Source organism: Algoriphagus sp. TR-M9 (assembly GCF_027594545.1).
GTDB lineage: Bacteria > Bacteroidota > Bacteroidia > Cytophagales > Cyclobacteriaceae > Algoriphagus > Algoriphagus halophytocola.
This window is the reverse complement of sequence record NZ_CP115160.1, coordinates 2,718,160-2,775,830: the sequence shown is the minus strand read 5'-3', so window position 1 is coordinate 2,775,830 and position 57,671 is coordinate 2,718,160. Positions and strand designations below refer to the sequence as shown.

The window sequence follows — 57,671 nt, the reverse complement described above, 5'->3', positions numbered from 1 at the left end:
GATAGATGGAAATCATAGGCTTCCTTCTGGGATTTGGGGAGAGTTTAAATCCAGACTTGAAGCTCATTATGGAGGGGCCGAAAAATTAGCTACTGGATGGGTGAGCAATACACTTTTTGAACCGAAGGTGGGCAGTCAAATCCTACTGGAGATGGCTAATGCCGTTAATCCATTGACGATCTCTCTGAGCAGCACCTGGGTAACAGCAGATTATTCGAATGGGCTTTGGAAGGTTTCTTACAGCAAGAATGGAAAATTAACCGAAGTTTTTTCTTCCATGTTGATTGATGCCACAGAATTGGGAGACGTAGCTGCTGCCCAAGGATTACCCTACCGTATTGGGATGGATGCAAGAGATGAGATCGGTGAAAGCTTTGCGCCAGCAGAAAGTAATGATATCATTCAGGACCTGACTTATGTGGTGACGCTGGAGGATTATGGAAAGGGTGCAGATAAGACCATTGCTAGACCAGAGAATTATGATCCTACAGAATTTGATTGTGCATGTGCTCATTCTGACCCGATTACAGATCAGGAGGCGGTTTCTGATTGCCAGAAAATGATCAATTATGGAAAACTTCCCAATGGTAAATACATGATCAATTGGCCGAATTGTGGGAATGATTACTATTTGAACATTATAGAAAAAAGTCCAGAGGAGCGAGAAACAGCCCTAGAAGATGCCAAGCAGGCGAGTCTCCGATTTGTCTATTATATCCAGCATGAGTTGGGTTTTAAGCATTTGGGCATCGCTGAGGAGGAATATCCTACAGCAGATGATTTGCCGATGATTCCGTATCACAGGGAATCAAGACGTTTTGAGGGCTTAGTGGATTTTACTTTGCCTTTTGTGAAGAGCCCTTATAATGCGCCCTCGCCACTTTACCGTACCGGTGTGGCAGTAGGAGATTATACCATAGACCATCACCATAAAAAAAACCGTGAAGCCCCTGCAATCGACTTCATCAAAATCAGAGTTCCCTCTTACAATCTGCCACTGGGTTCACTAGTTCCAAAAGGGCATCCGGCTTTGATTTTGGCGGAAAAAAGTATTTCAGTATCCAATATTGTCAATGGCGCTACCCGTCTTCAGCCGGTAGTCCTGGGAATTGGGCAAGCCGCAGGTGTTTTGGCAGCAGTTGCTTTAAAAGAAGGGAAAAGTCTGGATGCGGTTTCCATTCGGGATGTTCAATCCTTGCTTTTATCCCAAGGAGCCTTCATCATGCCGTTCATTGACACCAAACCCGATGAGGATCATTTTGTAGCTATGCAAAAAATCGGAGCAACAGGGATTTTAAAAGGGGAAGGCGTTCCTTACTTGTGGGCCAATCAAACTTGGTTCTATCCGGATAGGTTGGTTACAGAATTTGAATTAGTTGAAGGGTTAAGACCATTTTACCCTGTGTTGAAAGACTATTGGGGAGCTTCTGGGGACTATTTGACAGGGCAAAGTTTTCGGGTCTTAATGGATGTAGTTAAGCCTGGAACTTCCTTATCAGAAATTACCCAGGCCTGGAACAGAAGAGAACTTGAAGGATTTTTTAGCGCAGATTTACACCTCAATAGAGCACAGGTTTCAGTTCTTATTGATGAAATGTTGGATCCATTTTCCAAAAAGGTGAATTGGGATGGTGAAATAGAACACAATTAAACGGAATGATACCTGTCCAATAATTCTTAACTCACCCGGTCAGCAGACCAAAAACCTCCCGATAATGCAGGACCCCGCCTTTAGGTTAGTGATCGCAAATGCTATTAGGCTTTAATCATTACTGGCAAATAACCCTATAATCATACCCTAGGATTTAGCAATTAGGCTTACTCTATCCTCCCATGTTTTCTTAGGCCAGTTCCTTCAGATTCGGTCAAAGCATCTCCTAAATCTGCTCTTGCCTCTTCGGCAAACTGGTTCATTTTTGCAAGAATTTCAGCGTTGTCCGCTCCTACATCGGTAGTTTCATTTGGGTCAAGCGATAAATCGAATAATTCAGCTTTATCTAGAGTCAGCATATGATATTTCACGGGGATTCCATCATTTCGCATCTCAGTTCCTTCTGGAATACTTCTATAGGTATGAGGTAAAACCAATTTCCATTTGCCGTAAATCACTGCTTGAAGCTCGTTTTTGTTGTAATAAGCAAAGTAAGGCTTGGGTTCCATTTCTTTTCCTTCCAAAATCGGCAAAATACTTCTTCCATCAATAGGTAGATCAGGGAGCTTCGATCTCGTAATCTCTGCCAGCGTAGGCAGAATATCAATCGTCATGGCTGCTTGTGTTTCCACTTTTCCGGCAGGAAAATGACCTGGCCAGACAAAAATCCCCGGCTCGCGAATACCTCCGTCCCATGAGGTTCCTTTTCCTTCCTTCAACCCGGCAGTCAAGCCTGCGTGACCTCCGTAGGAAAGCCAAGGGCCATTATCTGAAGTGAATATCACAATGGTGTTTTCTGCTAAACCCAACTCTTCTAATTTTTGCCTAACCTGCCCCACCGACCAATCGACTTCCATCATGACATCGCCATAAAGACCTTGCTCAGACTTCCCTTTGAATTTATCAGAAACAAAGAGGGGGACATGAGTCATGCTATGTGCCAAGTACAAGAAGAACGGCTCATCCTTATTTTGTTCTATAAATTTGATGGCCTCTTCGGTGTAATTAGTCGTCAGCATGCTCTGATCATCCAGGGTGTCTATGACGGAAGTATCTCTATAAAGAGGCAATGGAGGATAATAACCTTTAACCTCTGGATGATGAGGCCACATATCATTGGAGTAGGGAAGTCCGTAATAGGAATCAAAGCCTTGTTCCGTAGGTAGAAAAGGCGCCAAATGTCCCAAATGCCATTTTCCTACCATTCCAGTAGCATAGCCGTTTTGCTTGAGCATTTCTGCAATGGTAGTTTCCTCAGGGTTTAACCCATGTTTCGCAGAGTGATCTAGGGCACCAAAAATTTCCAGTCTATTTGCATAGGCTCCAGTGAGCAATGCAGCTCTTGATGCGGAGCAAACCGCATGAGGAACATAGAACTGGGTAAAGCGAACCCCATCGGCTGCCAATTGATCTAAGTTGGGAGTTTTCCATTGAGTGGCCCCATATACCCCTAGGTCACCATAGCCCATATCATCCGCGAATATCAATACGATGTTTGGTTTTGTTTCAAGCGGATTTTCTGCTTTTTGCTCCACTTTTGATGTACAGGAACTAAGATTCAATAAACCTGCGAATGAGGTGATAAGGGAAAAGAAATAAGTAAGTTTCATTGTATAATGTGGTTTCTAAGATCAATTATTGGCTTGAGCGACTTGTGTCCAAATCATATCACCGATTTTTTCGCCTTGCTTTACGCCTTCTTCTATAGCGTCTCGAAAGTGGATTCCCCCATAAAGGCGAGAAATAGCAGCTTCTTCAGAAGCATAAAGAAAAGATGGGAATGGTCTTTCCGGTAGGCCAAAGTAGGTTTCTGAGCTATCAACGAATTCAAAATCATCTCCAAAATACCCCGTCAAAATCACCGCCGAAGCCCGGCTAATGACCGAGTGACCAGAGGTGTATTCGGGGAAAGGTGGCGTCTGCAGTAGTGGTCTCCAGCGTTGATCTATTTTTTGGTTAATGACCGTTTCGGGCCGGATTCTGTCTGTATCATATTTTACCTTCCAGCAGGAAATAAAAGCATCGTGCAATGTCATGCCCACCAACGCATGAATGTAGGCAGTTTCCGCAAAGGAAAGCTTTGCTTTTTGCGCAGCAATGCCAGTGATTCCTATCCAATGGCCTCCTGGCGAAATCTTTTTGACGCCAATAGCCATGTGGCCTGAAAATTCAACTTTGAATGGATTGCAGTCCCAAAAATTGGCTATCAGCTTTCTTTCATCGCTTAATTCGTTTGTGGTTTGGTAGACCTCTATCAATTGGGTATGAAATGAACTTCCTTCGCTCATATCAAATGGAGCCATAGGAGCGGGGTCATATTCCTTCAGGTCTTTTATAAAAAATGGCTTGATCGTTTTCCACTCAGGCTCCACCGCCGAAATATAGGCTGGGGGAGTTGGATACCAGAAGCCTTCACCTTTTTGTGGGGTATACCGGGTCAAAGTTGACAGCTGTAGATACCCATCTTTTTTGGCTATTTCCATAACTTTTTCAGCTACCTGACTAGCTAGCTCTACATGCTCAGTTAGATTTTTCTTCCTGACCAATTTGTCTTTCAATGCTTGATCAATCCATTCTTTTTGCGTCGCTTCCAGTAGGTAGCCCGATGGCATTATTGCCTGACCTACTTTGAGCATAGCTAAAATGGCGCTGAATTCAGGAGATGAGAGTGGGCTATGCGTTATGCTCCAGTCGTAATTCTGAAGGTAGGTTTCAGTGAGGATTTCCTTATTTGAAAAATCACCTGTACACTCTTTGGTAATGATGTAGGAGGCCAGTGTAGTGTATGCGTATATTCTTGCTGCTACTGGTGGGCTGGCCACATCAGTCACCATGACTTCCGTAATGTGAAAAAGCTGCTCTGCATAAAGTTTTGGCCAATCTACTTTCTCTTCTACAGCAATTGCCCGCTGGGTTAAGAGAAATATAGTAAAGAAGCCAAATAGGTGTTTTTTCATCGTATTTTGTAGCTTTCTAAAGGTTTTAGATTGACTCCAAAAAGGATCTGAGTTCCTTCATCTGTTTCTATAGGAAGGATGGATTTGATGTCTCCTTTGACGGATAAGCCAGACTCTGTGGCATTCAATGGTCTAAAGTTCCCTTTGCCATCCCCCAGTAATACAAGACCTAGTCCCGCGTCCATTTTCCCGATTCTGATTCGGGTATGGGATTGATTTCCACCCACTATTAAATCTGTCTTGCCATCCCGATTTAAATCATAAGGTAAAACGCTGTATATGGGGAAGGATTGGGCGATTCTAGGTAGGTTTTGTATGGTGAAGTTGCCGCGATTGTTTATTAATGTAATTGATTCTAAGGTGTTTACTTCCAGTTTTTCGGCTTCTTCTAAAGCTTGATCAGAAAATAAATCACTCATGGTAGCTTTGGAGTAGGATGCATAATCTGTGAATTTGCTTCGCATACTAGCCATCTGGTCGAGCAGTTCATCACGACTGGGGTAAGGGTACATATTATCTGCTACGAAGCATTCCAGAATCGGATCTATGGAACCATTATTATCAAAATCTGCCGAATAAAGGCGAAGGATTTTTTCTCCATCCACTTCAAACTGCGAATTAAGCCCAAAGTTCCCCGCAATCAGGTCAAGGTCTCCGTCACCGTCCAGATCAGCTTTTGCAAGGGTGTTCCACCAGCCAGAGATTGGCGAGTCAAAATACATGGAAGTTTGGTCGACAAACGTGTTTCCAGAATTTATCAAGAAAGTGATTGGCATGTATTCGCCTGCGAGTACTAAGTCCTGTCTGCCATCCTCATTTAGATCAATTTTTTCCACAGCTGTAATCATCCCAAGTTTGCCGCCATTAGGCAAGTAGCTGTTTGTCTGATCTGTGAAATTGCCCTCCCCATCATTGATTAAAAGCTTACTCTCAGGAATAATGGGGTAACGTCCAGGAATTAATTTACCACCTACGAAAAGGTCCATCTTTCCATCAGCATTCGCATCTATGGCAACGGCAGATCCCGTACTGAATTTATAATCAGGAAATGAAAGAATTCTTGACAGTTTGCCGGAGCCGTCGTTGATATACAGGCGGTCAACCAATGCCTCGTCTGAGCCTATGTAATCGTGATAGCCACCACTGCCCACAAAAAGATCTTGATAACCGTCTCCGTTAAAGTCCTCAAAAATCACAGCTGCATCTGTAAATTCACTAGCGGACTTGAAGCCTGTATACACTTCCCATTTTCCATGGATATAAGACATTATTTTTCCAGCATTGCCCTTTGATCCACCGATAAAGATTTCTGGGTTGCCATCAGCATTCAGATCGCCTGTAGCCATGACAGGACTGATATAGCTAGGCATAGTAAGCATCAGAGGCTGTCGCTTGAAGTCATTAAAAGAGGCTTCGCCAAAGGAGTATTCCGGGGCAAAATCACTTGGGTCCAGAAGAGGTGAGGGTTTTTCTTGTGGGGAGGAAGAAGGGCTGCTTGCTCGCCTAACAGTTAAATGCTGATTGGCGGGAATGTCAGTCAGGACTTGTTCAGCGCCGTCCGGCCAAATGATTTGAATCGAAGGAACTGTTTTGACTTCTCCTAATCCAAAATGTAGTCTTGGACTTACTGAGGATTGAAATCCTCGTACGGTTTGAAGCTCTAGGGATTGGTTTTCCTCTCCTGTGAAAACTTCTACTTTTGCTCCTATAGCAAAGGAATTGTTTGAATGATCCACCAGAGAGAGTTGGAGCCAATTTCCTGTGGAACTTTTGTTTTCATAGATAGAAGCAGCCTCATTGATATTATTCACTACTAGGTCTAGGTCACCGTCATTGTCCAGGTCGGCGTATGCAGCTCCGCTGGAAAAACCTTTTTCTTCAAAACCCCAAGAAATAGATTGATCCATAAAGTTTAGTTCTCCTGTATTTTCGAAAAAATAGTTGTGAATAGGAGTAGAGGTCATCGAGGTCACCAGATGTAAGGTGTCAGCTTTTTCATTCGCAATAGCTTGCTTGAAGTAATAGTCTCCTTTGTACTTCAAAAAATCTCTATTAGTGTAATCCCGAAAATATCCATTGGTAATAAAAAGGTCTTTTTGCCCATTATTCGTAGCATCAAAAAAAAGTGCTGACCAGCTCCAATCGCTATTTGATATTTTAGAAAGCTGCCCCACCTCTGAGAAAAGTCCATTTCCCTGATTCAGTTGTAGCATGTTACGCATATTCTGATGATAAAACCCTTCTTTGATCATTAATGCGTAGTGCTCATAGTTTTCAGGGCCATAGAGCAGTTTTTGACGCTCATTATCCTCCGGAAGCATATCTAGCGTATAGATGTCTGGTTTTCCATCATTATTTACATCTGAAATGTCAGCTCCCATGGAGAAATGCGAGATATGACTGAAATATTCTTTTAGCTGATCTGTGAATGTTCCATCACCATTGTTGATATAGAGGTAATCGGGCTCTATGTAATCATTGGTCACCAGGATATCCGGCCATCCATCTTGATTGATATCGGAGGAGATTACTCCAAGTCCAAATCCTAGTGCTGATCCTTTGATCCCAGCTTTTTCACTGATATCGGTGAATTTTCCTCCGTCATTTCTATAGAGTTTATCTCCGGCATAGGGGTGTCTTTCGTTTTTTACATCGCTAAATTCCAGTTCATTTATGACTTCGATATTATGATTGAGCAGGTACATGTCCAGATCTCCATCCCTGTCAAAATCAAAAAATAATGCCTGCGTTGAGTTGGATTTATCATCTAATCCATAGCTCTGCGCCAGTTCAGTAAATGTAAAGTCTCCATTATTGACCCAAAGCTCATTGGCACGATCAGACGGGGCTCCCTTACCGGAATAACAAACATATATGTCCAAAAGACCATCTCCATTCACATCCGCCATACTCACTCCGGTAGTCCAGGTGTCCTTACCCGCTAGCCCGGCTTCCTTGGTTTTATCTTCAAACTTCCAGTTACCTAGGTTTTTGTAAACTTTGTTTGAAGCCATGTTCCCTGTGAAAAAGACATCCTCTAACCCGTCATTATCCAGGTCTCCTACTGCTACACCACCGCCATTGTAAAAATACTCATAGCGGAGAATGTTATTTTCCTCATCTTCTTTTAGTTGGTTTTTGAAGTTGATTTTGGATTTACGGCTAGAGATTTTTTCAAAATTTCCTTTATACTGCTGAGCAATTAAGCCTGTTCCAAAAGGTGAAATGGCTAATGTGAGCATTAGCAGTACTAGTCGGTAGACAGGATAATTACGCATAAGGTATTTGTACTTTGGGATAATTTAACTGACCGGGTTGATCAGTTCTTCAAATAGCTTCTCATTGACTACAGCTACTCCCCCTAGAAGTCCTACATCCTCACCTAGTTGGTAAAGGGCGAGTTTGGAGTTCTCGCGGGACTTAGCCATACTATAAATATTTAATGCTTGCTGTATAGGGGTGATCAAGTATTGATTTGCTTCTGCCACTGATCCCCCAATGATGATTAATTCCGGATTCAGTATTTGAATTAAAATAGAAATTCCCCGCCCTAGATCCAAACCTGCCTCAGACAGTATAGTGATGGCTCTTTGATCTCCCGAAAGGGCCGCTTCCACCACGAGATCGGGCATGATGCTTCCTTCTTTATTTCGTGCCAATCGTGCTAAAATGCTGTCTTTGTCCAGCTTGATCGCCTCCTCGGCCATTTTCACGATGGCTGTACCAGAAGCTACAGCTTCCAGGCAACCTTTTTTGCCGCAGATACAGGAAACATCTCTAGACTCAAAAATCGGCGAGTGACTGAACTCTCCGGCAAATCCTGAGGCTCCTTGGTAAATTTTACCATCTATGATTATACCCAGACCAATGCCCCAGCCTATAAATAAGCCTAATACATTTTTATGATGATGGTCGGTAGCAAACTTAAATTCTGCCAAAGTCATGGCTCTTGCATCATTCTCCAGAAATACTTTTTTCTGAAATCTTTCTTCCAGAGTCTCCAGCAGGGTTTTATTGCCAACTTTGAAATAGGTGTAGTTAACTCCACCAACAGAATCTACCAAGCCGGGCATGGAAAAGCCAATCGCGATGATTTTGTCTGCAGGTTTGCCGCAATTTTGTAAAAATGTATCGATGTGTGCACAGACTTGGTCAAAGGTTTCCTGTTCGTTATCAAGAGTGACCTGATGGCTCTCTTTTTCAGAAACCAATTCGTGCGTGCAGGAATAGAGCGCGAGGTTCATTTTAAACTTGGAGAGATCTACCGAAAGTACATAAAATGCGTCTTCGGCGAGACGATAAAGGTCTGGCTTTCTGCCACCTTGGGATTCTGCTCTTCCATGTTTGATTACTTCGCCACTGGACATCAAGTCTCCAAGCAAAGAATTGACTGTAGGAAGGGATATTCCTACTTCAGCACAGATTTCGCTGGCTGTATTTGCACCTTTTAGGTAGAGGTTCTTGATGATTTTTATTTTATTGAGGTAGCTTTTGATTTCTACTACCCCTTCCATTTTGTCGATTACAGCTTGAGGATTGATTAGGTGCATAGGTTGGGTTGAGCTTGAATGTTTATTGTTGTTCTGTTTTTTTTAGCTTACTTATTTAAAAAAATAAGCTAACATTTTACGGTTAGCCAAAATAGCAAGAAATTTTTACTATTGGCAGTATGATTTCGAGAAAAGATTGAAAATGTGAATAGATTTTTAATAATTTATTTTTCTGTCTATTTCTGTATTTTTGGGGAATATAAAAAAGCATAATTTATGACTGTGATTGATATCAATGCTGGCCTAAGTAAGGACGAGGTATTTTTGAAGGTGGAGGAGTATCTGAAAGACAAGGGCTTTAGAATCTCCCAGGTAGATAAAACTAGGCCTTGGGGTGGTTTTTTTGTTTTGGATGAAAGCCAGATCAGATCTTTTCGGGAAAGTTTTTTTGATGAAGTGTCTCTGTCTGAACAGCAATTGCAACAGAAGCTTAGTCCTAAGTTTCTGATAGTAGCACCATCAGCTAGGCTTTCATGGCAATACCATTTCAGGAGAGCTGAGCTTTGGAAGCTTATAGAAGGTGAGGCGGGGCTAGTGAGAAGTGAAACTGATGAGGAGCAAGAACAAGTTTCCATGATGAAAGGGCAGACGATTTCCCTCAAGCAAGGCGAGCGACATCGCCTCGTAGGTCGTGAAAACTGGGGAATAGTAGCTGAGATCTGGATGCATGTAGATCCTGAAAACCCATCTAATGAGGAGGATATTGTGAGAGTTTCAGATGATTACTCCAGAAAGTAAGAAACATTGAAGCACTGAAATTGATCCAGCGCTGAAAGTAGAAGCAACTCCCGGCATGTAACTTACGGGGGACTTGCCTGAAGCAGGTCAAGCCTGTAACATTTTCTGCAAGTACGAGAGAGAAAACAGTGGTCGTTTCAAAAAAAAGCCTGGGAATAATCCCAGGCTCTAAAAATAGTAGTCATTTCCGTAGCTCAATCACCCTTAAATAAACGTTTAGTCAAAAAAGTCCTACGGTTATATCAAATAGTCATTGAATGTAAGTATATTTTACTGAAAATCAAATAAATGTATTCGAAATGCATTTAATTGGATTTTTGTGAATTCTGGAGTATAGCGATTTTTTGAGCTATTGCATCTGCTTCCGCCGCTGCTACATCAGATTTTCTGCGGTCTATGGTGGAAAGTTTGTGCACTTCCGACATTTTCTCTGCGTAAACTTTCTGTAGTCTTTCTAACTCTGATTTCTTTTTAAATAAGCCAAACATGTTCTTTAAGGTTTTGATGTTGTGTGGCTAACTAATTGAAGTCAGTAAATGTTTGTGGGTAATCTTCTACGATTTCATCCGCTTTATAGTTAATCAGGTCTTCAAGTCTCCCCGCAGGATTATAATATCTCCAAGGGCCTTCTTTTTTACCTTCCTTCATTTGTCCTTCAGAAGCCTTTCTGCCATTTTCATGGTAGAAAATCCAGGTTCCTTCAGCCCGGCCGGATTTATAACTGCCTTCCGATTCTTTTTTGCCTGTCACGTAATAGGTGATCCTAGATCCATTTCCATCTTTCAAGGTGCCCTTGTCCAGGGTGTCTTTGCCGTTGTAGGTATTGAATTCAGAGATGTTCATCAATCGGCCATTGTCCCAGGTTTCTTCTTGGGTGAGTTGTTTGTTGTCATAGAAAAGCCCCCAGAGACCATCTTCCATTCCTAGCTTGTAACTGCCTACTGACTTGAGCTGCCCACCATCATAATAATATACCCACTGACCTTTTTCTAAACCCAGGGAGTATTCACCTTCGGCGATGAGAATCCCGATTTTATTGAAATACTTCCAAAGACCGGTTTTCATGTCATTTCTATACTCTCCTACGGAATACAGCTCGCCATCTGGAAGGTAACTTTTCCATACGCCTGTCTTCATTCCATTTTGATATTGGCCTTTTACCGAAACCTGGCCTGTATCATGGTACTCCACATAGTCACCCACAGGGACGCCTAGTTCGTAGATTTTACGCTTTGCCAGGCTTTTATTTGGAAAGAACTCCTGCCAGGTTCCTACAGCAATTCCGTTCTCATATTTCTCAATTCTGGCGGTTCGTTTATTCTCATAATAATATTTCCATGTGCCTATGCGCTTGCCATCTTCATCGTAGCTCTCCTCAGCAGCTACAGTTCGGGTACCTGGGAAATACCGCTTCCATTCACCTATTTTTTCTCCATTTTTATAATTCCCTTCTTCTACCACAGCATTGGAATAGGCATATCGCTTAAATGCCCCTTCCAGTTTCCCGTCCTTATAGACGGCTTCAGTGATCAAATCTCCTTCAGGACTGTATTCTAAGTAAGGGCCGTTTCTCAGCCCTTTTTCATAGTATTCCCGTACCGCCAACTCCCCAAACTCATGGTATTCTACCCATTGTCCGGTTTTCATATTATTCTCGTATTGCCCTTCACGATAAACCTGCTTAGGGTCCACATAGTCCGGAACTCCAGTGCTCCCATAGTATTCAGTGTATTTGCCTACTATTACTGAGTCTTGAAATACAATCTGCCTTTTCAGCGCTCCATCCGCATCGTACACTTGTGAGGGACCAAAAAGCTTACCGTCTCGGTAGTCTGCAACCACATTTCGCTTTCCATCTGGGTAAAAACTGGTCCACGTGCCATCCCTAACCCCATCTTTGAAGGTTCCTTCGGTGAGTAAGGTATTGGTTTTGGCGTTGTAATACTTCCAAAGTCCTTGTCGCTTATACTGGGTAAGCACACCGGTGGCCATTAGGGTGGAGTCACTGTTGTACTGCCTTACTATAGCGTTGTCCTGGGCGATCAGGGTGTTGCAGTAAAGCAAAAAAGCTAGAAGAATATATTTCATAAGATTGTTTTTTCTCGTTTTGGTCATATGGAATCTCGCATTTGCTCTAAAAATATTTATGGGTGTTACCTGCATTATGCTCGATTTCATACATGGATTTTTCTTTTCGATTTCCGCTCGGTTGGGTAGTTTGGGGCAAAACTTTAAAACGGCGGATTTCCTGACTAGTGTACGGAAACTTAAGTTTCCTGTTTAAAAATAACTTAATTCCTGCTTTATCCCATTTTTTGTAACATTAGGTCAATTAAATTATTCACTTCAGTTTCGATTTGAAGGCGGACTGCTTCACGGCTTCCTGCCAATGGTAAAGGTTTAACCCATTGAATATAAGTAAGTTCTTTAAGCTGTAGGTCATTTGGTGCTTTAAGCTGACCTGAAGGATCTACTATGGCAGCATACTTCCACCGATCCGGGACTGTGCTTATGGCCCATCCGTGCTTTTGCAAAATCTCCCCAGGTGCCTTTGGATGATTTTTTCCTATCAGAACAAAAAGGAAAAAGCCATTCCCAAACCAGTTGAGTAATCGGATGTTCAGACCACTTTGCTCATCAAAGTCTCTGACCAGGTCCAGGACCTGATAAGGAAATCCATTCAGCTCATTGCCTCTGGTCAGTTTGATGCCTTGGGAGTTGGGGTGAATGGTTAAAAGTTTGGTTGGAGCTATGGCATTTCCTACTTCACCGAGAATTTCCCAGAATTCCTGACGGAGTCGATTTTGTCTTTCTAGTAGTTCCCTGTCTAGCCAAAGGTCTAAATCCATGGATAAGGGTACGATTACCAGCGAAGTAAGGCAGATGCCCAAGTAAACCCTGAACCGAAGGCAGCTAGGCAGATCAGGTCCCCTTCTTTGATTTTGCCCTGCTCCCAAGCTTCACTCAGAGCGATAGGGATGGTGGCTGCTGTGGTGTTGCCTTTGCTCATGATATTATTAAAGACTTTTTCCGATGGCAAACCCAGCTGCTTCTGTATGTACTGGCTAATCCTAAGATTTGCCTGATGGGGCACCAATAAATCTATAGCCGATTGATCAAGTTTGTTGGCTTCCAAGGCCTCTTTTATTACCTCCATAAATCTGACTACCGCATGCTTAAACACAGCGTTTCCATTCATTTTCAGGAAAAAGCTTCCCGAGTCTATCAATTCTGGTGAGATTCTGACTTCACGGCTACTTCCCGGGTCTTTGCAGTAAAGTTCCTCCGCGTATTCCCCCTCAGAATGCAGGTGAGTGGAAAGAATTCCTGGCTGGTCAGTCTCCACTGCACCAAGTATCGCCGTGCCGGCTCCATCTGCAAAAATCACTGAACTTGAACGACCTTCGTCACTTTTGTCCAAAGCTGAAGATTGGATTTCTGCACCTACCACTAGAATTTTTTTATACATGCCAGTTTTGATAAACTGATCTGCAATAGATAGTGCGTAGATGAATCCAGAACAAGCGTTTCTGATATCCAGGGCTCCTATGGTTCCAAAGCCGAGTTCCCGCTGCAACAGCACGCCGTTTCCGGGAATAAAATAATCAGGGGTAATAGTGGCGAAAATAATGAAGTCTATTTCTTTGGGCGTCACTCCTGCACGATCCATTGCCATTTCAGTAGCATTCTTCGCCATGCTGGTAACTGTATCTACTCCAGGCGTAAACCAGTGTCTGGTTTCTATTCCGGTTCTTTCGACGATCCAATCATTGTTGGTGTTCATCATTTCTGAAAGCTCAAAATTGCTGACACTTCGCTCGGGTACGTAATGCCCAACTCCTAGAATCCGGGACTTTTTCATGACACAGTGGTTTATTGTAAAAGGGACAGCAATATCGCTAGATCAATTCACTCAACCAAAAAGAGGAGTTGGGGTAGTCAGGGAAATCCCTTTTATCAATCCAAAGTGGATTAACCCTACGAGGGTTAATCTTTTTCTACAGGCAAAGGTGTCTTTTGACTAAATGACCTCCACCCTATCTTAAACCCTCGAAGGGTTTTACCTAATTGTGATTTCCATGAGTGGAGCGAGCTTCTTATCCAAAAAGCGTGTAATTCCCATGCTGATCCATGGGAGAGGTTTTTCGCATGACCGCCGGACTGTCATTTTGGACAGAATTTACCAAGGGAGACACTGTAAAGTTCAGCATGGAATCGGCAGGATATGGCTTCAAAATACCTAATAACTCCTCTTCTTCTTGGTACGGATCCAGCCACAGTTTTTCAGCTTTCCGGTCAAAGATTACAGGCATTCTGTCATGAACTCCGGAAACGGTCTCGTTTGGTGTAGTGGTTAAGATCAAAAAAGTATGTTGTGTTTCTCCATTTACAGATTCATACTCATCCCAGATTCCTGCGAAGGAAAAAAGCTCGTCATCCCTATGCGTAAACCTGTATGGAACGGAAGTTTTCTTGCCCAGTCTTTTCCATTCATAAAAGCCATCGGCAGGGATGATGCACCTTCTCTGTCTAAATGCAGTCTTGAAGGAAATTTTTTGATTAATGGTTTCTGCCTTGGCGTTGATTAGTTTTTGGGAGACAGGCCTGTTTTTTCCAAAATCTGGAGTGATTCCCCAGTAGAAATTGGAAAAGCCTTTGGGACTTTGGGAGGTGATCACGGGCACCAGTTGTGTGGGAGCTATATTGTACCTTGGATTGAAATCGGCCAGCATTTCGGCTTGAAACCGCTCTTCCAGTTCTTCTTTACTTTTGCTAAGGGAGTATCGTCCGCACATATATTTATTGTTGTAAGGGGCAGGAAGTTAGAAATCCTGACTTATAAATTCAACTGCCCGCTGCTCAGAATAATACAATTTTTGTGGATTTGCAGGGGAAAACCCCACATGCCCTCCATGCTTAGGGTATTCAAAATACACCTGATTTAGGGATTTGGGGAGGTCTTGGGGAAAACACCTCTTGCTCAAAAAAGGATCGTTTTGTGCATTTAGAACCAATGTGGGGACTTTTATTTGATCCAGGAAATACAGCGAAGAGTTCACTTCATAATATTCTTCTGCGTCTGAAAAGCCATGGAGCGGGCCGGTGAAATAATCATCAAACTCAGCTAAAGTTTTGATGTTTTTCAGCATTTCTACCGGGATTTGCCCGGGATGGGCATGGGATTTTTCTAAAACTTTCTTTTTGAGGGTTCTTAGAAAGCGTTTGGAATAGAGGGTGTTTTCCAGTTCAGAGATTTTTTGGGAGGAGCTGCTCAGGTGTAAGGGAACTGAAATTGCCACCCCTTTCCGGATTTTGGGGATTTTGGCTCCTTTTTCTCCCAGGTACTTCAAGGTGAGGTTTCCTCCGAGGCTGAATCCTACCAGATTGATTTCTTCATATTGCTCCAGCACTTGGCTTACGATTATATCCAAATCATAAGTCGCACCGGAATGGTAGAAAATGACCTGCTTGTTCATTTCCCCGCTACAGCTTCTAAAGTTCCAGGTCAGTACATCATACCCATGTTTAAGAAATGTATTTACCATCCCAAGCATATAAGACCGTGTGCTGTTCCCTTCCAATCCGTGACTGATGATGACTAATTTGCCGGCTTTTTGTCGGTACCAATCTATATCTAAGAAATCTCCATCTAGCGTTGAGATTCTTTGCTTTTGAGGTACAGGGGCCGATACTTTGCGGAAAAGCGATGGGTAAATAGTTTCTAAGTGTCCGTTAAACAGCCACTTGGGTCTGGTGTAGTTACAGTTTTCGATTAAAGGCATGCCAAAGAATAAAGGGTGAATGGCTGAAATGCTTGGGGAAATTACTAGTTTTAAATTTGAATAAAGTCATTATAAAAACTATTTTTGGACACTTTAAAAACGAATTAGCGCGCAATAACTCATGGCCGAAATAATAAGAATGCCTAAAATGAGCGACACCATGGAAGAAGGTGTGATCGCTGCATGGTTGAAAAAAGTTGGAGATGCTGTAAAGCCAGGTGATATCCTGGCCGAAGTGGAAACCGACAAAGCAACAATGGAGCTTGAATCCTACGACGAGGGTGTGCTTTTATACATTGGAGTTCAAGAAAAAGATGCAGTACCCGTAAACGGCGTCATAGCTGTGATCGGTGAAAAAGGAGAGGATTACCAGCACCTGCTTGATGGTGCAGATGCTCCTGCGTCCGATCAAAAAGAAGAAGCTCCCAAAGCTGAAGAAAAAAAGGAGGAGCCTGCAAAAGACAAAGCTCCTGCTGAAAAAATAGACACTTCCAGTATCAACGCTACGGTGATCACTATGCCTAAAATGTCTGATACTATGCAGGAAGGAACTATTGCTTCCTGGCTGAAAAAAGAAGGGGATGAAGTAAAGTCCGGTGAAATCATCGCTGAGGTAGAAACGGACAAAGCTACCATGGAACTGGAGTCTTACGAAGATGGTACTTTGCTTTACATAGGAGTGAAATCTGGAGACAGTGTACCGGTAGATGGTGTCATAGCCGTGATCGGAGAAAAAGGTGCTGACTTTGAAACTTTGCTGAAAGCTCAAAAAGCAGAATCTGCTGCTGGTGCGGAGGAATCCAAGCCAGAGCCGGCTTCAGAACCTAAGAAAGAGGAAGCACCCAAAGCTTCTTCTGCTCCTGCAGCTAAAAGCACTTCATCCTCCACCGCTGACGGTGATAGATTAAAAGCATCTCCTTTGGCTAAGAAAATGGCTGAAGATAAGGGAATCAATATCGCTCAGGTGAATGGTACTGGAGAAGGCGGAAGAGTGATTAAGAGAGATGTGGAGAACTTTGTACCGGCAGCTGCACCACAAGCCGCAGCAGGCACTGCGGCTCCAGCGGTAGGAGTGGAGAGTTTCCGTGAGGAGAATGTTTCTCAAATGAGAAAGGTGATTGCCAAGAGACTTGCCGAGAGCAAATTTGGGGCACCACACTTCTACCTTACGATGGAAATCAACATGGACAAAGCGATAGAAGCGCGTAAATCCATGAATGAAATAGCTCCTGTAAAAATATCCTTTAACGATTTTGTGATCAAGGCAGCGGCAGCGGCTTTGCGCCAGCATCCAAAAGTAAATTCCAGCTGGCTAGGAGATAAAATCAGATACAACGACCATATCCATATCGGTATGGCAGTAGCTGTAGAAGAAGGACTTTTGGTTCCAGTGATCCGATTTGCTGACAACCTTTCTTTGGCACAGATCTCTAACCAAGCGAAGACTCTGGGTGGAAAAGCCAAAAACAAGGAACTTCAGCCTAAGGATTGGGAGGGAAATACCTTCACAATTTCTAACCTTGGGATGTTTGGTATAGATGAGTTTACGGCGATTATCAATCCGCCTGATGCCTGTATCCTTGCGGTAGGCGGCATTAAAGAAACCGTCATCGTGAAAGATGGAGAAATGAAGGTAGGGAACATCATGAAAGTCACCCTTTCCTGTGACCACAGAGTAGTAGATGGGGCTGTAGGTTCGGCATTCCTACTTACTTTGAAATCCATGCTTGAAGATCCGGTCAGACTTCTAGTCTGAGCCGAAGTAAAATAACTGCCAAAAAGTCCTGAATTCAGGACTTTTTGCTTTTTGTACGTTTATTGGTAAATGGGAGTGTAATTAAGTGAATCGCATTTTCGTTTTTTCACGGACTACTAAATCCTAATAAAATAATTACTCATGACTAAAATAAGATCAACCACCGTCGTAGCGATCCGTCACAATGGCCAAGTCGTAATCGGGGCAGATGGACAGGCGACGCTGGGGAATACAGTAGCTAAAAGTAGTGTTAAGAAATTAAGAGTTTTGCAGGGTGGGAAAATTGTAACTGGTTTTGCAGGATCTACTGCAGATGCTTTTACCCTGCTAGAAAAATTTGAAGAAAAGCTCGGTGCTTTTGGCAACAATATGAAGCGGGCTGCGGTGGAATTGGCTAAGGAATGGAGGACAGACCGCATGCTTTCAAAGCTTGAGGCAATGATGATCGTCGCAGATAAGGATGATATTTTGATCATATCCGGCACGGGTGATGTCATAGAGCCAGATATGGAAATAGCCACCATTGGTTCTGGAAGTATGTATGCCCAGTCAGCTGCCAGAGCAATGAAGCAGTTTGCACCACAAATGAGTGCTGAAGAAATGGTGAGAGAAAGCCTGAATATCGCAGCTGATATTTGCATCTATACCAATCACAACTTGGTGATCGAAAAAGTAGCGGATTAACTTAGCTGCGAGCAAATGAACAGAAACCGGTGAAATTCATCGGTTTTTTTTTGTTTTTCTAAACCTGATGCGCTAATCGCTTGTTACCTAGTTAAATTAAAGCATAAACTATGGAAGCTACAGCAGCAAAAAAGACTATAAAGAAAGATTATAGAAAGATAATTCTAGAAGGCTTTAAAAATCATGTGCTAGAACACGGCACCATGCCTACATCCATTTTTAAATTTGCCAAAGAACTCAAGATGAAAGAGGGTGATTTTTATGTCTACTTCACGTCCTTTGAAGCCATCAAGTCTACGATATTGGTAGATATTTTTGAAGAAACCTTACGCCAGATCCAGACTCAGGGAGTTTTTGAGGAATACACTGCCAGAGAAAAATTCCTGAGTTTTCTCTTTACGTGGATTGAAGTTTTGAAAATGAACAGGTCCTACTTGTTGAGCTTATACGGAAATAAAGCCAAAGCTTTGGTGAGCCTTCCACGGGAGTCAGCTGAATTTAAGGAGAAGTTTAAAGAGTTTGTCAATGAGATCATTTTGCAGGGCAAAGAAACTGAAGAGATTGCGAGTAGGCCTGTGATTTCAGATCGTTATGACGAGGCTCTGTGGCTGCAAGTCGGCTTTGTATTCAGATTCTGGCTGGAAGATCGCTCTGCGGGCTTTGAGAAGACAGACGCTGCTATCGAAAAATCAGTCAATCTAGGCTTTGATCTGATGGGTAAAAGTGCTTTGGATTCATTTCTTGATTTTGCAAAATTCCTTTACCAGTCCAAATAGACCATGTCAGATCTTATGAATGAGCAGCAGCAAATCCCTGTTTCGAAAGTACAGCGAGCTGCCAAATTTATCTCCACTGGAGCAAAGGTGGGAGGGAATTACGTGAAGCATTATGCCAAAAAAATGGTCAATCCTTCACTGGACCGGGAAGAACTTCATCAGAGCAATGCCACTGATATTTATAGCTCCTTGAGCCAGCTGAAGGGCTCTGCCCTAAAAGTAGCGCAGATGATGTCCATGGACAAAAATCTACTGCCCAGAGCCTATCAGGACAAGTTTACCTTGGCGCAATACTCTGCTCCGCCCTTGTCTTACCCACTAGTGGTCAAAACCTTTCAAAAATATTTTGGGAAATCGCCTGAGCAGCTTTACGATAGCTTTACCAAATCGGCCGTAAATGCTGCATCTATAGGGCAGGTGCATCAGGCCACTTTGGATGGTAAAACCCTGGCAGTCAAAATCCAGTACCCAGGAATTGCTAATTCGGTGAGTTCTGATTTGAAACTTGTAAGGCCATTCGCCTTGCGATTACTGAATATGAATGAGCGTGAACTGGATCATTATATGGAGGAAGTGGAAAGCAAGCTTTTGGAAGAAACCGACTACGTGCTGGAAGTGCAGCGTTCTAGGGAGATCTCCGGAGAGTGCAGTCACATTGCAAATTTAAACTTCCCTACTTATTACGATGAGCTCAGTGCAGAACGAATCATTACCATGGACTGGCTGGAAGGCAAGCACATCAAAGAATGGCTAGTGACTAATCCTGATCAACTAGCTAGAAATCAAATTGGCCAGGCACTTTGGGATTTTTATCATCATCAAGTTCATAATCTAAAACAAGTTCATGCGGATCCACATCCAGGGAATTTTATTATCCAGGAAAATAATCAGCTTGGAATTATAGATTTCGGATGTGTGAAGGTGATTCCTGAGGATTTCTATGCAGGTTATTTTGCCTTAATCAAGAAGGATTTGCTGGTCAGGGGGAGTGAGCTAGATCAGGTGTTTTTCGATCTTGAATTCATTTCAGAAAAGGATTCTCCAGAGGAGCAGGAGTATTTTAAGTCTGTTTTCAAGGAAATGATCTCCTTGTTAGGTAAGCCATTTCATGTTGAAAAATTTGATTTCTCAGACGATGGTTTCTTTGAACAGATTTTTAAACTCGGAGATCGGGTTTCCAATGACAAGTTGTTCAAAAAATCCAATCAGGCCCGGGGATCCAGGCATGGCTTGTATGTGAATAGAACCTATTTTGGCTTGTATAATTTACTCAATCAGCTTCAAGCAGAGGTGGTGACCACAAAGCCTGAATGGCTGGAGTAAGAAAAGGGGCTGTCCCAAAAGTTTTCTTGGTGTCTTTCTGAGCGGAGTCGAAGGCTATTTCCTGTAATTTAGGGTACTTTTTGACTTTGCTCTAGGTGCCAAACTATTCTTTTGAGACAGCCTGTTTTGAGATTAATTAGATGCAGCGTAAGATACTCTGTAAATCACGCCTGCCATATCATCGGATATCAGCATACTGCCATCCTTCATTAGTTCAAAATCCACAGGTCTTCCCCAGGCTTCCTGGGAAGCTTCGTCAAGCCATCCGCTTATAAAATCTTTTTCATTTGAGGCATTGCCTCCGTTTATTTCTATGGAAGTGACCACATATCCAGATTTTTTGGATCTGTTCCAAGAGCCATGTTTTGCAATGAAAGCACGATTTTGATAATCAGCCGGAAACATTTCTCCCTCGTAGAAATTAATTCCTAGAGGTGCCACATGCGGGCCCATTTTTGCCGCAGGCGCGATATAGTCACTCGCGGGACCTCCTTGGTCACCAAATTCAGGGTCTTTTACTGTCCCTTCGTGCCAGTAAGGGTAGCCAAAATGCTGGCCGGCTTCACTGACATGGTTCAGTTCACAGTTGGGAATATCGTCACCCATCATATCTCTGCCATTATCAGTAAACCACAAATCTCCGGAATTCGGATCCCAGTCAAATCCCACACTATTTCGGACTCCATGAGCCACTATTTCAGGGCTAGCATTGGGATCTGTAACATCTAAGCGTGTGATGGAAGCGAATATTTCATCTTCAGATTTACAGATATTACAAGGTGCTCCCACAGGAATGTAAAGCAAGTCATCGGGGCCAAAAGCGATGAATTTCCAGCCATGATGCGATTCTGTAGGGTAATCATCATAAACTACCTCATATTTGGGATTGCCTAGATTGTTTAAAATATCATTGAACCGAAGGATTCGGCTTACTTCGGCCACATATAAGTCTCCGTCTTTAAAAGCTACTCCGTTTGGCATGCGTAGCCCCTCGGCCAATACAAACTTGGTATCGGCTTTTCCATCCCCATCTTCATCAATGACAGCATAAACATTGCCTTCCTGCCTGCTCCCTACAAAGAGCACTCCCTCTTCGGTCAGTGCCATCTCACGGGCATTGGGAATATCTGCCGCCCAAACTTCAATATTGAAATTTTCAGGGAGTTGGATCTTATCCAGTTGTACCTCAGCTTTGGCATCCTTGATAGATCTCTTGTTGGAACTATTTGGGGTTTTAAAAGTCTGAGCCTCAGTTTTTTGTTCTTGTTCGCACCCAAAGGAAAGTAAGGTGATGCCCAGACTGAGTGCTATTGATATTTTAGCTATAGGTTTCATAGTAGTTTATTCTTATTTATAGAAATATAAGAAAGATTCAGATTGTTTGGGATTCAAAGGTGTATGAACGGGTTAATGGTTATTTTTGCGCCATGTTATCGATTAGTAATCTTTCTTATTTCATCGGAGGGCGTCCACTTTACGAAAACGCCAATTTACATATCAAGCCAAAAGACAAAATAGGGCTGGTAGGTCAAAATGGAACCGGGAAGTCCACTCTGCTTAAAATCATCAACGGGGATTATCAGCCCAGCTCAGGTGAGGTTCAAAAAGCAAAAGACTGTACCATTGGCTTTCTCAATCAAGACTTACTTTCTTATCAGTCTGACGAAAGTATTCTGGATGTAGCTTTGGCAGCTTTTAAGGAGACATTGGCACTACAGGAAGAAATCGATGAGGTGTTGAAAAAGATGGAGACGGATTACTCTGAGGAGATAATCAATCGCCTCGCTCATCTTCAAGACCGTTTTGAAGCCAATGAAGGCTATACCATAAAAGCAAAAGCAGAGGAAGTTTTGGAAGGAATAGGCTTTAAATCTGCTGATCTTACCAAACCGCTGCGCACTTTTTCCGGTGGCTGGAGAATGCGGGTGATGCTCGCCAAGCTTTTGCTGGAAAAACCTTCATTGCTCATGCTGGATGAACCTACCAACCACCTGGACTTGCCATCCATCCAATGGGTGGAAAATTACATGAAGAATTATGAAGGTGCCGTCATCGTAGTTTCTCACGACCAGACTTTTTTGGACAATTGCATCAGCAGCACCGTAGAGGTGGCAAACCATACGCTCACGCTTTATTCAGGGAATTATTCATTCTATAAAGATGAGAAAAAAGAGCGGATGGAAATCCAGCAAAATGCCTATGAGAATCAGCAGCAGATGATCAAGCAGACAGAAAAATTCATCGAACGATTCCGTGCCAAAGCTACCAAGTCCAATCAAGTTCAGTCAAGGATCAAGGCGCTGGACCGGATGGAGCGGGTACACGAAGTAGTCAATGACGAAGTTTCTGTGAATTTTAAGTTTAAGTTTTCCAAGCAATCGGGTAGGGATGTGGTGGTTTTGGACCATATCTCAAAGGCTTATGGGGATAACGTGATTCTAAAAAACACCTCAGCCAGAATTGAAAGAGGAGATAAGATTGCCCTGATCGGTGCCAACGGAAAGGGGAAATCAACGCTGCTGAGAATCATTGATGGCTCAGAGCCAGGTATCAAAGGAAGAACTGAAGGCTATAATGTGATCAAGTCTTTCTTTGCGCAGCATCAGCTTGAGGCCTTGACTTTGGATAACGAAATTCTTCAGGAAATGACCCAGGCAGGCAGCAACAAAACTGAGATGGAGCTTAGAGGGGTGCTGGGTTGCTTTTTGTTTTCCAATGAAGAGGTGTTCAAAAAGATCAAAGTCCTTTCCGGTGGAGAAAAATCTCGGGTCGCTTTGGCGAAAACACTGATTTCTGAAGCGAATTTTTTGCTTTTGGATGAACCTACCAATCACCTTGATTTTCAATCTGTTAATATTCTGATTCAAGCCCTACAGCAATATGAGGGGACTTTTGTGACGGTGTCCCACGACAGGCATTTCATCAAAGGAGTAGCAAATAAGATCTGGTATATTGAAGATCATGAAATCAAGGAATATCCAGGAACCTATGCTGAATATGAGGAGTGGAGAGCCAGACAAGTAGAGGAAGCTGTCCCGGAAGTGAAAGTAAAGCCTGAGAAAAAGGAATCGCAAAAACCTCGTGTCAACAACCCGGAAACCCAGCAAGCGAAAAAAGAGCTCCGAAAATCAGAAGATGAGCTGCAGCGCATTGAGAAGGATATAGAGAAACTGGAGGAGCAGAAAGCTGTTTTTGAACAAAAAATGGCCGACCCTGGACTTTATGATGACGATGAAAAGGCTCAAAAAACTCAAACCGAGTATCAAAAGCTAATCGATAAACTGGCTGATGCCAATCAAGAATGGGAAGAGTTGGTAGAGAAAATTTCCTCTCTACAGGAAACGCTCGCCTAAGTAACTTGTAATTTGGTCTTCATTTTGCCTATTTTTCAGAATGAAGACCAAATTCCTTTTTTATCTCACATTTGCATTGTTATTCTCCTCGTTTTCTGCTTTTGCGCAGCAGATTAGAGATGAGGTGTACAAAGATCATATCCAGTCGGTCCGGCTTTTTCCCCGGGGAGTGACTTTCGATGCCTCGATAGATGCACCGGTGGTTCCTTTATTTACGGGCAAGCCCTTACTTTTAATGTTTGATGACATCGCTTTTGATCCAGAGATGTACACTGCCAAGCTGATTCATTGTGATGCCAATTGGGAGAAGTCCCAGTTGAAAGACAACGATTTTTTGACGGATTTTAACCTTTTTAATATTCAGGATTATGAATATTCTGTCAATACCCGTATTCCTTACATTCATTACCAGTTTGAACTTCCAAAAGTCACTAAATCCGGAAACTATATCGTGAAAGTTTATAGGCAGCGCGATGAGGAGGATGTGATTTTGACCAGGAGGTTTATGGTTTACGAAGAGACCTTCAAGGTAGGAGCGGCTATAGTGCCTCCTTCCCAGACGACTGACCGAAATGAAGCTCAGCAAATCAATGCGGTAGTAAACTACTCCGCCGGCCAGGTAACCAACCCAGAAGCTCAAATTACTGTGGTGATGCGGCAGAATCAGCGTTGGGACAATGTCAAGGTCCTCGATAGGCCCACATTTATCAATGAAAGTTCTAAGATTCTCAGATATGAATCCTTTGATGGAGCCAATACTTTTGTGGCAGGAAACGAATTCCGTTTTACAGATTTAAGGTTTATGAGGGCGACTGGCGTCAACGTGGACAATATTCGCGTGGAGCCGGACGTAATCTTTGCCGATGGGTTGATCGATAGACCTAGGCCTGGAGTGGCCTATTCCCAATACTTGGATCTGAATGGGCAGTATATCATAGAGACCAAGGACAGGCCCGGAGGAAATCCTGAGATTGAAAGTGAGTATATTTTAATGACCTTTAGATTATCTATACCAAGGCGGGAGGATCCGGTAGTGCTGTTAGGAGCACTGACTCAATGGGGAAATATGAAGGAGTCCCAAATGGAATGGGATGAAGAAATGAACCTGTACCGCACTTCACTATTGCTGAAGCAAGGCTGGTACGATTATCAATATGGATTTAAATCTGGAGATGAAGTAGCAACTCATGAGTTAGAAGGAAGCTACTTCGAAACGGAGAATGAATACGAAGTGTTGGTTTATTTCCGTGATCTTGGATCTAGGTATGACCAGTTGGTAGGTTATGTGTATTTACATCCCAACCGCAGGAGGCTTTAGAAATACGGAAATACTGAACCCTGGCATTATCCTAATTTCCTCTTTTTATTAGGAAGGGAGACCGAAGACCAAAGATACCTTATATTAAAATCCAGCGAGTCCTATATTGCTGAGGCCGTTTTCCAGGCAGAATAGCCTATAGAAATGGCGTAAAAAAATGCCTTCTGATCATTCAGAAGGCATGTAATTATTAATCTTCAGAAGTTGTTTCTTCTTCGGAGTCAGAAGTAGGGGCTACATTTTCCCTCACTCTTTCGCTGGGCTTGTAAGGAACGAAACCTTCACGTTTGAATTTGTAGGTAGAAGTTCTAGGTCCACTAGGATGGTTTGCTAGATCTAGCATGCCGAATCCCTTATGGGTGAATGCTCCAAGGCCACATTTGAATACGAAATCCTGAACTTCAGGAGCTGCATAAAGCGTGATTGGAAGGGTGTATCCACGAACTTCATATTTCACGTCCATATCGTAGACGGCATAAATTCTCGCAAATTTCTTCTGGGCTTCCTTCAGTTTGTTGACATAGGCCATATCCGGCACCACCTGAAACTTGTAGAAAGTCTCCATTTGCTCTGGAGTGTACCAACCCGAACGTTCCATTCTAGTCAGGGTGGACTCATAAAGCAAATCTGAAAACTCATCACTATCAGGACTGATGAATCTTTTGCCTGCTTCTTCATTGAAGGCAGGAGTGATCAGCACTAGTGGTGAAATACACACGAACTTATTGGAAGTTTCCAGTGTAGGCTCGTTTTCAATTTCTGTGTATTCCGGAACCAGGATCAGGTTGCCAAGTTCGATTTTCGGAGTGGCAAACACCTGCTCAAGCAGGTAATCCATAAAATCCTCACTTTGGGAAGATAATACTAGGGTGACCAAGCTGGAGTAATAATGCAATCCACTTCTACTTACTTTCGTCTGACCTTTGAGGCCAGAGAAATTGAAGTAATTGTAGTTATAAAACTCTTCTCGTCCTCCCTTTACAATTACTCCTTTGAGGAATTGTGCCAGAATATACTGGTGGTGAAACGGTAAATAGGACCCTTTGTTTTTTAGGGAAAATATTAGTCTAACTCTCACGGTGAATTAAAAATAAAATGAGACAATTAATAAGCTAAAATGGCAATTCGTTTGGGTGAATAAGCACTTTCAAAATTACCATTTTTTTTGAGAAAATGTTAAACATTAAACCTAAAATGCATAATATCTCCATCTTTGACAACGTAATCCTTGCCTTCAATAGCGATTTTTCCATTTTCTCTGCATCCAGCTTCAGTTTTGAACTGCTGATAATCAGCAAGCTTTATCACTTCAGCTTTGATAAATCCTTTTTCAAAATCCGTATGGATCACTCCAGCTGCTTGCGGTGCTTTCCATCCTTTCTTGATCGTCCAAGCTCTAACTTCCTGCACTCCGGCAGTGAAATAAGTAATCAGGTCTAAGAGAGCGTACGCACCACTGATCAATTTGTTTAACCCGCTTTCCTCCAATCCATACTCCCCGAGGAACATTTCTTTTTCTTCAGGATCTTCAAACTCAGCGATTTGCGACTCTATGGCTGCACACAGTGTGATAACTTCTGCATGCTCCTGCTTGACATTTTCCCGAAGGGTATCCACATACTTGTTTCCATTTTGTAAACTGCCTTCGTCCACATTTGCTACATAAAGAACAGGCTTGATCGTGAGCAGATGAAGGTCTTTCACAGCTTCCAGATCTTCTTTTTCAACGTCCACAGATCGGGCATTATTTCCATCTTTCAGTGCTTTTTTAAAGAGCATTAACGTTTCAAGCTCTTTTTTGGCTATAGCATCCCCTGATTTGGCGATCTTTTCACACTTCTGGATCTTTTTATCTATAGACTCTAAATCCTTCAGTTGAAGCTCGGTATCTATCACTTCTTTGTCAAAAACCGGATCCACACCTCCAGCCACATGGACTACATTGTCATCGTCAAAGCATCTGATTACGTGAATAACTGCATCTACCTCACGAATGTTTGCCAAGAATTTATTTCCTAGTCCTTCGCCTTTACTGGCACCTTTTACTAGGCCGGCAATATCTACAAATTCGATCACCGTTGGCATTACGCGCTGAGGGGAAACCAACTCTTCCAGGATTTGAAGTCTTCTGTCCGGTACAGTGACCACGCCTACGTTTGGTTCAATCGTACAAAAAGGGAAATTAGCTGCTTCAGCTTTTGCACTGGAAAGGGCGTTAAACAGAGTGGATTTCCCTACGTTTGGAAGTCCTACTATGCCACATTGTAAAGCCATTAATTCGAAGTTTTTATGGTAAATATTCTGTATGATTTATACCCTTTGTAGAATTCTAAAATGAATACCCTGAAAATGGTATAAACCGGAATGGCAAAAATCATCCCGACCACGCCGGCGATTTTTGCCCCGGCAAAGATAACAACAAATATTTCAAGAGGATGCGCTTTTACAGATTTAGAAAAAATCATAGGCTGTAGTAGAATGTTGTCTATAATCTGTACTATCCCAAAAACTGAAAGTATTTTGATTATCAGGTAGTTGAAATCAGTATTGGTTTCGAAGTTTCCTGAGGATACCCCGACAATTATTCCAAAAGTGGCACCCAATAAAGGTCCTGCATAGGGGATTAGGTTGGCCACTGCCGCGAAAAGAGCTATGGTAAGGGCATATTCCACCCCAAAAATGCTAAGTCCAAAGCTGGCTATGGAAAAAATAGCGAGCATTTGGAGCAGTAGGCCAGAAAGATAATTGGAGAGCAGTTTTTCTACCTTGGTGAAAGTAGCCACTGATAGTTCGAAATAGGGGTTGGGAATTAGATTTAAAAGGTTTCTCCTGAGTAAGCCATTTTCCAGTAATAAGAAGAAACTGATAAAGGCAATAGCCATAGTGCCTATGAATAAGCTACTGGTGGTATTGATGACCCCGCCGATAAAACTGGTGAAGTCAAATCCAGCTATGGTTTCTATCATGCTGCCTTTTAAGCGTTCAAATAGATAGCCAGGCTGGGATTCGATGAGTTCGTGCCGCAGTAGAAAAGTCTCCATCCGCGCGACGGGCAGCTGAATTTGCTCATAAATTCCATTCAGATCCAGTTCACTGAGAATGAGGATTTGATTATTGATAAGTGGGAAAAAGAGCAAGCTTAGAGATACCAGCAAAAGAATAATCGCTGAGTATGAGAGTAAAATCGCTCCCCATCTGGGAATATGCTGTCCCAGCAGGTGAAAGTCGTTCAGCCTGTTGGTGAGGGGACGAAGCAAGGCAGCCAGAATCAGTGATATCACCAGATAAATGGTGATATTGGAAAAGTACCACCCGAATAAAAGGAATCCGAGTACAACTAGGATCAGATAAATAAAAAATCGTTGCATAGCTAATACGAGAAAAGGAGACATCTCTGTCTCCTCCAATTTACTATTTCTATAATTAGAAACCAGTAGAAAAACTTTTTCTACCTAATCCCATTTTAATTCGTCCTTGTACTCTGACTCTTCATCCTCTCTTTCGTACTGTTCAAAATCCACCTCAGGCATCAGCTCCGTCTTCACGTGATCTACAGCTACATTAAGTGCCTCTGCGAATTTGTGAAAGTCTTCCTTGTATAAGAAGATTTTGTGCTTTTCGTAGGTGAAGCTATCACCATTCGGTCTTCTTTTACTTTCTGTAATAGTCAGGTAGTAATCGTTTGCTCGTGTTGCCTTCACATCAAAGAAATATGTTCTCTTACCAGCTTTTACTTTTTGTGAGAATATTTCTTCTCTATCATAGCCTCTTTGATCGTCCACAGTCGTTCTGTTATTAGTGTAAGGTTGGTTTAAATACGGTCTAAGATAAAACAATTAGATGCGAGAATTCAAATCCAACTCTCTAAAATTTAATCTTTAGCTTAAATTTTATCTCTAATTCCTTTAGAACCAGCCCTAAAAATAAGGGTGCTAATCAACCGACAGCATATTTATTCGTTGTGCAAAAAGGCCTTTTTGGCTAGTAATTCTTCCTCAGTTTCTCTGTGATCTGGGTCATCTACACAGCAGTCCACCGGGCATACAGCCGCACATTGAGGCTCCTCGTGAAAGCCGTTGCATTCTGTACACTTATCGGTTACTATATAATAGAACTCATCGGAAAGTGGCTCTTGGCTTGCGTTGCCATCCACTACTTCGCCGTTTTCCTTGGTCACCTTATCTAAACTAGTACCTCCAGCCCAGGTCCATTCTACTCCACCTTCATAGATGGCTGTGTTTGGGCATTCTGGTTCGCATGCACCGCAGTTGATGCATTCGTCGGTAATCATTATAGCCATAACATCATTTTATTTATTACACAAAAGTAACAACCTTAAAACTGAGAGACAATAAAAAAGTTGTCATGCTAACTAATTTAATTTGATTCTAATTCAGCTTCGACTCAAAAAGTCTAAATTTGCCTGTTCAAACGAAACAATATGCTACCTACTGAACGAATTGCCGCTTTTGTAAAATTAGGTGAAGCCCTGCAGAATATTCCTCCAGAAGAAAAGGAATCCCTGACCCGACGTGCGGAAAACCAGAACAATTGGTTTACTCCTGAGTCCGTGGATTCAGCTTTGGCCGGAATTGCGTACATGCTCACACCGGAGAAGCTACAAAAATGGCTTTCTGCCTATGAGCTCGCTGCGGTGAAGCAGCCCAAAGCTGTGGGACTGATGCTGGCAGGCAATATTCCGGCAGTAGGGTTTCATGATTTGATGTGTGTGTTACTGGCTGGCCACAAAGCTTGCCTGAAACTGAGCTCATCAGATGAAGTACTGATGAAATGGATAGTTGCGAAGTTGATCGAAATAGACCAGCGATTTGAATCCCAGATCAGCTTGGAGGAAATGCTGAAAGCTAAGGATGCTTACATCGCCACTGGCAGTGACAATTCATCCAGGTACTTTAATTACTATTTTGGGAAATATCCTCATGTGATCCGTCAGAATAGAACATCTGTGGCTGTGCTATCCGGTGCTGAAACAGTAGAGGATTTTCAGAACCTGGGCAAAGATATTTTTAAGTTTTATGGCTTGGGATGTAGAAATGTCTCCAAACTTTATGTCAAAAGCGAGGAAAATCTTCAGCTACTTCTTCATGCCCTCGAAATGTACTCCGGTATTGCCGCACATCATAAGTATCATAATAATTACGATTACAATAAGTCAATTTATTTAGTAAATGGTGAAAAACACCTCGACAATGGATTTCTGCTCCTGAGAGAAAGCGAAGACCTGGTGTCACCCATTTCTGTGCTGAATTATGAGCTCTATCAGGACTTAGACCAGCTGTATAAAAGCCTTGATGCTAATGCGAGTAAAATTCAGTGCATGGTAGGTAACCCTGACTATATAAAAGGAGCTGTACCCTTTGGTGCTGCACAGCATCCAGAGCCTTGGGACTATGCAGATGGCGTGGATACGCTTGCGTTTTTGCTGAAGCTTTAATCAAAAATCAGGACTTCGGTAAGCTGATGCAAAAAGTGGATCCTTTGCCCGGAACAGATTCAATGTCCAGTTGGCCTCTGTTTTTCTCTATGTACTCTTTCGTCAAAATCAACCCAAGGCCGGTTCCTTTTTCTTGATTTTCACCCAGGGTAGTAAAGGAGACACCTTCTTTGATTCTGGCTAGATTTTCAGGGCTGATTCCCTTTCCGAAATCCTGAATACAGGTTTTGGCCATGCCATTTTCTTCAGAGGTTCTCACTAGAATCTTGCTTCCTGATGTGGAGAACTTCAAGGCATTATTCATGAGGTTTCTCAGGACCAATTCCATCATGTTCTTATCTGCTTTGACCTTTAGTTCAGTCTGACAAGCTGATTCGATTTGTATATTTTTTCCATCTGCCACGCGCTGCAGGAGTTCTATTTGCTGCTCTATGACTTCATTTAGCGTAAACTCCTTCAGCTGCATATGTTCTCCTCCTCTGATTTGAGAGCTTGTCCAGGCCAGTAGGTTTTCCAAAAGCATGGTTACATCTTCCATGTTTTTGCTGACTTCGGGCAGTAGCTCCATAAATTCCTCCTGCGAAATCAAGCCAGTATCTGTGTAGTGCAGCAGGTCTTTGATGCTGGTGATGGGACCTTTGAGGTCATGGGATATAATGCTGAAATATTTATCCTTCAGGTTGTTGAGTTTCAGTAGTTCGCTGGCTTGATTACTGAGCTTTTCATTGATTTGCTTTTGATTGGTAATGTCCTCAAACATAAGAATCGAACCATAGCTTTGGTCTTTTTTGTCCAGGAGTGGAATCAACTCTACGCTGAAGTATTTCGTGTTTTGGCTTTCTCTATCTGCCAGTTCAACGGTCTTGGCTTGCTGGTCATGCAGCAGTTTGAGCAATTCAGGTTTGGCAGCAAAAAGTTCATCTACATTCAGTCCGGTTTTTACTTTTTTGGACTTTAGAAAGAAGTTTTGAAAAGCAGGATTGAAGTCGACCACCATATGATTCACATCTAATACGAGCACGCCTTTGGTGATTGCCTCCATAATCTTAGTGAGGGCAATGGGTTTGATGCTGAATAGATTATACTTGATTATGGCAAAGCCGATGACCAAATAGGTGAGCAAAAATGCATAAGGAGTGAGGTCTATGGTCTCGAAGGGGATGAATAGTTTGGATTGGTATAAGACATTAAAAATCAATGGGAAAAGCCCTGCTACAATAATAAGATTGGTTTGTGTTCGGTATAATTGATCCGCAAATCGAAACCTTTTCCAAAGTATAATATTGCCAAGCGCAAAACTCAGATAGGAATAAATCATATGGACAAAATACCAAGGCCCTACCTGAAGTTTGAGGGTAGGGAAAGGACCGGAATAGGATACCTGCATTCGCTCGTAATGGAGGTAATGCATTTCATTGGTCAGAACTAAGAAAAAAGTGAAGGTAGGGATGAGCAAAATTAGAAATAGTATAAGTTCCTCATTTTTAAACTTAATGCCCGTGTATTTCAATGTGAAGATCAGCCAAAATGCAGAGACATAGGAAATCCCGATGTACTCTAATTTGATGAAAGTCATCATTTGATTTAACTGCGACATCCCCAGTTCTAAGCCATAGAAAAACCCCCAGATAGCAGCGCAAAACATGGTAAGGGCTATCCAACGGGTGGAGCCTTTTACCTTAAAGAAAATATATCCCGAGAGAACTCCTACCAAGAGTCCGGAAACCATTAAAGTGATAGCAAAAGGATTCAGCGAAAAAGGCATTAGTGGCAGTAAGGGGATTCTGAGTTTTGATGGTATATGCCCAGAGCGCTAATATAGGAATTAGTTGTGAATGCAGAGAAATCCACCCACTTCAGTTTGGCGATTCTTGTCTGTAACCAGGGGGTTTTTGTCACTTTAGATCATAGGATCAGTAGCAGTACTCTAAAATGGTTTTAAATAAGGATCAAGGATGTCTTACTGTTGATGTTAGGTACTAGAATATTGGGCTATATTTCTATATTTGCAGACGAAAAATTGAACCTTTTACCTAACAAAAATCCCTATATAATGGCTTTTGATATTGAAATGATCAAGGAAGTGTATGACAGATACCCAGAGCGTATCGCTGCAGCCCGCAAGGCAGTAGGTCGCCCTCTGGCCTTGACAGAAAAGATTCTTTATGCACACCTTAGTGAAGGAGTAGCGTCTCAGGCATACGATAGAGGTGTCTCCTATGTTGATTTTAAGCCAGATAGGGTTGCGATGCAAGATGCGACTGCCCAGATGGCTCTTTTGCAATTTATGCAAGCCGGTAAAAGCCAGGTGGCAGTTCCGTCTACTGTGCATTGCGATCACCTGATCCAGGCAGAGGTAGGGGCTGAGAAAGACCTGAGCCAAGCCAAAGACAAAAACAGAGAAGTTTATGACTTCCTTTCTTCAGTTTCTAATAAGTACGGCATAGGCTTTTGGAAGCCTGGTGCTGGTATCATACATCAGGTAGTTTTGGAAAATTATGCATTCCCAGGCGGAATGATGATCGGTACAGATTCGCATACCCCAAATGCCGGTGGACTCGGTATGGTCGCGATTGGTGTGGGTGGTGCTGATGCTTGTGATGTGATGGCTGGGCTTCCTTGGGAGCTGAAATTTCCTAAACTGATAGGGGTAAAACTGACCGGGAAACTTTCTGGTTGGACTTCTGCAAAAGACGTGATCTTGAAAGTGGCTGGTATTCTCACTGTAAAAGGTGGAACCGGTGCTATCGTAGAATATTTCGGAGAAGGAGCCAATTCTCTTTCTGCCACCGGAAAAGGTACCATCTGTAACATGGGTGCTGAAATCGGGGCTACGACCTCGATTTTCGGATACGATGAAAAATCTGCCGCATACCTAAGTGGTACAGGAAGAGCGGATGTGGCTGAACTTGCCAATGGTATAGCTGAGCACTTGACCGGCGACCCTGAAGTTTATGCAGATCCAGCCAAATACTTTGATGAAGTTATCGAGATTAACCTTTCTGAACTGGAGCCTCATGTAAATGGCCCGTTCACCCCAGACCTAGCTTGGCCTATTTCTAAGTTTGCTGCTGCCGTGAAAGAAAACGACTGGCCGGCAAAACTAGAAGTGGGTTTGATCGGATCTTGTACCAACTCTTCCTACGAAGATATCTCACGAGCTGCTTCTCTCGCTCAACAGGCTGTGGACAAAAAGCTTATCGCTAAATCTGAATATACCATTACTCCAGGATCGGAGCAGGTAAGATATACGGTAGACCGCGATGGATTTTTGGATACCTTCGGCAAAATGGGCGGTGTAGTGCTGGCCAATGCCTGTGGACCTTGTATCGGGCAGTGGGCTAGACATGGGGCTGAAAAGCAAGAAAAGAACTCCATCATCACTTCCTTCAACAGAAACTTTGCGAAGCGTGCAGATGGAAACCCTAATACCCACGCTTTTGTAGCTTCTCCGGAAATTGTAACTGCATTGGCTATCGCAGGTGATCTTACTTTCAACCCTCTGACAGACGCTTTGGTGAACGAAGAAGGTAAACAAGTGAAACTGGATGAACCAGCTGGCCTAGAGCTTCCTACCAAAGGATTTGCAGTGGAAGATGCTGGCTATCAAAAACCTGCTGAGGACGGTTCAAGCGTAGTGGTTTCAGTAAGTGAGACTTCTGACCGTTTGCAGCTTTTGGAATCTTTCCAACCATGGGAAGGTACCGACCTCAAAGGCTTAAAGCTGCTGATCAAAGCTAAAGGAAAATGTACTACAGATCATATCTCTATGGCAGGTCCATGGCTGAGGTTCAGAGGCCACTTGGATAACATTTCTAATAATATGCTGATCGGGGCTGTAAATGCCTATAACGACCAGACCAATTCCGTTAAAAATCAGTTGACTGGAGCGTACGGTGAAGTACCAGCCACTCAGCGTGATTACAAAGCAAATGGAATCGGATCAATCGTAGTTGGTGATGAGAATTACGGAGAAGGATCTTCCCGTGAGCATGCCGCTATGGAGCCTCGTTTCTTGGGAGTTCGTGCCATCCTAGTGAAATCCTTTGCTAGAATCCATGAAACAAACCTGAAGAAGCAGGGGATGCTAGCCTTAACTTTTGTCAATCCTTCAGACTATGAACTGATTCAGGAGGACGATAGCATTGATATTCTTGGACTCACAGACTTTGCTCCAGGTAAGCAACTGCAAGTGGTCTTGAATCATGCTGATGGGTCATACGATACCATTCAGGTGAATCATACTTATAATGAAGGTCAAATTGATTGGTTTAAAGCAGGTTCTGCACTAAACCTAATCAAAGCGAAATCATAACAACTAGGTTTAATTCAGTGAAAAAGCCGTGGTCATCCCACGGTTTTTTTTTGTCCTGAAATTTGGTAAAACTACCCCTTCACCCGGCTTGGTCGTTTGCTTTTTGTCAAATATTCTTCCAAAAAATATATTTGTAAGGCAAAAAGCTTGATATGAAATGCATATTGGTGTATGTTTGTGTTATTGTAAAATGCAATTCACCAAGGGGGATTCACATTCCCTAAAAAATCCATCATGCAGGGAAATAGTATCAACAACATTTTCAAAAAGATCATCCTAGAATCCTCTGAGATGGTTTTTTTGGCAAATGATTTTTACCCTTATGAGATTTTTTATACGAATGAATCATTTGAAGAAAATATTGGGCATAGCCTGAAAGACAAAACGCTGATTCAACTTGGCATTGATGTGAATTCCTTTCTCTTCAAAGAGCAGATTTTATTTGAATTTGAGGGAAGTAAATATGAATTCAGCTTTGAACAGCCACAGGACAATTCTTCCAATTACTACCTATTCTATAAAGGCAAAACCATCACCACCAATGGCCTGCCTACCCAGGAAGAGTTGCTTCAATTACTCAATGATGCTCAAGAAGCCTATGTGGTGGCCAAGCCAGATGGAGAAGTGTGCTTTTCTAATAAAAAGGCACTTTCCTTGTTCGGGTTTTCTCAGGACGAAAAACTCTATCATTTGAGAGAAACAGGGTTCCTGTTTAGCGATAGGAATCTGTGGAGGGAATGGCTGAAGCTCGGAAAAGAGCAATTGAAAACTGCTTCACTAGTAAGTGGAAAGGAGAATGAACTTATCCTGGAAATAAATGCCACTCCCGCTGACTTGGACAATAATGAACTTATTCTGCTGAGTTTTAAGGATATTTCTGACAAGGTAGCCCTTGAAAAAAACCTGGAAGAAAGCAGCCAATTTTTGAAAAATCTAACCGATCAGGTGCCTGGAGGCTTATACCAGATGGTATTGGATCAGGAAGGGAAGATGAGTTTTTCCTTTTTGTCCAAAGGAATAGCCACGATTTTGGGAATGAGTCCAGAGGAAATCACCAGCTTTTCTGATATTTCCAGTGCTATAGCCAAAGTCCACCCAATGGATTTGGGGCAGGTAGTTATGAGTTCTGTGAGCTCCGCAAAAACCCTACAGCCATGGCAATGCCAGTTCAGGGTCAAAAGAGGCGATTCAGAAGATTATCATTGGGTATTGGGTGCTGCTAGACCAGAAGTGTTGTCCAATGGAGATATGGTTTGGTATGGGTATTTGACAGATATCACTGCCCAAAAAGAATTTGAGACCCAGCTGGATGATTCCAGAAAAGCGGCAGAAAAAGCCAATCAGGTTAAATCGGAATTTCTATCCATGATCAGTCATGAGTTGAGAACACCATTGAACGCAATATCGGGATCTACCTACTCCTTGATGCAGGATAATCCTCAGCATCACCAAAAAGACGCCCTCACTACGATCAACTTTGCGGTAGAAAACCTGATCACCATGATCAATGATCTACTTGATTTTCAAAAAATAGAAGCCGGTAAGCTTAAGATTGAAAAGGCTCCATTATTACTTGATTCTCTGGTGAATCAAATCATACAGGGCTTATCATTCCATGCCAAGGATACCAAAAATACCCTAGCTCTAGAGATGGATGAAGGCTTGGATATCCTAGTGAATGCAGACAAAACCCGATTGGCACAGGTTCTCAATAATTTAATTACCAATGCCCTGAAATTTACCAGAGATGGGAAAGTAGAAGTGAAAGTGAAGCTGATCGATAAAATGGACTCGAGAGCTAAAGTTTACTTCCAAGTGAAAGACTCAGGAATAGGTATAGCTCCAGAAGATCAAGAAAGGATTTTTAATGACTTTGATCAGGTAAAACCCACTTTCAGTACCAAATATGGAGGAACAGGCTTAGGACTATCGATTACCAGAAAGCTACTAAACCTTATGGGAAGTGAAATCCACCTGAAGTCTAAAGTGGGAGAGGGAAGTGAGTTTTCTTTTGAGTTGGAGTTGGATGTCATGAATCAGCCACTTTCTGACCCGGGTAAAGTAGGTTTGATCCCTAGCACTATTTCCTCTTTGCATTTACTCCTGGCAGAAGATAACGATGTCAACGCACTCGTACTGGGTAAGATCATCAAGAAGTGGGGGTATAGTTTTGAACGTGTGCACAATGGCAGAGAAGCCGTAGAAGCTGTAAAGAAAACTGATTTTGATTGTATTTTGATGGATATTCAGATGCCTGAAATGGATGGATTTGAAGCCACAGCGGCCATCAAAAAGTTTTCAGACCTGCCGGTAATTGCCCTGACTGCCGCCGCGAAGCTGGAGATCATGGACCGCATCAACGAGTATGGGTTTGATGGGTTCGTAGCCAAGCCGATCGATGCCTCGGAATTGTTGAAAGTGATTCGGGAGGCTATTTTAGAGCGGAATCAAAGCGCCTGAGCTTTTTCAAGATACTCAGTTACCAGTTCCATTTCTGGATAGTTATTATTCAGTTCTTCTAAGTACTGTAGCGCAGTGGTTTTTTCTCCTTGCATCACATAGTAAATCCCCTTGTTTCGGAGCGCATATGGATTGTTTGAGTCCATTCTGATGCTTTGGTTAATTAACTCCAAACCTTGCTCTGTATCGCCTAAGAACAGCAGGTATAAGCCCTTATTATTATAGAAATAGGCTTGGCCATTATTTAATGTTATGGCCTTTTCCACTTCTTCCAGCGCCTTTTTATACTGGTCCTGGTCAAAGTAAATCATGGATCGTAGATTGAAAAGATTGGCTTCCATAGGATTGTTGAGCTCAGCTTTTTCCAGAATTTCTAATGCTGAGTCAAAATCCTTCAAGTAGTACAGCATGGTCGCCTGGTTTACCTGCAGGTCAGAATTATCAGGGTTGAGATCCGAAGCCTTTTTAAAGGAGTCCAGCGCGGCAGAATATTCCTTTAGCTTCTCCAAAACCAAGCCGTTCAGGAAGTGACTTTTCCAGTTGTCCCCATCATTGTTGAGAAGAAATGCAGCATCTTCCCTGGCTTTGTAAAACTCCCCGTTATCCAGGTAATTCAGGCCTCTTTGGAAGTATGCGTCTCGGTAAGCAGGCTTGTAAGTTATGGCCAAAGTCAAATCCGCAATACTTTCCTGAAGTTGGTTGAGCTGCAGATGCGCCACTGCTTTATTGTAATAGGCATCTGCATACGTGGAGTCAATTTCTATGGCTTCCGCATAAAACTCCATTGCTCCTTTTGGATCATTCTCATCCAGTTTCTCGTTTCCTTTCAGGAGAAAACGGCCTTTTTTGTTTTCCTCCGTGTCGCAGGATATCAATAGGCCACATAGAGCGATGCCAATAACTATTTTACTTTTCATTTTCGTTTTCTACTTCTTCGGCTTCTTGTTCCTCTTCAGAATTCTGGTTTTCAACTTTTTCCTCTCCCAATAGTAAAGCAAAGGGTCTGGTAGCATCAGAAAGATCAAATATTTCCCGCAAAATGGCCATCATAGGAATCACCAGGATCATCCCTGCCACTCCCCATATCGTACCTCCTATAATCAAACCTAGGAAGGTGATGAATGCATTTAGATTGACATTTCCTCCTACAATCTTTGGTGTGAGAATATTACCTTCTATCATTTGGATAATCTGATAGCTGACTAATACCCCTGCAGGATAGAATAAACTATCCTTGGTCAGGAAGGAATAGACCATTGGGAGCATGGCACCAAAGAAGGGGCCTACATAAGGAATGATATTCAGTATAGCCCCCAAAGTCCCAAAAAACACCGCATGCTTGATGCCTAAGATGGAGAATGCAGTGATGTTCAGAATCGCCAAAATCCCCATTACCTTCACCACGCCTACTATGTAATTTAGGATTACTTTTCTCAGGCTGGTGATCCGCATTTTGACCAGTTCGGGATCTTTATCTCTATAGATCTGAATTATTACCTGAGTGAGATGATCCCTATACAGGAGGAAAAAGAACATGAAAACAGGAATCAGTACCAAACCGGTCATCGAACCCACGGTTTTCAGTGCGAAGTCTGATATGCTGGAGCTGTTTTCAGTGAGGATATTTTTCAGATAATCTGTATTGGCTTTGTCCCGAAGTGCCGCGTCGTAAGCAAACGTTTCCTGGGTCCAATCATCAAACTCCCTGGCATATTCCGTAATCCTACCGGAGACATTATCAAAATCTTTGGTAAAACTAGCCACATTACTGATCACGAAAGTCAACAGTCCACCTACAAGCGCGGTCATCATCAGAAGTGAAATCACACAAGATAGGATTCTCGGTACTTTTTTGGACTCCAGCCACATTGCTAGCGGAGTGAATAATATGGCAAAGAATCCCCCCATGAATAAAGGTACCAGCAGGCTTTTGCCTACAATGAGGAAAAACACTAATACAATGATGAAAATCATCACTGTCAGCGCTTTAAGGTATGGCGGCATTTTATAACCTGTGGAAGTCATGGGAAAACAAGTTCAGTTGATTGAAGATAAGGCTTATTTCGAAATTAATCCGGCACGCTTCAGTAAGGCATCCTGCTTCGGTTCCCTGCCTCTGAACCTCTTGTAGAGTATGGACGGATGCTCAGTACCGCCGGCAGAAAGAATATTTTTCACAAAGGATTTGGCTGTTTCTTGATCAAAAACACCCTTCTCCTGGAATAGCTCAAAAGCATCAGCATCCAGCACTTCAGCCCATTTATAGCTGTAATATCCGGCGGCATACCCACCCTGGAAAATATGTCCGAAAGAAGTACTCATTACTGTACCTGGTACCTTGGGCAGTAGGTCTGTAGGTTCCATTATTTCTCTTTCAAATGCGGGAACATCCTGAATCTGAACTGGGTCCTGACTATGGAAAGCCATATCCAATAACCCAAAACTAAGCTGTCTCAGGGTTTGGTAGCCTTGCTGGAAGTTTGCAGCTTTTTTGATTTTTTCTATCAGGTCTTCAGGGATTTTCTCACCGGTCTCGTAGTGTTTAGCAAAGAGATCCAGACATTCCTTTTCGTAACACCAGTTTTCAAAAATCTGCGAGGGAAGCTCCACAAAATCCCAGTAAACACTGGTTCCCGAAAGAGATTCGTAACTACCCTTTGCCATCATTCCATGCAGCGCATGTCCGAATTCATGGAACAGAGTGGTCACCTCATTGAATGTCAATAGGCTGGGTTTGGACTTGGTAGGTTTGGTGAAGTTACACACAATGGACACATGCGGACGCACTTCCTGTCCGTTTTTCAGGCTTTGCCCACGATAGCTGGTCATCCAGGCACCGTTTCTTTTGCCAGGTCTTGGGAAAAAGTCCGCATAGAATACTGCGAGGAAATTTCCATTGCTGTCCTTGGCTTCATAGGCGGTGACGTCTTTGTGATAAACCGGGATGTCCGGGTTTGCAGTGAAGGTGATTCCGTAGAGTTTTTCTGCCGTTAGGAATACGCCATCAATGGCCTTTTCCAGTTGGAAAAATGGGCGTAGCAGCTCATCGTCAATTTCGTATTTCTGTTTTTTGAGCAATTCGGAATAATAGGCAAAGTCCCATCTTTCCAATTGATCCAAGCCGTCAAGCTTCTGGGCATAGGCAGCTAGTTCGGCTACTTCTTCTTTCCCCTTAGGCTTGGCCTTTACCAGCAGTTCATCCAAAAAGGACATCACCTGGGCAGGACTTTTTGCCATTCTTTCTTCCAGCACGAAATCCGCGTGGCTTTTGTAGCCTAAAAGTTTTGCACGTTGATGCCGGAGATTCAGGATTTCTTTGATTATTTCCTGGTTGTCCAGTTCATCACCCTTTGCGCAGCGCGTGCCAAAGGCCATAAACAGGGTTTTTCTGAGTTCCCGGTTTTTGGCGTAGGTCATGGCTGGAATATAGCTTGGATATTCAAGTGTGAAAGCCCAGTTGCCAGGTTTGCCTTTTTCTTCTGCTATTTGCGCAGCAGCTTCTTTGATGCCCTCAGGCAATCCATCCAGATCCTTTTCTTCCGAAACGAAGTGCACATATTTGTTGGTTTCGGCCAGTACATTTTCGCCAAATTGCAGGGAGGCTTTGGCCAGGCTTTGGTCCAGTTGCCTTAATTCTTTTGCTTTCTCAGTATCTAATTTTGCGCCATTTCTGACGAATGATTTATAGGTCTTTTCTAATAGCGTTGTCTGTTCCGGGCTGAGTTTCAGGGTTTCCTTTATTTCAAAAACCTGAGCTACGCGCTGAAATAACTCCTGGTCTAGCAAGATGTCATTGCTATGCTCTGTCAATAGAGGGGAGATTTCTCTTGCCAATGCTTGAATCTCATCATTGGTTTCGGCAGAATTCAAATTGAAAAATATGCCTGAGATGATTCCTAGTCGCTTACCTGATGCATCCAAGGCCTCAATTGTATTTTCAAATGTAGGCAGTTCTTGGCTTTTTATGTTTGCTATGTCCTGCTTTGCTTCGCTGATAGCTGCTTTAATCGCAGGGAGGAAATGATCTGGGGTGATTTTATCAAAAGGGGCAGTTTCAAAAGGAGTGGTGAAATCCACCAATAATGGGTTGCTCATACAATCAAAGTAGTTTGGATAGTTTAACAGGGAGTGGAAAAGAAAGTTTCTTTTTCCGCACCTATATGAATCAATCTGCCAGCAAATTTATCAAAATACTAGAGATTGGTCCCATCACTTGGCATTGCAGTCGGTCAATTGTACCTCAGGATGAATCAAACTTATGGCTTATACTAAAAAAACCTGCTGTGCGGCAGGTTTTAAATCTATTTGTTCAGCTAATTTCTTTAATAATCGAAATCACAGCTCATGATATCCATCCCAATGGGGGAACCGTCTGGTGCTTTAAGGGTTTCCTGAACCGTAAGCTCCTCTGGCAGTTCCAAAAAGCTTTGGATTTTTTCGCCGAGGTACATGGCGTGCTGGTCTGCGGGATTCCAACTTTCATTTGGACGGCCATGGCGATTGGAAATGGAGTGTAACCTTCCTCTTGCTATTGCTCTGACGGTATTGGACACCTCAGCGTTTTTTGCTAAAGCGATCAGGTGATCCACATATTTGGATTGGGTCATTAGGCTTATCTCTAGGCTGAGATCTCCAGTTTTGTTGCTCCCAAAAACCTGCTCCTCCATTTGTGTAAGCATTTCATTCAGACCAAACAATCTGCTGTCCTGCAAATGCTGCAGGTATACCCTGTTCACTCTTGCACCATTGAGCATAAAATCAAAAGTAAGGTCCACTATGGCTTCTGCCGGTGCTATAGGGTCAAATATCGGACTTACTCTGGATACAAATGTTTCCCGATTGCTGCCATAGCCAAAGGGTCTAGGTGGAATTAACTTCAGGATATGGTCTGGCACAAGTAGGTTTTCGGTAGAGATGGTTTTGAGTAGGGTTTCCAGAGCAGCCTCCTGATCAGCCAGGTGTACTAAACCATGATTGGGCTGATTGTCGCCTTTTATTTTGTATCTATAGTCTACACCTCCAATAAGCTTGGCTGTAGCTTCAATCTGATACCGGTGCATGAGGTACAGTGGTACAAATATCTCTTCCAAAAGCGCATGCGGCTGGCCTTCAGGGATGGCATTCAGTCCAAATGTCTCCATTCTATTAGCTCTTAGACTTAGCATTCTTTCCAGTTCTTCAGGGGCACTGCTGCCATTGTCCCAAAGGTGAGACTGAGGATGCGCACCACTTGTAGCTCTGGAGTCTGAGTCTGTGATAAACTGATGTCCGGCAGCATAGGTGTCGGTAAGGGTTTTTTCAATAAATTCTTCCTCACTCACTCCCGGGGCAGGTACACCGTACCCGTAGGTGATGGCCCATTTGTCCCAAGCGCCGATCTTGTCATCGTAAGCATTACTGAGGTCTAGTTCACCAGAGGCAGTTTCAGTAATCAATGGGTAAGGGTAGTCCATCACAGAGGATCTACCGTCTGCTGAAGTAGCGTAGCTATGGGCCAGACCTATGGTGTGACCGATTTCGTGTGCAGATAATTGTTTTAACCTGGCCACTGCCAATTTCAGCATCTCTGGATTTGCCGGTGCTCCTTCCTCAAAGGGCTGTAACAGTCCCTGAGCGATCAGGTAATCCTGCCTTACCCGTAGCGATCCCAAAGAAACATGTCCTTTGAGAATTTCCCCAGTCCTGGGATCACGTACACTAGCCCCATAGGACCAACCTCTGGTAGAGCGATGAACCCACTGGATTACATTGTAGCGAATATCCATTAGATCCATGCCTTCTGGAGCAAGCTCTACCCGGAAAGCATCTTTAAACCCAGCGGCTTCAAAGGCCTGACTCCACCAGTTTCCTCCCTCGATAAGGGCTGAAGCTACTGGCTCTGGAGTGCCCCGGTCTAAGTAATAAATGATAGGTTCCACTACTTCTGAAACAGCAGCGCTTGGGTCTTTTTTGACTAACCTATGTCTGGCGATAAACCGCTTCATGATGGGTTCAGCTATAGGAGTGGTGAAATCCATGTAGGAAATACTTCCAAATCCGCCGCGCGGGTCAAATTCCCTAGGCTGATATTCATCATCAGGAAGCTGTATAAAGGAATGCCGCTGCCTTACAGTCACCGCATCCGGACTAGGCGTGACCGACCTTAGGTAAGATCCGGTGGCCTGACCAGTCAAAGTAATAGTAGCTTCCACTTCTGTGTTTTCCGGAAAGTTTTTGGTCATGGGGAGATAAAGAGCGGAGCGACTTGCATCTGTTCGAAATGAACCTTGTCTGCCTCTGCTCAGTCGATCAGCGACTCCATGGGCATCCTGAAGGTAAAAGCTAGTGGCGTCTACTATGATTTTTTCACCTTCAACTTGCGTGATTTCGAAGCCCCACAAGACGGATTCAGCAAAGGCATCTTTGATAGATTGTACCTCCGCAGGATTGTCAGAGTAAGCTCTGAAGTCGTAATTTAAATGTACCAAAAAGACCTTGTTTCCGGTCTTTCTGAATTCCACGATTCTGGTGTTCCCTAACTGCCCACGGTCCAGACCGATGTCATTGGATCCTATTCCGGCTGTCAGGGAGTTGACGTATAAAAACTCCTCATCTAGCTTGTCTATTTCTAGATATATTTTCCCTTTTTCTTCATCCAGATAAAAAGGAACGAATCCATCCTGCTTGTTCATTTCGGATAGATTTAGGCTTTGTCCATAGGCTAGTTTTAGCGAAAACAGCAAAAATGCACCGAGTAGTAGTTTTTTATTCATAGGGTTTGGTGGTTTGATGACAAATTATCAAAAATCTAAGGCCAGATGAATACCATTGATGGAAATTTAAGGATGAAGCATGTACCTGAGCATAAAAGTAGTTTCAGTCTGGGCGGAACCTTCTATAGTCTGTAAGCCTGAGCTTATGCTTTCCCGGTCGGTGTAGTTGGTTTTGGCAAAGCGGAAATACGCAGTGAGCTGGGGAGTAAGTTGATGCTGAGCTACCACATAATAGCGCATCCCCTGGCCAAAGTACGGAGGGATGGAAAAGGTCCAGAGTACATTGTTTTCATAAGCATAAAGTCTAGAATCGTAATCATCTGTGTCGAATAGTGCAATTCTTCCCGTGATTCTGGATTTTCCAAATTGATACTGCGCATCTTGAAACATCAGAAAGCCTGTACTTTTTTTCTCATTAAAGTTGATCCTGGAAAATAAAATCCTTGACCTGATGAAAAAGGCTTTGTTGACCTGATATTGAAAACTCAGCGTACCATTGACCTTGTTTACCGGCTTCACTTGGTAGGTCAGGGCAGGCTCACCCGAGTCTGCTAGATTTCTGTCTTTTTGTTCTTCCCGGATCTGAAAAAATGCACTGAGGGACCGGTTTGGGCTGAAGGTAATTCTGCCTAACCATTCATACCCTACCGATGGTGCATACACCCGGTACCGCAACCAAGGGAACTTGAAGAAATCGTAATAGGCATTGATTTTCCACTTCGAAATAGGCTTGATCTCAACCCCCAAATACACGCCCTGCTCATTTGCAGGCCGTGTCGCTTCTGCAAATGCATTGGCATAAAAACTGTGAAAGTCGCGCGAGTATTTCCTCCAAAGCAAAGAAAAGTCAATCTGCCTACTAAGACTGGAAACCAGGCCTAAAATGGTGCCTGTTCCTCCAGATGCAGATTGCGCGCTTTCTCCAAAAAAGAAGAAATTCTTCCAATTGTAATTCAGGTAAAGACTTGCGACTGAGTTTTGTTTACCTGCAAAATCAAATTGATTGTAAGGAGTGGGCGTTTTTACCCAAGGGTGATCAAAACGGGTAAACAGGTAATTTGTGCCTACTTGCAGTTTGGAATTGGGAGCAAACTGTACGTTTCCACCCAGACTAAATTCACGGAATTGATTTTTGGTGCTCAATTCACTCTCTGTTCTGTGCAGGCCACTCTGGTTAAATGAACTTATGGTCAAATCTTCATTTTCTAAGGTGTCCCGCTCCGCTGCAATCCTTCCATCCCTTGGCGCAAAAGAAGCAATGAGGCTGGCCTGCCATTTTCCGCTTTGGTAGGTGATCCCCGTGCCCCTAAAAAAGCCAAATTCCAGCGCTGCAGTGTAGGGGAGGATTCCCACACTGCTTTTTCTCACTGTAGGCACAGTTTCAGCACCTTTGCCCAAGCCATAGCCGGCACCAAAAACCAGCCCTTGACCAAATTGAGCCTGAAAATCACCTAAAGCAATGGTTTTCCATTTGCCGATATAATATTTCACCAGATGAAATGACAGAAAGTTAAAGCCATAACGGGCAGATTTTGTTTCCCATTTAAACTGCTCTCCGGGATCTTTGTCCAGTGTGATTCCAATACTGAAGTCTCTGGGATGTTGGATTCTAAACCTGAGGTATAAATCATTGGGATCGCCCAGATAGCGACTGGAAACTTTACCCGTGGAACTGGTATCAGCAGGCGTAAAACCCCGCCGCTTTTCCCATACCCTTCGGTGTCGGAATAGGAGGTAGGCTTGATCTTCGGTGACTATTCTCTTCCACAGCGGTTGTGTTTGGGTATTTAGCCCTGCGGAAATACTGAGAAAAGGCAGGATTCGCTGGATGGTGTTGAGGTCAAAACCAGGAACTGCCTGCAACTCATACAGGGAAATCAGTGGGCCATTATTCTCCCGATACGCAATGAGGTTGTTGATTTGATCTGGTGCCAAAAGGTAACTTGCTGCGAGCACCTCTGCACTGGCTTGGTTAATGGCTATTGGGTTTTGGTACAACTGAAAAAGTACCTCGTAAATGGATTCGAAATCCAGATCATCATCCTGAACCGGGAACAGCCGTTCAATAAAATCTTCAATGTCTATTTCTTCCCGCGGAGGATTTTGGGCCAAAACCCATGGAAGTGAAAGTACTATAAACCAAAACACCAGCGCAATCCTCAACATCACTTTCCCAATTTGAGCCCTAAACTAATATGATGTGTGGTACCCAGAGGTTGGTTTTGCCCATATGCATAGTCAAAACTCAGTTGATCCAGCTTAATTCCTAGTCCAAAGAACATCCTCGAAGGATTGCTGTTGATGCCTGTGCGGAGTAAAACCCAATCACGAAGGACATACTCAATCCCCAGCTTGACTACTGGCTTTACCTCAATATCTTTTTCCACCTCGGCCTGAAGCTGAAGTTGTGGTACGGGTTGGTAGTTGATGCCCATGGAAATCCCAGTAGGCAATCTTTCCTCTGTTGCCTGACTTAGTTTTGCCCGGTTTAAATTGAAAAAGCTCGCTCCAATTGAAAACTCAGGGCTTAGCTCGGCGATACCTCCCAGGCTAAGAATTAGATTATTGCCGGTTCCGAAGCCTTCCATTTGGGTTTGAAACCACTCCGCCTTCCCTCCGATGGCCACAATGCCCAGCTTATTGGCAAAGGCGATTCCGAGACTTTGTTGATTGAATAGCTTTCCTCCAAAGCGTGAAACGCCAAGGGCTAGTACTCCGTGTTCGGTAGGGAAACTGCCAGTGAGATCCAAAGTGCTCAGCTCTTTGAGCCCATACCTATGGTCAAATCCCGTGGAGATCTGCGCTTGCTCTAGATAGGCTAAGCCACCAGGGTTATTGAAATAGCTCCAGGCATCCTTGCCGTGCACACGCATATTTCCCATGGCTTGAGCCCTGGCACCATGAACCTGTGTAATGGGGCTGATCTGCGCCATTACGCTAGTCTGAATTAAAAGCAGGAAGCTTAGAAAAATCAGATGCTTCATGATAGCTGAAAAAAAGTGCTTAACTAATTTAGTTAAAAACTTGGTTTTCAGATAATTTTGGCCTGCTTTATTTTTTAAGTTTTAGCAGAAGGTAGAGAAGCAAGATTAGAAGGGAGCATTAAAATTGAAGAAGAAATTCCCCTCTCCACTGTTGTTGAAAGAGTATTCAAACCTCAATACAGCATCATAGAATCCTACCAGATCTATCCCGGTTCCATACCCCATCAAGTACTTGTTGGCGAGTCTGGAGTTTTCAGGGATATGATTTCTATCCTTCACATAGCCATGATCAAAATTGGCGCTGAGGTATAGGCGAATAGGAATGGTATTGAACTGCTCCAGGCTGATCATGTCAGATAGGTCGATTTTCCAGTCTACAAATTTCCACCTAAAACTGTTTTTGTGAACATACAGCTGCTGCCCTTCGACTACATTTAACTCATAGCCTCGAATGAAATTTGGGCGATAGCCAATTCCTCTCACTAAAGTATAAGGCTGGCTTTGACTCAGAAACCAATCTGCAGTAAGCCCGGTGTTGAAGTGAAACTTATCAGATATTTTGAAATATTTATTGGCAGTCAGATTGACCTCTACTTCATCGAGTTCCTCGGTGTAGATGATGCCGTACTTGGTCACCGAAGCCTGAAGGAACTCCCCACTGGTAGCATAGGATACATTGTCCCTGCGGTCGTGTCTGAAGGTGTAGGTGGCGTAGGCATACCGCAGTTTATTGCTACCATGCTGAAAGTAATCGGGGTTGACTTCCAGCACCTCCGGATCCACCCAGGTATTGCTATAGCCCAAGGTCAGAAAATGGTAATTGTAGTAACTCCTTCTGTAGGTGTACCGAAGTGCTGCCGCAAAGCTTTTCTTGATGATATCCTCATTTTCATCCGTGTAAAAGACCTGCTTGTTGTATTCGGATTTGAGCGGAATAGTTTTGTTTTCACGGAAATTGATCTGAGCGGCCAATCCATGCTTTTGTTTTTTATCAATGTATGGAATGCTGTACTGTAGGTCTAAGGCTTTGGTGAAACCCAGCTGACCTGCAAACTTCAGTTTTTCATTTCTTCCACCCACATTGCTATGGCTGAGGCGTAGGCCAAAGTTGACTCGGGAAAAATCCCTGCCCTGATTGGTCCACCATTCGGCAAAGTTTCTATCTGCCAACTCAAAAATAATCTGCGGTAAAATGTACCAACGCTCCTTGACGGTGATCAAAATCTCTACTTCACTGTCCCCGGTGATCAGAGGTGTGATGTCCACAGAAGTAAAGAGCTGCAGGTTATAAATTTTCTTTTCGTCGGCAAGGAGAATTTCCAGGAAGGTGTTCCAATCGTAGTAAAACCCGGTGCTGAAATCCAGTTCGCGGAGTATCACGCTCTTTCTGGTTTTCTCATTTCCTATGATGAAAATATTATTGACCTTCACACTATCCGGGGTAGAGGATAGTTGGGCTGGTGCCAAAGATGTATCTCCCTGCGCCTGAGCAGTAGGTCCCCAGCTAAGCCAGAGAAATGCAAAAGCAATGAAAGCGAAGTAAATGCTATTTTTATTCTTGAGGATCAAGAGGGAATTCTGATTGGTGATATTTGGTTACTTTTGAATCCGCCTGCAACATACGTTTACTTATGGCAAAATCCATACTTCGAAAGATAGCTATATTTCCAGTCTTGGTCTATCAATATACCATTTCCCCACTGTTTCCTTCAAGTTGCCGTTTTACACCTACTTGCAGCCAATATACTAAGGAAGCGATACTGAAGCATGGTGTATTTCGTGGGGGCTGGATGGGCATCAAAAGGATTGCCCGTTGCCATCCCTGGGGAGGGCACGGACATGATCCTGTCCCTTAAATTTTTTCTGGCTTTAAGCCACTTTTTAGCGCTCTTCCTACCAGAATGATGCCGGCTATTACTAATGGAATACTGAGTAACTGCCCCATGTTAAAGGCCATGGAATCTTCAAAATCCACTTGGCTTACTTTGAAGAATTCCCAGATAAAGCGCATCCCAAAGACAGAAATCAGAAATAATCCTAGCAATATGCCTTCAGGAAGGCGTTCCTTGTACTTGTTCCAAATGGAGAATAGAACCAGGGAAATCACGAAATAGGAGATGGATTCATAGATTTGGGTTGGGTGCTTAGTTCTCCCAAAAGTTCTGACCGTGACCAAATAGTGGTCCCCCTTGTCTTTGATAGCCATATCAAGAGGAGATTCCACTGGCTCAGCTAGGTATTCTTGACTGCTGGCAAACTGGGTCAATGCATATTTAATGTCCCGAGTAAGTGTGTTTTGCAGATCTTCCAGCTCATACTGTCCCTTGTTGATTTTCAGGTCAATATTTACTGGCACTATTCCATTGTCCACCTGCTCGCTTGCTCGGTCATCTGGCTTGTAGGGGTCAATGGACTCTACGGGTACTTTCAGGGTAGAGAGTAGCTCTTCAGTATCCCAGGCATATACGATTCCATAATCGGTTCCGGTATCCTTTCCTCCAATTTCGGAGTTCATCAGATTTCCAAATCGAATCAGTGCACCGGTCATGGCTGTCACGATCACTATCCGGTCCACTACCCATAAGTAGCTCTGCCCTGGAGTTCTTTTGGCGTAAAGCCAAAGTGCAAATAAGATCGCAAAGGCTGCACCATGACTGGCCAATCCACCTTCCCAGACTTTTAATATTTCTATAGGATTGCTGAGGTACTTGGCCGGTTCATAGAACAGCACATGGCCAAGTCTGGCACCTATGATAGTGGCCAATACCATGTAGATGGTCAGTTTATCGACCAGCTCAGGGTTTTGTCCTTCCTTCTTGAAGAAATGAACCATGAACTGCTGCGAGATGACAAAGCCTGCTGCAAACAAAATACTATACCATGGAGGTCTGGACCAGCCAGGAATTACAGATGGGTTTGGATCCCAAACGATATAGTTCATGATTAATTCTAGCATAGTTTCTTTTTTAGAGTTGGTCTAATAGTTCTAATTCTTCAGTAAACCCACCGGAAAGAATAGGGAATCTGTACCAGGTTTTTGGGTCCACATTAAATTCATCCAAGTGGAAAGAAGGAGCCAGGCGTTCCCGCTTCCATTGGTTTCGGGACCAAAGTTGGAAGAATTTTTTGATATAACTTTTTAATACCACCGGTTCTATATCGATCTCCTCGATTAGAATCTGATATACGTCCATAGGGGATCTACGGTCGCGAATGGCATTTTTTTCTATTTCCACGATGATGGAGTAAGGCATAAGGTCTTTCTCATCGGTCTGGGTACGGTCCAGAGGCCTCAGTTCAGCGGTAGGTTGTAGGGAGTTGACCTTGGATAGCCCTTCCCGACCCAGTTCCTTTTCTGCCCATTGCAGCCACTGCAGGACAAAATACTTGTCCACTGCAGCAATAGGTGAAATACTTCCTGAAGTGTCTCCATCCATAGTGGCATAACCTACGTCGCCTTCGCTTCTGTTGGAGGTGGCTAGGAGCAGGGCATTGTTCAGATTTGCGAGCATCCAGATGATAGGGGCACGGCTTCTGGCCTGAATATTCTGAAGGGTAATGTCGTCGTGTTCCCAGGTTAATTTTCTACCTATGGCTTTCTCTATTTTTGAAGTGTAGGACTTGACCTCCTCATCGATTTCCCAGTGGTAGAAAGTTGCACCTAGGCTTTTAGCTAGATATGCTGCGCTTTCAAAGGTATCAAGGGAAGAGTTCTTTGTGCCCTGATAAGCAGTAGTAAGAATTTTCCCTACTAAATCTGTTTCAGAATTGTTAGAATAATCAAGCCCTGCTTTTTGGCAGAACTTCTCCAGGCCTAGTTCTTTGACCCCTCGATTGACCATTTCTGCTACCAGAACTGCTATAGTCGAGGAATCAGCCCCTCCTGAGAGTGAGAGCACAAAGCCCTTGCTTTTGCTTTTGCGCATGTAGTCATATAAAGCTAGGGAAGATGCTGCTGCAAACTCCTCGTTTTTACTTTGGATCGGAGCGATCTCTTGCACCTTGGGTTCCAAGTAGAAGCTTTTGACCTGTACGTCTTCAAATGAAAGTAATTGGTTTCTAAACAGGAGTTCGCCTGATTTAGCAAGCATGATTTCTCCGTCAAATATCATCCTGCCTGCTTCATTTCCTAAAAGGTTGGCATAGCAATAATAACAGTCAAAGATCCCGGAACTTTCTTCCAGCAATTCTTTGCGAAGCTGGCTTTTTCCCATCGCAAAATGACTGGCGCTGGGATTGAATATCAAATCTACCTTGCGGTCCTGAAGTCTATATCCCGGGCGCATTTTTCCCCGCCAGGCATCTTCACAGATTTCAAACCCATAATGCATGCCTTTGTGATGAAAAGTCAGATCCCCAAAAGGAACTTGCTTGCCCAGAAAGTCTATCTGGGTAACTTCATTGGCTGGCCAGGGCGTAAACCAGCGGAACTCATAATGAACTCCATCAATGGCCAAAAATTGCTTGGCTACAAAGCCTTTTACCACTCCGTTTTCAATTACTGCCACCGCATTATAGACCTTCTCTTTGATCCTAATGGGAAGTCCTACAGCTACGGTGATATGCTGGCAGTGTGGGAGCAAGCTTTCTAGCTGGGCCAGTGCTTTTTTGGGATACCAATAGCTCAAAAAGAGATCTTCAGAACCATAGCCTGTAATAGCCAGTTCTGGGAGGCAAAGGACCTCCACCTCTTGCCTTTTAGCCTCTTCTATGGCCTGTATGATCCGGTTGAGATTTCCTTTCCAGTCTAGGGGAGTCTGGTTGACAGTGGCACCTGCTATTTTGATTGGAGTCATGTAGCGTAATTAATGAAGCTCAAAAGTACTCAGCTAAGTGGCAATATTTAAGGTTTCGCAGGCATTTTTGGAGGCTTCCTGTTCAGCTTTCTTTTTGGTACTGCCTTTTCCTTGCGCTACTTCACCACCTTCGACCATCAGTGCCACGATAAACTCTTTAAACCTCTGATTGCCATTTACCCGAAGTACTACGTACTCTACTTCCTTGTTTTCCTTTTGCGACCACTCTATGATTTTACTTTTATAGTTCGTCGTGGTGGAGATCATACTTTCCACATCGAAGTGCAGAAGGATGCGTTGCAGGATGAATTTTTTGGTAAAATGATAGCCTTTGTCCAGGTATATGGCGCCTAGAAATGCCTCCAGCATATCACCGAAAAGTGATTTGTTTGCGGTGAAGTTTCTATCGCCTATTTCTAGGTCTAAAGCTTTTCTGAGCCCGATTTTTATTCCTGTGGAATTAAGGGTCTCCCGGTTGACCAGTTTGGATCTGGTTTCTGTAAGAAAACCCTCATCTCTGTAGGGGAATTTGAGAAAGAGATACTCGGCAATGACGGCTCCCAAGATGGCATCGCCTAGAAACTCCAGTCGTTCATTTGAAATCCGAAATCCTTGGGAGGTTTCTTCGCCCAAGCTTGAAGGGGTGAGTGCCAGCTTGTATAGGGATAAATTAAAAGGCCTGCTCCCCGTCATCAGTTTGATGGAGGCAGCAAGCCTTTTATCTTTTTTACTCAAGAAGAGATTAGTAATTCCGAGGTTTTGAAGCAATTTCAAAATCGGGCTTAATTATACTTCTTGAAAATGACAGAACAGTTGTGTCCTCCAAATCCAAAAGTATTGCTTAACACATAATTAAGATCTCTCTTTTGAGCTTTGTTGAAAGTCAAATTAAGCCTAGGATCAAAGCTTTCATCATCTGTGAAGTGATTGATCGTAGGAGGCACCATGCCTTTATTCAATGCATGAATACACGCGATAGCTTCTATAGCACCAGCTGCTCCGAGCAGGTGACCAGTCATGGACTTGGTACTGCTAATGTTCAGCTTGTAAGCATGCTCTCCGAAAATCTGCTGGATGGCTTTGATTTCTCCTACATCACCTAGTGGTGTAGAAGTACCGTGGACATTGATGTAATCAATCTCTTCAGGTTTCAAATTGGCATCTTCCAAAGCGATTTTCATCACATTGCTGGCACCCAGTCCTTCCGGATGTGGTGCAGTGATGTGGTAAGCATCGGCAGTCATTCCGCCACCGACTAGCTCAGCATAGATTTTGGCTCCGCGTGCTTTTGCGTGCTCATATTCTTCCAGAACCAATGCTCCAGCTCCTTCACCCAATACAAAACCGTCTCTGTCCTTATCAAAAGGTCTGGAGGCAGTCTCAGGAGAATCATTTCTCTGGGAGAGGGCTTTCATGGCATTGAATCCACCAATACCCGCTTCAGTCACTGCCGCTTCGGATCCGCCGCTGATGAAAACATCTGCTTTGCCCATTCTGATGTAAGTAAATGCATCAATCAGGGCATTGGTGGCGGAGGCGCAGGCAGAAACTGTTACAAAGTTTGGACCGCGAAAACCATATTTAATAGATATAAAACCGGCGCTGATATCAGCGATCATCTTGGGGATAAAGAAAGGATTGAACCGCGGTGTGCCATCTCCCTGGGCAAAGTAGGTCACTTCGTCCTGGAAGGTTTTTAACCCGCCGATTCCTGATCCCCAGATCACTCCGGCTCTGGATGTATCGATTTTTTCAAGATCCAGTCCAGAATCTGCCATAGCTTGATCTGCAGAGATCATGGCATACTGAGTGAATGGATCCATTTTTCGAGCTTCCTTTCGATCAATAAATTGCTCTATGTCGAGATTTTTTAGCTCGCAGGCAAATTGGGTTTTGAAAAGGGATGCGTCGAATTTGGTAATCGGCGCAGCACCGCTCACACCATTAGCCAGTCCCGTCCAGAATTCATCTGCGGTATTGCCTATTGGTGTGAGGGCACCTATACCTGTTACAACAACTCTTTTTAAATTCATGGAATGAATTTAGGAATTATTATTTTACGTTAGCTTCCAAGTAGGTTACTGCTTGTCCAACAGTACCGATCTGCTCCGCCTGATCATCTGGAATAGAGATGTTGAATTCTTTTTCGAATTCCATAATCAATTCTACAGTATCAAGAGAATCAGCACCAAGGTCATTGGTGAAGCTTGCTTCTAGAGTTACTTCAGACTCTTCTACGCCAAGTTTGTCAACAATGATGGCTTTTACTTTTTGTGCAATTTCAGACATTTTGTGATCAGTTTAGTTAATAACACTTCGCAAAGAAATATATTTAATGCCTAATTGACAAAGAAAAGAACGAAGTAAATTTTTATGCAATTAGTCATTCCTCCAAGTTGGAATATAATTTCTAACTTTGTTTTCATTCATTTTCTTCCTCAATGAAGAAGACCAAACTACTAGTAGAACATACGTATGACTTTGAGCTTTTAGGGCTTGTATCCCCTGTAAAGGACTATAAAATGGCCTGGCTGATCAATAGGGATTTACAGCTGGATTTGGTGCAATGGGAAGATCTTGAACTGGAATTTATGACCGCTCCTACGCTGAAAATCTCCCAATATTTCCTTTCTTTACCCCATGGATTTGTTCAGCTGCTGAAAAATAAAGCCCTAAACTCCACCAATCAGGTAGCCTACCTGGTGCCCGAATTGAAATCAATGGACTATTTCCTTTTACTGCAGGACGAGACCTTTCAAATAAGTATTAATACATTTGCCAACCAGCTGGCGAAAAACCCATTCATTCAAAACGTGATGAAGCTGGATGTAAACAAACTAAAATCAAAAGAAAACCTATTAACATATTAATTCTCTAATGAGCAATTTCAATAAAACCAAGATTCTCGCTACTATAGGCCCTGCTTCCAATAATTATGAGACGATAAAAAGTTTGGCTGCCGCTGGAGCTAATGTGTTTCGTCTTAATTTTTCGCACGGTACTCATGACATCCATGCTGAGGTCGTGAAAATCATCCGTAGGATCAACAAGGAAGAAAATTTAAATCTTGGGATTTTGCAAGATTTGCAAGGCCCGAAAATCAGAGTAGGAGAGGTTGAAAATAATGGGGTGGAAATAAAACCGGGAGAGACCATTACCATTACCAATGACCCTGTGGTAGGGAGCAGTAGCCTGGTAAGTACCGTCTATCAAAATCTCCCCAATGATGTGCAGACCGGTGATAGAATCCTGATTGATGATGGGAATCTGGAAGTGGTAGTGATAGATACTGACGGTAAAAATGTAAACTGTACTGTGGTGCATGGGGGGATCCTGAAGTCTAGAAAAGGAATCAACCTGCCCAATACCAAGGTAAGCGCGCCTTCACTGACTGAAAAAGATATAGAAGACCTGGCCTTTGGCCTGGAAATGGAAGTGGATTGGATTGCACTTTCTTTCGTAAGATCTGCAGAGGACATAGAAGACCTGAGAGAGCGAATCGAAGCGCAAGGTAAAGTATGTAAGATCGTGGCAAAAATCGAAAAGCCTGAGGCTTTGGAAAATATCGACGCGATCATAGCAGCTACCGATGCCATCATGGTGGCTCGTGGAGACCTGGGAGTGGAAGTTCCTATGGAGATAGTTCCATTATGGCAAAAGAGAATCGTAGAGAAGTGTAAACTGGCCTGCAAGCCGGTGATCATCGCTACTCAAATGATGGAGAGCATGATCGTGAATCCTCGTCCTACCCGCGCAGAGACCAATGATGTGGCTACAGCTGTACTCGATGGAGCTGATGCAGTGATGCTTTCAGCAGAAACAGCCTCTGGAAAATACCCGGTAAATGCGGTTAAAGCCATGAGCAGCATCATCAGCTACCTGGAAGAAAATGCAGATATCTATCACAACCTTTATAAAATAGCTGAAGATGACGACACCTTCCTCAGCAATAATTTGATTTTGATGGCTTCTAGACTTTCTAGAAATGTGAAAGCCAAAGCCATAGTGGGAATTACCGCATCCGGTTTCACTGGCTTTAGAATAGCATCCCACAGACCTTCTGCCGATGTATTCGTATTCACTAAGAATAAGCCTTTGATTACGCAGATGAGCCTGGTATGGGGAGTAAGAGCGTACTTCTACGAAGACCAGGTATCCACTGATGCCACCTTCAAAGACATTGAGAACACGCTGAAAAAGGACGACCACGTGAATTCTGGCGATGTCATTGTCAATACGGGTAGCATGCCCCTGAAAGCAAATGGTAAAACCAATATGCTAAAAATCCACATTGTGGAATAAGAAAACCATACCTCCAAAAAAAAGGCCTCAGTGATGAGGCTTTTTTTTGGAGGATTTTTCAAGCATCCTCCGGTCAGATGAGTCGCTAGCAACTCATGCGAAGCTTTGGCATCAATTAATCTCCTTTGCCAAAAAGCTCTTCTGGGCCTTTGGGAACCACCATCAGTACTTTTTCTTTCTCTACTACCACTGATCCTGCTGGTGAGCCTTTCACTTTCCTTACAAATTTTGCTTCGGTATAGATCACAGGAGCCAGGGATTCATTTTTGTTTTTCGAGTAAAAGGCTGCGAGCTGAGCTGCTGTTTCCAAAACTCCTGCGGGAATGATTTTCATGCCCGAAGCTTTGATCAAAACATGAGAGCCGGGGACCATACGGGCATGCAGCCAGAGGTCATCTTTTTTGCTGTATCCGCGGAGCATTTCATCATTTGCCTGGGCGGACTTGCCCACCCAAATCGAAAAGCCTTCAAATTCAAAAGCTTTGAACGGCAGGATGACACTTTCCTTTTGCAATGCTTTGTCCTCACCATTTTGTTTTTTGAAGGCTTTCAGTCCTCTAAAATCCCCTATGTTATCCAGTTCTTCTATTTTAAGCTCAAATAAAAGTTGCTGCTCCTTTTTGGCGGAGATGGTCTTTTCCAGCTGCTGCCATTCCAGTTTTCTGTTTTTGCTTTTGCGGTACAGGGATGCGGCCAGATCTTGGGGTTTTTGATTGGGCTTTAGTTTCACTTTGACTTGCTCTCCACTGTAAAAATCCAGCAATTCAGCCTCTAAATTTCCATTTTGAAAGGCATGTAAGTTTGCCATGATCACATCCGCAAGCTGGGAGGGAGGGGCTGAATTCCTAAGTTCTTCCAGTTTCTTGGTGGATTTTTCTACGTAGGATTTGCTGCGCTTTACTTGCTCTTGGTATTTTTTGAGCAGAGACTTTTTTTCTCGTTCAAAGTTCCCTCTGACCAAAGCCAGATAGAAAAGCTCATTGACTGCTTTTATGGGGCTGGAGAAGCTTTTGATTACCTCCTCCTCAGGTAGCAAAGACAGCTGCACTTCTTCATTTTTCTCTACCAAAGAAAAAAGCGGTGTGTCCAGCATGTCCAATAACTCCTGCATCAAGTTCCATTTGGTCTCCAGGTCTGTGTAGGGATAATTTCTCTCTTTTAGCCATTTTCTAGGCAAGGCTCCCAAAGTCGGCAAAAACCTGGACGCATTGCCTTCTAATTCGATAAAAGCACTTTTGCTTAAATCAAAATTCTTGTTTAGACTACTGAATCCCAGTTCTTTATCTTCTGAAATATTGTTTCTGAACAAAGTGCTGGGGAGGCTAGAATTTTCCGGATAAAGCAGCACATTACTGCGGTTGGCATGCAGTTTAAAGACCAATCTATTGCCGGATTTCAAGAGAAAGCAAAAGGCTCTTTCAAAATCAAAAACGCTGCACTCCAGGATGACATCATGGATGATTTCAGGGAACAGATTGATGCTGTTTCTCTTTGCCCGCTGAAAATTCTGTGGAAAGGAAAAGTAAATTTGAGGAGCTAGGAAATGCGCACGGATAAACCTGCTTTCCCCCTCATCTTCAGTTTCGATGAGGAGTTCATCCTTATTTTGCGAAAAGCAAGAAACTATGGTTTTGCCCTTGAAAGCCAGCTGCAATTCCGGGCAAAGGAATTTGAGGAAATGGTAATTGAGATGCATCAGTCCAAAGTTAGCTGAAGAC

Annotated in this window: 45 protein-coding genes (2 of these 45 only partly in view); 14 read left to right on the top strand and 31 right to left on the bottom strand. The window is 43.2% G+C overall.

What is annotated here, in order from left to right:
• Nucleotides 1–1,651: the 3' portion of an FAD-dependent oxidoreductase gene (locus tag PBT90_RS11720; RefSeq protein ID WP_270129419.1), read on the top strand. It extends 215 nt beyond the left edge of the window; only the last 1,651 of its 1,866 coding nucleotides appear in the window; its start codon lies beyond the left edge, outside the window; it ends in the stop codon at nt 1,649–1,651.
• 167 nt (nt 1,652–1,818) lie between these two features.
• On the opposite strand, the gene PBT90_RS11715 is transcribed toward PBT90_RS11720, so the two are convergent.
• Genes PBT90_RS11715 through PBT90_RS11700 form a run of 4 tightly spaced genes read right to left on the bottom strand, consistent with a single transcriptional unit; the run spans nt 1,819 to nt 9,158 of the window.
• A complete protein-coding gene (locus PBT90_RS11715) occupies nt 1,819–3,261 on the bottom strand; it encodes a sulfatase family protein (protein ID WP_264810765.1) in 1,443 nt (480 codons plus the stop codon).
• A gap of 21 nt (nt 3,262–3,282) precedes the next feature.
• Nucleotides 3,283–4,608 carry a vanadium-dependent haloperoxidase gene (locus tag PBT90_RS11710; protein WP_264810764.1) on the bottom strand — a complete coding sequence of 442 codons (1,326 nt, stop codon included), beginning with the start codon at nt 4,606–4,608 and terminating at the stop codon, nt 3,283–3,285.
• Nucleotides 4,605–7,850 carry a VCBS repeat-containing protein gene (locus PBT90_RS11705; RefSeq protein ID WP_264810762.1) on the bottom strand — a complete coding sequence of 1,082 codons (3,246 nt, stop codon included), beginning with the start codon at nt 7,848–7,850 and terminating at the stop codon, nt 4,605–4,607. The genes PBT90_RS11710 and PBT90_RS11705 overlap by 4 nt, the downstream gene beginning before the upstream one ends.
• 60 nt (nt 7,851–7,910) lie before the next feature.
• Nucleotides 7,911–9,158 carry an ROK family transcriptional regulator gene (locus PBT90_RS11700; protein ID WP_264810761.1) on the bottom strand — a complete coding sequence of 416 codons (1,248 nt, stop codon included), beginning with the start codon at nt 9,156–9,158 and terminating at the stop codon, nt 7,911–7,913.
• Nucleotides 9,159–9,374: 216 nt separating this feature from the next.
• Between PBT90_RS11700 and PBT90_RS11695 the strand changes: the two genes are divergently transcribed.
• On the top strand, nt 9,375–9,896 hold the full coding sequence (locus PBT90_RS11695; protein WP_264810760.1) for a cupin domain-containing protein: 522 nt from the start codon (nt 9,375–9,377) through the stop codon (nt 9,894–9,896).
• Nucleotides 9,897–10,201: 305 nt separating this feature from the next.
• On the opposite strand, the gene PBT90_RS11690 is transcribed toward PBT90_RS11695, so the two are convergent.
• The 6 genes from PBT90_RS11690 to PBT90_RS11665 form a co-directional block, all read right to left on the bottom strand.
• Nucleotides 10,202–10,384, bottom strand: coding sequence for a Lacal_2735 family protein (locus PBT90_RS11690; protein WP_264810759.1), 183 nt, complete (start codon nt 10,382–10,384; stop codon nt 10,202–10,204).
• A gap of 31 nt (nt 10,385–10,415) precedes the next feature.
• A complete protein-coding gene (locus PBT90_RS11685; RefSeq protein ID WP_264810758.1) occupies nt 10,416–11,984 on the bottom strand; it encodes a toxin-antitoxin system YwqK family antitoxin in 1,569 nt (522 codons plus the stop codon).
• 215 nt (nt 11,985–12,199) lie between these two features.
• Nucleotides 12,200–12,745, bottom strand: coding sequence for a hypothetical protein (locus PBT90_RS11680; RefSeq protein ID WP_264810757.1), 546 nt, complete (start codon nt 12,743–12,745; stop codon nt 12,200–12,202).
• 14 nt (nt 12,746–12,759) lie between these two features.
• Nucleotides 12,760–13,758 carry a 3-oxoacyl-ACP synthase III family protein gene (locus PBT90_RS11675; protein WP_264810756.1) on the bottom strand — a complete coding sequence of 333 codons (999 nt, stop codon included), beginning with the start codon at nt 13,756–13,758 and terminating at the stop codon, nt 12,760–12,762.
• Nucleotides 13,759–13,993: 235 nt separating this feature from the next.
• Nucleotides 13,994–14,692, bottom strand: a complete 699-nt coding sequence (locus PBT90_RS11670) for an SOS response-associated peptidase (RefSeq protein ID WP_264810755.1) — start codon at nt 14,690–14,692, stop codon at nt 13,994–13,996.
• Nucleotides 14,693–14,719: 27 nt separating this feature from the next.
• Complete coding sequence (locus tag PBT90_RS11665; protein WP_264810754.1) at nt 14,720–15,679, bottom strand: YheT family hydrolase; 960 nt, start codon at nt 15,677–15,679, stop codon at nt 14,720–14,722.
• Between the two features lie 121 nt (nt 15,680–15,800).
• Between PBT90_RS11665 and PBT90_RS11660 the strand changes: the two genes are divergently transcribed.
• From PBT90_RS11660 to PBT90_RS11645, 4 genes are all read left to right on the top strand, one after another.
• Complete coding sequence (locus PBT90_RS11660; RefSeq protein WP_264810753.1) at nt 15,801–17,435, top strand: pyruvate dehydrogenase complex dihydrolipoamide acetyltransferase; 1,635 nt, start codon at nt 15,801–15,803, stop codon at nt 17,433–17,435.
• Between the two features lie 141 nt (nt 17,436–17,576).
• Nucleotides 17,577–18,119: an ATP-dependent protease subunit HslV gene (gene hslV / locus PBT90_RS11655; protein ID WP_264810752.1), complete on the top strand. Its 543-nt coding sequence runs from the start codon at nt 17,577–17,579 to the stop codon at nt 18,117–18,119.
• A 110-nt stretch (nt 18,120–18,229) separates the two neighbouring features.
• A complete protein-coding gene (locus tag PBT90_RS11650; protein WP_264810751.1) occupies nt 18,230–18,895 on the top strand; it encodes a TetR/AcrR family transcriptional regulator in 666 nt (221 codons plus the stop codon).
• 3 nt (nt 18,896–18,898) lie between these two features.
• Nucleotides 18,899–20,218, top strand: a complete 1,320-nt coding sequence (locus PBT90_RS11645) for an ABC1 kinase family protein (RefSeq protein WP_264810750.1) — start codon at nt 18,899–18,901, stop codon at nt 20,216–20,218.
• A gap of 132 nt (nt 20,219–20,350) precedes the next feature.
• Here the strand turns inward: PBT90_RS11645 and PBT90_RS11640 are convergent, their stop codons facing one another.
• Entirely contained in the window at nt 20,351–21,553 is a 1,203-nt protein-coding gene (locus PBT90_RS11640) for a PQQ-dependent sugar dehydrogenase (RefSeq protein WP_264810749.1), read from the bottom strand.
• A gap of 92 nt (nt 21,554–21,645) precedes the next feature.
• On the opposite strand from PBT90_RS11640, the gene PBT90_RS11635 reads away from it, so the two are divergent.
• Entirely contained in the window at nt 21,646–23,571 is a 1,926-nt protein-coding gene (locus PBT90_RS11635; protein ID WP_264810748.1) for an ABC-F family ATP-binding cassette domain-containing protein, read from the top strand.
• Nucleotides 23,572–23,611: 40 nt separating this feature from the next.
• Entirely contained in the window at nt 23,612–24,889 is a 1,278-nt protein-coding gene (locus PBT90_RS11630) for a type IX secretion system plug protein (RefSeq protein ID WP_264810747.1), read from the top strand.
• 190 nt (nt 24,890–25,079) lie between these two features.
• Here the strand turns inward: PBT90_RS11630 and cas6 are convergent, their stop codons facing one another.
• From cas6 to PBT90_RS11605, 5 genes are all read right to left on the bottom strand, one after another.
• Nucleotides 25,080–25,967: a CRISPR-associated endoribonuclease Cas6 gene (gene cas6, locus PBT90_RS11625; RefSeq protein ID WP_264810746.1), complete on the bottom strand. Its 888-nt coding sequence runs from the start codon at nt 25,965–25,967 to the stop codon at nt 25,080–25,082.
• 98 nt (nt 25,968–26,065) lie between these two features.
• The gene (gene ychF, locus PBT90_RS11620) at nt 26,066–27,163 is read right to left on the bottom strand and encodes a redox-regulated ATPase YchF (protein ID WP_264810745.1); all 1,098 of its coding nucleotides are present in this window, start codon (nt 27,161–27,163) and stop codon (nt 26,066–26,068) included.
• Nucleotides 27,163–28,257 carry an AI-2E family transporter gene (locus tag PBT90_RS11615; protein WP_264810744.1) on the bottom strand — a complete coding sequence of 365 codons (1,095 nt, stop codon included), beginning with the start codon at nt 28,255–28,257 and terminating at the stop codon, nt 27,163–27,165. Before PBT90_RS11615 ends, ychF begins: the two co-directional genes overlap by 1 nt.
• Before the next feature lie 84 nt (nt 28,258–28,341).
• Nucleotides 28,342–28,671 (bottom strand): PUR family DNA/RNA-binding protein, encoded by a 330-nt coding sequence (locus PBT90_RS11610; RefSeq protein WP_264810743.1) that lies wholly within the window; start codon nt 28,669–28,671, stop codon nt 28,342–28,344.
• 170 nt (nt 28,672–28,841) lie between these two features.
• Nucleotides 28,842–29,189, bottom strand: coding sequence for a 4Fe-4S dicluster domain-containing protein (locus PBT90_RS11605; protein ID WP_264810742.1), 348 nt, complete (start codon nt 29,187–29,189; stop codon nt 28,842–28,844).
• Nucleotides 29,190–29,330: 141 nt separating this feature from the next.
• Here PBT90_RS11605 and PBT90_RS11600 point away from each other — a divergent pair, with 141 nt between their 5' ends.
• Nucleotides 29,331–30,344 carry an acyl-CoA reductase gene (locus PBT90_RS11600; protein ID WP_264810741.1) on the top strand — a complete coding sequence of 338 codons (1,014 nt, stop codon included), beginning with the start codon at nt 29,331–29,333 and terminating at the stop codon, nt 30,342–30,344.
• Between the two features lie 7 nt (nt 30,345–30,351).
• On the opposite strand, the gene PBT90_RS11595 is transcribed toward PBT90_RS11600, so the two are convergent.
• Complete coding sequence (locus PBT90_RS11595) at nt 30,352–32,109, bottom strand: sensor histidine kinase (RefSeq protein WP_264810739.1); 1,758 nt, start codon at nt 32,107–32,109, stop codon at nt 30,352–30,354.
• A gap of 288 nt (nt 32,110–32,397) precedes the next feature.
• Between PBT90_RS11595 and PBT90_RS11590 the strand changes: the two genes are divergently transcribed.
• Entirely contained in the window at nt 32,398–34,659 is a 2,262-nt protein-coding gene (locus PBT90_RS11590; protein WP_270129408.1) for an aconitate hydratase, read from the top strand.
• A 234-nt stretch (nt 34,660–34,893) separates the two neighbouring features.
• Nucleotides 34,894–37,119: an ATP-binding protein gene (locus PBT90_RS11585; protein WP_264810737.1), complete on the top strand. Its 2,226-nt coding sequence runs from the start codon at nt 34,894–34,896 to the stop codon at nt 37,117–37,119.
• On the opposite strand, the gene PBT90_RS11580 is transcribed toward PBT90_RS11585, so the two are convergent.
• The 7 genes from PBT90_RS11580 to PBT90_RS11550 form a co-directional block, all read right to left on the bottom strand.
• On the bottom strand, nt 37,107–38,036 hold the full coding sequence (locus tag PBT90_RS11580) for a tetratricopeptide repeat protein (RefSeq protein ID WP_264810736.1): 930 nt from the start codon (nt 38,034–38,036) through the stop codon (nt 37,107–37,109). The genes PBT90_RS11585 and PBT90_RS11580 overlap by 13 nt on opposite strands.
• The gene (locus tag PBT90_RS11575) at nt 38,026–39,144 is read right to left on the bottom strand and encodes an AI-2E family transporter (protein ID WP_264810735.1); all 1,119 of its coding nucleotides are present in this window, start codon (nt 39,142–39,144) and stop codon (nt 38,026–38,028) included. The genes PBT90_RS11580 and PBT90_RS11575 overlap by 11 nt, the downstream gene beginning before the upstream one ends.
• 33 nt (nt 39,145–39,177) lie before the next feature.
• A complete protein-coding gene (locus tag PBT90_RS11570; RefSeq protein WP_264810733.1) occupies nt 39,178–41,214 on the bottom strand; it encodes a M3 family metallopeptidase in 2,037 nt (678 codons plus the stop codon).
• 227 nt (nt 41,215–41,441) lie between these two features.
• Complete coding sequence (locus PBT90_RS11565; protein ID WP_264810732.1) at nt 41,442–43,871, bottom strand: zinc-dependent metalloprotease; 2,430 nt, start codon at nt 43,869–43,871, stop codon at nt 41,442–41,444.
• Between the two features lie 66 nt (nt 43,872–43,937).
• Nucleotides 43,938–46,037, bottom strand: coding sequence for a helix-hairpin-helix domain-containing protein (locus PBT90_RS11560; protein ID WP_264810731.1), 2,100 nt, complete (start codon nt 46,035–46,037; stop codon nt 43,938–43,940).
• On the bottom strand, nt 46,037–46,855 hold the full coding sequence (locus tag PBT90_RS11555; protein ID WP_264810730.1) for a PorV/PorQ family protein: 819 nt from the start codon (nt 46,853–46,855) through the stop codon (nt 46,037–46,039). Before PBT90_RS11555 ends, PBT90_RS11560 begins: the two co-directional genes overlap by 1 nt.
• A gap of 105 nt (nt 46,856–46,960) precedes the next feature.
• A complete protein-coding gene (locus PBT90_RS11550; RefSeq protein WP_264810729.1) occupies nt 46,961–48,424 on the bottom strand; it encodes a POTRA domain-containing protein in 1,464 nt (487 codons plus the stop codon).
• 62 nt (nt 48,425–48,486) lie between these two features.
• Here PBT90_RS11550 and yidD point away from each other — a divergent pair, with 62 nt between their 5' ends.
• Nucleotides 48,487–48,711, top strand: a complete 225-nt coding sequence (gene yidD / locus PBT90_RS11545; protein ID WP_264810728.1) for a membrane protein insertion efficiency factor YidD — start codon at nt 48,487–48,489, stop codon at nt 48,709–48,711.
• Here yidD and PBT90_RS11540 read toward each other — a convergent pair.
• The 5 genes from PBT90_RS11540 to PBT90_RS11520 are packed head-to-tail and all read right to left on the bottom strand — an operon-like array spanning nt 48,708 to nt 53,940.
• The gene (locus PBT90_RS11540; protein WP_264810727.1) at nt 48,708–49,811 is read right to left on the bottom strand and encodes a prolipoprotein diacylglyceryl transferase; all 1,104 of its coding nucleotides are present in this window, start codon (nt 49,809–49,811) and stop codon (nt 48,708–48,710) included. The genes yidD and PBT90_RS11540 overlap by 4 nt on opposite strands.
• A gap of 10 nt (nt 49,812–49,821) precedes the next feature.
• Nucleotides 49,822–51,651 carry an NAD(+) synthase gene (gene nadE, locus PBT90_RS11535; protein ID WP_270129401.1) on the bottom strand — a complete coding sequence of 610 codons (1,830 nt, stop codon included), beginning with the start codon at nt 51,649–51,651 and terminating at the stop codon, nt 49,822–49,824.
• A gap of 33 nt (nt 51,652–51,684) precedes the next feature.
• On the bottom strand, nt 51,685–52,425 hold the full coding sequence (gene rnc, locus PBT90_RS11530) for a ribonuclease III (RefSeq protein WP_396127636.1): 741 nt from the start codon (nt 52,423–52,425) through the stop codon (nt 51,685–51,687).
• Between the two features lie 8 nt (nt 52,426–52,433).
• On the bottom strand, nt 52,434–53,684 hold the full coding sequence (gene fabF, locus PBT90_RS11525) for a beta-ketoacyl-ACP synthase II (RefSeq protein WP_264810724.1): 1,251 nt from the start codon (nt 53,682–53,684) through the stop codon (nt 52,434–52,436).
• Between the two features lie 19 nt (nt 53,685–53,703).
• Nucleotides 53,704–53,940 (bottom strand): acyl carrier protein, encoded by a 237-nt coding sequence (locus tag PBT90_RS11520; RefSeq protein ID WP_057940051.1) that lies wholly within the window; start codon nt 53,938–53,940, stop codon nt 53,704–53,706.
• Nucleotides 53,941–54,092: 152 nt separating this feature from the next.
• Here PBT90_RS11520 and PBT90_RS11515 point away from each other — a divergent pair, with 152 nt between their 5' ends.
• Together PBT90_RS11515 and pyk are read left to right on the top strand one after the other, a co-directional pair.
• Nucleotides 54,093–54,521 (top strand): IPExxxVDY family protein, encoded by a 429-nt coding sequence (locus tag PBT90_RS11515; RefSeq protein WP_264810723.1) that lies wholly within the window; start codon nt 54,093–54,095, stop codon nt 54,519–54,521.
• A gap of 7 nt (nt 54,522–54,528) precedes the next feature.
• Nucleotides 54,529–55,953, top strand: coding sequence for a pyruvate kinase (pyk, locus tag PBT90_RS11510; protein ID WP_270129391.1), 1,425 nt, complete (start codon nt 54,529–54,531; stop codon nt 55,951–55,953).
• A 115-nt stretch (nt 55,954–56,068) separates the two neighbouring features.
• Here pyk and PBT90_RS11505 read toward each other — a convergent pair whose 3' ends face one another.
• Nucleotides 56,069–57,649 (bottom strand): NFACT RNA binding domain-containing protein, encoded by a 1,581-nt coding sequence (locus PBT90_RS11505; RefSeq protein WP_270129389.1) that lies wholly within the window; start codon nt 57,647–57,649, stop codon nt 56,069–56,071.
• On the bottom strand, nt 57,649–57,671 hold the final stretch of the coding sequence (locus tag PBT90_RS11500) for an MBL fold metallo-hydrolase (RefSeq protein ID WP_270129387.1). It continues 742 nt past the right edge of the window; the window shows 23 of its 765 coding nt (coding positions 743–765); its start codon lies off the right edge, out of view; its stop codon occupies nt 57,649–57,651. The genes PBT90_RS11505 and PBT90_RS11500 overlap by 1 nt, the downstream gene beginning before the upstream one ends.

Excerpts from the sequence above, each read along its gene's own strand:
- PBT90_RS11715 (WP_264810765.1), bottom strand. The coding sequence starts at position 3,261 with ATGAAACTTACTTATTTCTTTTCCCTTATCACCTCATTCGCAGGTTTA.
- PBT90_RS11710 (WP_264810764.1), bottom strand. The coding sequence starts at position 4,608 with ATGAAAAAACACCTATTTGGCTTCTTTACTATATTTCTCTTAACCCAG.
- PBT90_RS11705 (WP_264810762.1), bottom strand. The coding sequence starts at position 7,850 with ATGCTCACATTAGCCATTTCACCTTTTGGAACAGGCTTAATTGCTCAG.
- PBT90_RS11700 (WP_264810761.1), bottom strand. The coding sequence starts at position 9,158 with ATGCACCTAATCAATCCTCAAGCTGTAATCGACAAAATGGAAGGGGTA.
- PBT90_RS11695 (WP_264810760.1), top strand. The coding sequence starts at position 9,375 with ATGACTGTGATTGATATCAATGCTGGCCTAAGTAAGGACGAGGTATTT.
- PBT90_RS11690 (WP_264810759.1), bottom strand. The coding sequence starts at position 10,384 with ATGTTTGGCTTATTTAAAAAGAAATCAGAGTTAGAAAGACTACAGAAA.
- PBT90_RS11685 (WP_264810758.1), bottom strand. The coding sequence starts at position 11,984 with ATGAAATATATTCTTCTAGCTTTTTTGCTTTACTGCAACACCCTGATC.
- PBT90_RS11680 (WP_264810757.1), bottom strand. The coding sequence starts at position 12,745 with ATGGATTTAGACCTTTGGCTAGACAGGGAACTACTAGAAAGACAAAAT.
- PBT90_RS11675 (WP_264810756.1), bottom strand. The coding sequence starts at position 13,758 with ATGAAAAAGTCCCGGATTCTAGGAGTTGGGCATTACGTACCCGAGCGA.
- PBT90_RS11670 (WP_264810755.1), bottom strand. The coding sequence starts at position 14,692 with ATGTGCGGACGATACTCCCTTAGCAAAAGTAAAGAAGAACTGGAAGAG.
- PBT90_RS11665 (WP_264810754.1), bottom strand. The coding sequence starts at position 15,679 with ATGCCTTTAATCGAAAACTGTAACTACACCAGACCCAAGTGGCTGTTT.
- PBT90_RS11660 (WP_264810753.1), top strand. The coding sequence starts at position 15,801 with ATGGCCGAAATAATAAGAATGCCTAAAATGAGCGACACCATGGAAGAA.
- hslV (WP_264810752.1), top strand. The coding sequence starts at position 17,577 with ATGACTAAAATAAGATCAACCACCGTCGTAGCGATCCGTCACAATGGC.
- PBT90_RS11650 (WP_264810751.1), top strand. The coding sequence starts at position 18,230 with ATGGAAGCTACAGCAGCAAAAAAGACTATAAAGAAAGATTATAGAAAG.
- PBT90_RS11645 (WP_264810750.1), top strand. The coding sequence starts at position 18,899 with ATGTCAGATCTTATGAATGAGCAGCAGCAAATCCCTGTTTCGAAAGTA.
- PBT90_RS11640 (WP_264810749.1), bottom strand. The coding sequence starts at position 21,553 with ATGAAACCTATAGCTAAAATATCAATAGCACTCAGTCTGGGCATCACC.
- PBT90_RS11635 (WP_264810748.1), top strand. The coding sequence starts at position 21,646 with ATGTTATCGATTAGTAATCTTTCTTATTTCATCGGAGGGCGTCCACTT.
- PBT90_RS11630 (WP_264810747.1), top strand. The coding sequence starts at position 23,612 with ATGAAGACCAAATTCCTTTTTTATCTCACATTTGCATTGTTATTCTCC.
- ychF (WP_264810745.1), bottom strand. The coding sequence starts at position 27,163 with ATGGCTTTACAATGTGGCATAGTAGGACTTCCAAACGTAGGGAAATCC.
- PBT90_RS11615 (WP_264810744.1), bottom strand. The coding sequence starts at position 28,257 with ATGCAACGATTTTTTATTTATCTGATCCTAGTTGTACTCGGATTCCTT.
- PBT90_RS11605 (WP_264810742.1), bottom strand. The coding sequence starts at position 29,189 with ATGGCTATAATGATTACCGACGAATGCATCAACTGCGGTGCATGCGAA.
- PBT90_RS11600 (WP_264810741.1), top strand. The coding sequence starts at position 29,331 with ATGCTACCTACTGAACGAATTGCCGCTTTTGTAAAATTAGGTGAAGCC.
- PBT90_RS11595 (WP_264810739.1), bottom strand. The coding sequence starts at position 32,109 with ATGCCTTTTTCGCTGAATCCTTTTGCTATCACTTTAATGGTTTCCGGA.
- PBT90_RS11590 (WP_270129408.1), top strand. The coding sequence starts at position 32,398 with ATGGCTTTTGATATTGAAATGATCAAGGAAGTGTATGACAGATACCCA.
- PBT90_RS11585 (WP_264810737.1), top strand. The coding sequence starts at position 34,894 with ATGCAGGGAAATAGTATCAACAACATTTTCAAAAAGATCATCCTAGAA.
- PBT90_RS11580 (WP_264810736.1), bottom strand. The coding sequence starts at position 38,036 with ATGAAAAGTAAAATAGTTATTGGCATCGCTCTATGTGGCCTATTGATA.
- PBT90_RS11575 (WP_264810735.1), bottom strand. The coding sequence starts at position 39,144 with ATGACTTCCACAGGTTATAAAATGCCGCCATACCTTAAAGCGCTGACA.
- PBT90_RS11570 (WP_264810733.1), bottom strand. The coding sequence starts at position 41,214 with ATGAGCAACCCATTATTGGTGGATTTCACCACTCCTTTTGAAACTGCC.
- PBT90_RS11565 (WP_264810732.1), bottom strand. The coding sequence starts at position 43,871 with ATGAATAAAAAACTACTACTCGGTGCATTTTTGCTGTTTTCGCTAAAA.
- PBT90_RS11560 (WP_264810731.1), bottom strand. The coding sequence starts at position 46,037 with ATGTTGAGGATTGCGCTGGTGTTTTGGTTTATAGTACTTTCACTTCCA.
- PBT90_RS11555 (WP_264810730.1), bottom strand. The coding sequence starts at position 46,855 with ATGAAGCATCTGATTTTTCTAAGCTTCCTGCTTTTAATTCAGACTAGC.
- yidD (WP_264810728.1), top strand. The coding sequence starts at position 48,487 with ATGGCAAAATCCATACTTCGAAAGATAGCTATATTTCCAGTCTTGGTC.
- PBT90_RS11540 (WP_264810727.1), bottom strand. The coding sequence starts at position 49,811 with ATGCTAGAATTAATCATGAACTATATCGTTTGGGATCCAAACCCATCT.
- nadE (WP_270129401.1), bottom strand. The coding sequence starts at position 51,651 with ATGACTCCAATCAAAATAGCAGGTGCCACTGTCAACCAGACTCCCCTA.
- fabF (WP_264810724.1), bottom strand. The coding sequence starts at position 53,684 with ATGAATTTAAAAAGAGTTGTTGTAACAGGTATAGGTGCCCTCACACCA.
- PBT90_RS11520 (WP_057940051.1), bottom strand. The coding sequence starts at position 53,940 with ATGTCTGAAATTGCACAAAAAGTAAAAGCCATCATTGTTGACAAACTT.
- PBT90_RS11515 (WP_264810723.1), top strand. The coding sequence starts at position 54,093 with ATGAAGAAGACCAAACTACTAGTAGAACATACGTATGACTTTGAGCTT.
- pyk (WP_270129391.1), top strand. The coding sequence starts at position 54,529 with ATGAGCAATTTCAATAAAACCAAGATTCTCGCTACTATAGGCCCTGCT.
- PBT90_RS11505 (WP_270129389.1), bottom strand. The coding sequence starts at position 57,649 with ATGCATCTCAATTACCATTTCCTCAAATTCCTTTGCCCGGAATTGCAG.